The sequence below is a fragment of the Henriciella mobilis genome (genome assembly GCF_003576315.1).
In the GTDB taxonomy this organism is placed as follows: Bacteria; Pseudomonadota; Alphaproteobacteria; order Caulobacterales; family Hyphomonadaceae; genus Henriciella; species Henriciella mobilis.
This window is the reverse complement of the sequence record NZ_QWFZ01000036.1, coordinates 1-57,671: the sequence shown is the minus strand read 5'-3', so window position 1 is coordinate 57,671 and position 57,671 is coordinate 1. Positions and strand designations below refer to the sequence as shown.

The following is a 57,671-nucleotide window of genomic DNA, read 5'->3' as shown; positions in this document are numbered from 1 at the left end:
CCATCGGCGCCAAAAGCGCTGCGCGCAGGCATCTTCCCCGGTTCGAAATAGGTCTTGTAGACCTCGTTGAAGGCCGGCCACTTGGACATGTCGTCAATCATCACCGTGCATTTGAAGATACTGGACATATCCGTGCCGGTGCGTTCTGCGAGTGCCTTGATTGTCTCCATGACCTGCCGCGCATCATCCTCAAAGGTTTCCCCGCCACGCCCGATCTGTCCCGAGAAATAGATGATATCACCGACACGGACCGCTGCTGAAAATGGCAATGTGGCCGGATCAACCGGAAGGCCGTCGGCCTGCATGGGAAAGTGTTTGATGTAATCGCGCTCGCCGTCATACCTGACGGACTGGACTTCCTCTGCGCTCAGGCGATCAGATGTGATGAACTGAGGTCGTTCTGAAAACGGCTTGATGCTCAGCGCCTCATAGATTTCGGACGGGAAGTAGGCGTCGCCATTCTTGACGACCATTCGCGGATTGCGGATGGCCGAAAGGTTCTCCAGAGGGTTACCGGGTACGAGGGCGAAGTCGGCCAGCTTGCCGGGTTCGATTGTCCCCAGTTCTTCACCATAACCGAGATACTCCGCAGGCCCCCAGAGACCAATCCGCAGCACGTCCCCTGTCGGGATGCCGGCTTTCTCATAGAGCTCCAACTCCCGATGAACCGTGAAACCCGTTTTATCATCGGTGCCCGGCAGAATGCGGATGCCGGACTCGTGCAGCAGCTTCAATGTGTCCAGAACCCTCTGGAAGCCCTCGACATAAGCCGCATCGGCTGCATCATCCTCAAGCGTCACGAATGTCCGCTTACGGTAGCGTTGATAGCCCACAGGCATATGGTCGAGATAAGCGGCGTCGCCCTCCTGAACCTGCCCTGCGCGGCTCATCATCAGGCGTTCTAGGATGACCGCTGTCGGGTCAACGCCGACGGAGTTTTCCTGCATGAGCGCGATCGTCGCCTCAACTTTCTCTGCACGGAGATCGAGACCAGCCCCGCGTGCCATACCTGTCAGCCTCAGCGGTGTGCGCGTATCTTCTCCAGGCTGCAGCAGCCAACCGAGCATCAACTGGTTGATATGGGTGATTTCCGAGTAGCCAGCCTTGATCATGGAATCGGCGTTGGTGAAGGCTGGGACGTGCCCAATAACGCGCATACCCCGCGCCTTCGCAGCCGTTGCCATAGCAGGCACCCAGGCGGGCGTCATCGAGTTGTAGATCTTGATGAAGGGATAGTGCCGGTCGGCATACCAGTTCACCGCATCGACCGCTTCTTCCTCGCTCGCGACGATGATGCCATGGCGCGCCGAGTATGGGCTGCGGCCCTCGATGAACCCGGCTGGGGTAATGCGCGGGCCGATCAAAGCGCCTGTTTCCTGCTTGGCCAGCAGATCGGCCAGGAACTCATTATCATTGCCCATATCGCGCGTGGAGGTCACCCCGGCAGCGAGATAGTAGAGGCCTGAAGTGGACGAGGCATGGGAGTGCATGTCCCAGAGTCCGGGCATCAGCGTGCCGCCCTCTCCATCGAACACGCTCATGCCAGTTTGAACCACCGCATCGGCCGACCATGGCTCGATGGATGCGATCCGGTTGCCGTCGACGGTGACCATGACCGGCTCGCCAAGATCGCCATCGATCGGATCGAGAACCCTGACATTGGCAATGGCAAACGGCTGATCGAATGTATGGCGCAGATCTCTGGCAAGTCGGCTCAGCCGTTCGTCACGCTTTTTCCGCGATATCGACTGCAACCGCGGCAGGAGGTCGACATAGCCATCGCGGATCATCGAGAAGTTGGTGAAAAAAATGCCGTCCTCATCCAGCGCGATCAGCGAAGCGCCGAGATCGATCCCCGACAGGCGGTAAAGCGTCAGGCCGATGGTCTCACCTTCATGATCGATCGAGACATCATCGATCTTTTCAAGGGATATCGATCCAGAAGGCAGGACAGGCAATGTGCCATCCTCGTCCTGCAGCAACGCCCGGGCATAGACGTAATCCGCCCAAGGGCTGCCATCATTGATGGCATAGAGGGTCGGTTCAGACACGCTTTCGCGGCCGCTATCGGCCTGGCTGCTCCACACGGCAACGCCGTCCTTGAGCGCGAAGTTCTCGTTGACACCGGCGCCCATCAGCGATGTGCCTTCGACTGTCCAGCTCACTGGCAGCTGCGCATCATTCAGCGTGATCGATTCTGTGTGCTTGGGACCGCGGCCATTGCTATCGACATGGTAGGTCACGGTTTCGGAGGCTCCGTCCTTCTCGACGCGGAGATAGCCGACATTCTCGTCGTTCTGAATGAGCGTGTAGGCATAGTCCTGCGCGCTGGCCGCACCTGCCAACGAACTGCTGGCAAACAGCGTGAATGCGAGCGCGGAAATCAGTCGATGCATCATTGATCTTCTTCCTGGTCCTGCGCGGTGACGATGAAATCATGGATCGCCTCCGCAAACGGCGCTCGCAGCGCCTCCTCATCAAAGGGCGAGTGGCCCGACACCATCTTCTCGAACTTGACTCGGTCCTGGGGCAAGCCGGCATGCGATAGTGCGTATTGGGTCTCCAGGATGGTGACTGCGAGATCGCGATACCCACCGAACACCAGCAGTCTGGCGTCCTCATTCTGCTCAAGAAACTGAGCCAGCGAGGGTGTCGCATCGAAGCTAAAGACCGGCCGCTTGCCGGACCGGCGCCAGTCCCATGCAAAATTCGCATCAAGGTTCAGGGACCGGTATCCATCGTCCCGGGTGAGACCGGTCAGCCGCTCCAGATAGGCACCAATGTCGTCCGAAATGATCTTGTTTGACCGCCCAAGGCCAAGCGATGGATCATTTGCGCCGTCCGGACGGTCAGGATTGGCGGGTGGACGCTTTTCCTGGGTTACGGCCGTATTCAGCCGGCTGACCAGCTGGTTCTCGTCGGCCAGCACGTTTTCCAGGAAGTCTTGAGTGCCAACTCGTAGATCCGCCTCCAACACCAGCGCCGTCGGCAGCCCTGTCATGCCGGCCACCTTCTCTGCGATTGTCAGCTTGTCGGCCTCTTCCAAAAAGTCGCCGCGCTGCAGGGCGACGAGATAGTCGCTCTCAGCGAAGACGCGGGCATTTTCCCATGCTTCTGGCTCGGTCTCGGCATCAATGGATGACTTGCCGAACCGCCACGCCGTCGCCGCCATGGTCGGCAATGCGAAGACATGACCGGCATCTCCGTTACTTCCCCCCATATCCAGAGCGGGCGACACCATGACCAGACCTCGAACATCCAGCTCACCCAGCCGCGGCACCATATTGGCGAGCCTGTAGCCGCCATAGCTCTGCCCTGTGATGAAGACTGGCGCACCCGACCTGTCATGAGCCTCAAGCCAGTGATCGATGAAGGCAGCGACGGCCTCGACGTCACCTTCGACGCCCAGGAAGCGGCTCTCGCCATCGGGCGAAGCTGAACGACTGAAGCCGGTCTCCACTGGATCAACGAACACAAGGTCAGCGACCCGCAATAGCGTGTCCTGATTGTCGGCAAATGTCGTCTCTTCTCCCTGGCGGTTCCGCCGGCTCGGGCCAAGCGCAAAGTGAAGCGGCGAGGAGGACGCCCCTGGCCCACCATTAAACAAGAACATGACCGGTCGCATGTTTGGTTCGCAGTCGCACGACCGGATATAGGCCGTTCCGGAAATCGTCGTCTCGTTTCCAGCCTCATCTGCCTCTAGGGCTAGGCTATCCCAATGAACGCCATAGGACACCGGATCCTCGCCGAACCGGTCCTGCACCGCATAGTTGCCGGCATTCTCCACATGGGTAATGGCCGGTGGCTCGCTGGTTTCAGCCTGGCCCGGGCGCGCCGTCGCACAGGCTGAAACGACAACCAGTGAGAGGGCGGCGAGCGATCGAACGGGCGCGGTCATCCAGCGTATCTTCATGCCCCAGAGTGTCTGCTGATTGTGAGCAGATTCCTATGCCGATTAATCATGGAGCTTCATATAGCCGGGCAAAATCATGCAATGGCCTGCGCTTCTGCGAAAAAACAATTCGTCAGTCCCGAAGAAAGCCGAAACTTCGCCGATGATTGGCCGCCGGCAGAGACTAGGCTTGAATGAAGACCTACTGGAGGAGACCCGCATGAAGCTGACCCGCCGCGATGCCCTGACCCTCACCGCTGCCGCTGTCGCCGGTTCGGGCGCTTGCACGGCAACCAGCCAGACGGACGCGGCCTCCACCACGGCCCCTGCGCCCGTTGCGCCTGCCTCCTTGCCTGATACGTCCAGCTTCTCACTGGGCGATACGGTCTATCTCAATGCGGGTTCGCAACATCCTTTCAGCAAGCATGCCCGCGCTTCGATCGACGCATATCTACGCCACCGCCAGACGCATCAGCCCGATGACGGTTACGAGCTTGGCGAGGATGCCGCGATCGAGAAGTTCGCGAAGCTGGTCAATGCAGATCCGGAGGAAATCACCTGGGTGCAGAGCACGACCGCTGGTGAACAGATGATCGTGCGCTCGCTCGGTCTGCCGGAAAAAGGCGCGAAAGTTGTCACTGACACGCTGCACTTCTTTGGCTCCTTCCCGCTTTATGGCGAGCTGGAACGCCAGGGCTGCGAGGTCGCGTGGGTCGAGGCGAAGGATGGCCACATTTCCATGGAGGACATGGACCGCGCCATCACGCCAGGCACGAAGCTCGTCTCGCTGTCGCTCGTCTCGACCATCAATGGCTTCGAGCATGACCTGAAAGCGGTCTGTGACCTTGCCCATGCGCGCGGCGCGCTGGTTTATGCGGACATCATCCACGCTGCCGGCTGCGTCCCCGTCGACCTGCATGGCAGCGGCGTCGATTTCGCAGCATGCGCCAGCTACAAATGGCTGATGGGCGATTTCGGGCTGGGCTTCCTCTATGTCCGGAAAGGCGTCATGGGCCGGCTGGTTCGCACGAATTACGGCTATTATGGCATCAGCCAGTTCGCGACACACATGTATCCGTTCGATGCGCCCGGTGAGACACTTGTCGAATACGGCTTTGCAGACGACGCGTCGGGCTGGTTCGCGCTAGGCACGCATTCGCACACCGTCATCGCTCAGCTCAACGCCTCGCTCGACTACATACTCGACCTCGGCGTGGACAAGATCCAGGCGCACGCCCAATCGCTGACATCACGCCTGAAAGAGGGCCTGAAATCGCAAGGGTTCGCGCTTCTGACCCCGGATAGCACACGGACACCGATTGTGACGGCCGTCTGTGAAAACGCCTATTCAAAGCTTCGGCCCAAGATGCAGGAGCGGGGAATCGTGACAACTGTTTCGCGCCACCGCTTTCGTCCAACGGTGTCGGTGTTCAACACGCTGGACGACATCGAAGCTTTCCTCGCCGCCGTCGGAACCGCCTAGGGGCTGGTCAGGAATTCCCGGAGGTCGTCAGCGAAGGCATCCGCCGTGCCGCCGAGATACAGCATGTGTCCTGAAGCGTAATCCTCATAACGTACGCGCTCCGCCGGGAGGTTAGCGGCCTCAAGCTGCGCACGGGCATCGGCGGGCGTTGTGACCAGGTCATAATAGCCTGAGGCTACAAAGACACGCAGGTCCGGATTCCGCCGCATGGCGATTGCGATGTCTTCAGCGTAGCTCTGGTCTGGCGGGATAGCCCGGCGTTGCCAGTTCCAGCTCTGCAGGAGGTCCTTCCAGTAAATCGCCAGATAGGGCCGGGCGAGGCGCACGTCCAAATCGTCACGCAGCATCTGGTTGAACGCCGCCACAAAGCCCGGGACATAGCGGGTCATTGCCGGATCATCGGCTACAGGGTCATTCCCCGACTGAGCCGATGGCAGCGTGTATCGGCTGTCATACATACCAATTTCGAGGCCTGCGCCGGCGAGTAACAGCTTTGCAAATTCACGCTCGTCGACATGGAGGTCATCGCCGATCTGGTCCGCCGATAGTCCTGTCATCCTGGTCAGCTCTGCCAAAACGGATTGGCGCTCTGCCGCATCGAGCGTGCCAACCTGCAGCTTTTGCAAGGCGGCCCTGTAAGGACCATCGGCATAGGCCGCGGCCTGGCTGAATACATCCGCGGCATCGCCCTCGAGCGCTGAGCGGCCGTGGAAAGCAGCCGTCGCGACAATGCCCGGCAAGACCCGCGCCTGCTGTTCTGCCACACTGCCTGTGCCATCCTGCCCACCGCTCCCAGGCCGCACGCCGAGCGTGGTGCCGAGCAGGACGACGCCGTCCAATGTAATCCCGCGCATGACGCCATTATAAATCGGGCTGCCCATCAGGAAGCGCGGCAGCACCGCTGCACGGATCGAGCCGTAGCTTTCACCAAGCACATATTTCGGCGAATTCCAGCGACCGTGTTCACTGAGCCAGAGCTCGATGAATTGTGCGATGGATTCGGCGTCCTCATCGACGCCCCAGAATCGCCTTGGGTTTACGCCCTCGGCCGGCCGGCTGAAGCCGGTACCAACCGGATCGATAAAGACAAGATCTGCAACATCGAGGACGCTGGCCGTGTTGTCCTTCAGCCCGAAAGGCGGGACGTTGGAAGGGTTTACCTCGTTGTCGAGGACAACCTGCTTTGGGCCGATTGCCCCCATATGGATCCACAGCGAGGCGGAACCGGGCCCACCATTGAAAACAAAAAGGACCGGGCGGTCGGTCTCGTCCACATCGGTGCGTTTGTAGGTAAAGGAAAAAATGCGTGCGGTCGCCGCGCCCGTCATATCCCGGAGAAGCGTCTCCCCGGCGATGGCCTCATACGTGATGGACTGTCCGTTCACATCGAGCGAATGCCGGGTCACTTTCCTGTATGGAGCGTCTGGGCTGCCCTTGCCTGCGCCCACTTCACTCTTCGCTGGCGCGTCAGCCTGCTCTAGCGGGGAAGATGTTGCGAGGTCGTATGGCTGGGCATTCGCACAGCCCGCGACGGCGACCCATCCAACAGCAAGCAACAGGGCCCCGATACGATTGAATACAGATGTCATGCCCCTGCCCTCGCCTTCTGGAATATGAGTGCTGCTGCCGCGATGTCCTGAATGACATGGCCCAGCGAATTGTAGATCGTAATGTCATCAGCGCCGACCCGTCCGTCGATCTTTCCCGACAGCACTTCGCCAATTTCGCCGAGCAGGTGAGCATCGCTGATCGCACCACTCTTCAAGGCATGCCGGAACTCGGCGCCTTGGGCACGAACCGACGCGCTTGAATCGGCGAATAAACGGCTCCTCGCAATCAGCGCATTGTCGATTTCGCGAGGGCCATCAAAACTAGAGCCAACAAGATTGATATGCGCACCCGGCTGTACCCAGTCCGCAAGAAGAACGGGTTCGCGCGCAGCCGTCACGGTGGAGATCATATCGGCCCCATCGACGGCCTGCTGGACGGTCTCGCTCACAACGATCGGGCAATCTGTTTCCTGTGACAGGCGATCCGCCAGGGCGCGAGCATTCTGCGTGCTTCGTCCCCAGACACGCATTTCCGAAATCTCCCGGACCTCACGCATCGCCAGTGCGTGATGCCAGGCCTGCTCACCGGTCCCGATAATCGCGGCAACGCCGGCGTCCGCCCGGGCAAGCCGATCTGTCGCCATGGCACTGGCGCTGGCTGTCCGAATAGCCGTCACTGCACCGGCTTCGACCTGGCAAGCGGGGGCGCCGCTGGCCGGGTCAAACAGGATGACGACGCCCTGATGGGACGGGATCGAAGGGTCTGCGCGTTCCGGGGTGACGCTGACGAGCTTTGCCCCCCACGCCCCGCCGGGCCCCATGGTTCCAGCCATGATGCCGAACATGCGTCCATGATCGAGTGGCAGGATATTACGCAGCATCTGCTCGGTCGTTCCCGAGGACAGCATCTGCATGGCGTCTGCCATGACCGGAATGCAATCACGGTAGGTCAGCAGGTCATGCACGTAGGCGGCATCAATCAGCAACATCGGCTGGCTCCGTCAGTTGCCGCCATTTGCCCAGCTGCCACTGCCTTCGACCCAGTGACGGATATCATTACCGAAGGCCTCAGCCGTTTCGTCGATAGAATAGGCCATGTGCCCACCCTGGTAGAAGGAAAGCCTAACCTGTTCCATCGGCCAGTCTGCCTGCGCAGCAAGATACTCGGCCGCACCGACCGTCGTCATGGTGTCATGATACCCATTGCCGATCAGTAGACGGAAGCCGGGGTTAGCTTCAAAGGCATCGTTGAGCCGGACGCTGTAGTCGAAATGGGAAAACGGCGAAGAGCCGCCCCACTCCCAGCCAGCGAGACCACCAACATTGGCCAGCGTCTTGTACTCTTCCCCAATCTCGAGGTCGAAGACGGAAGATAGGTAAGCCTTGAAGCCTTTCAGGTATGCCTCGGTCAGTATGCCCGAAGCGTCACCGCGCGGATCGTCGCCGACATAGCGTCCATCGCTGCGGCCCAGCACTTTTCCGTCGCTCTTGAGCAGTTCGGTGCGGTATTGCTCCTTGCTAATCCGAAGCCGGTTCTCAACGTAATAATCCGCGGGAATGCCAGTGTACTCTTCCAACTTATCGGCTATGCGGCGTAACTCGTCATCCTCCAGTCGATTGCCCTGGAAAAGCGCGGTGAGGTAATCCGTCTCACCGAATTTCGTGGCCTCCGCGATGAAAGTCTCGAAGTTCCGACCCTTCCGGTCTACCCGGTCCTGCTCCCATCCCATCGCCGCAAGCGTCGGCAAAGAGACGACATAGCTGATGATGTTCTGGCGGCGCTGGGAATATTCGATGATATTGACCGCCTGCCCCATCAGGAAGACGCCCGCTGCTGGCGGCGGACCGCCCTCCTCCGCAAGTTGGCCAGCCGCTTCCGCCGCGCGCATCGTTCCGTAGCTCTCGCCGAGGATATAGACCGGCGTTCCATCTCGCCCGTGCCTCGCCAGCCAGGCTTCGATAAAATCGACGAATTGGGCTGCATCCGCTTCAATGGAGAAGAACGCAGAGGGGTCGCCGCCGTCTACGACACGGCTGAAACCGGTCGATGCAGGATCGAAGAAGACAAGATCTGCAACGTCCAGCGGAGAATGCGGATTATCGACCAGTTCGAAAGCATCGACTGGTGCCGAAAGGTCGTCGGGCGCCGACACGCGCTTCGGACCAACTGCGCCGATATGCAGCCAGAGGGAGGCGGAGATTGGCCCGCCGTTGAAGACAAGCAATACTGGGCGCTGAGTATTCTCATCGACCTTGTCAGCGATGTAAGAAAAGGCCGAAAGCCGGGCCGCGGGCCGATCGTCAGTTCCTGCTATGTCGAACGTTTCAAGCGCGGCCGTATAGGTAATCGTCTCCCCGTCGAAAACACCCTCACCGCGAACCGTGCGTTCGAGAGATGATTCCGGCGCCTGCTCGGCGGGCTCGCCTGAGAGATTGTTATCGGCGTGGCTGACACAGGAAGCCGCAAACACCATCGCCACGAGACAGCCGACCGTTCTGGTCGTCCATCTCGCGGCGATGAGTGGCCCCCGAAAGGGCGTAGGCTTTTTTCTGTCCGATCGTGTCTCTGGCATCAGAAGCGTATATTGAGGCCGGCGAAATAGCGTCGTCCGAGAATATCGCCATATCCCAGCGTCGGATAGGAGGGCTTTTCGTCCGTGAAGTTGGTCACACCTGCCCGAAGCGTTACGCCGCTGTCGAACGAATAGAGCGCGGAGATCGAATGCGTGATGTTGCTGTCGATCACCGGAACCGGCGTATTCTCGATCGTAGCGCCCTCCTCGGCCAGCACTTCGCTGAGATAGTCGAGCTGGTAGGTCATGCGCAGCGGGCCATTGGTGTAGACTGCATCGAACTGACCGGCCCAATCGGGCTGGTCGACCGTATTGTCGGTGCGGTTGAAGGTTGTGCCGGTCACCGATGTGCTGAGCTCGGAAGTGTGCGTGGCCTGCAGCCCCAGCGAGAAGTCGCCAACGGACGTGTCGAAGGCATAGTTCAGGTAATAGACTTCACCGCGATAGATGATTTCACCGGCATTGAACGTGGTCGAGCGGCCGCTGATCACGGTTCCGGGCGGATTGGAACCGTCGGCCACCTGGAGGCGAGTGAAGACCGAACAGATGTCGGCGGGCTGCGGCGAGCTGTCATAGCAGGTCGCCATGAAGTCGCCATTGGTGAAGGCCGAAAGACCATCCTCCAGGTCGATCTCGATCCGGTCCGCCGAAAAGGTCAGCCCCGGAACCAGCAGGTGATCAACCACGATACCGTAGGTGGTCGTATCGGATATCTCATTCTTGAGATCGGGATTGCCACCGCTGGTGATCTCCGCAATCGAGAAATTTTCTGCCGGATCCTGGAAGGTTGCCAGGTCACCATATTGCGGATTGGCAGCCCATTCGGCCTCACAGTTGGCCCGGCGGATGTCAGGGTTCGGGCCGGCATTGATGCGGTCTGCATCGCAGGGGTCGATACCGGCATTGGTTACCGTAACCGTCGTCGGCGCGAACAGTTGTGTCAGCGTCGGTGCCCGGAAGTTGCGGCTGCGTGTTGCGCGCAGGGTTACCCCGTCAACCGGCTCCCAGCGCGTGCCGAGGCTCCAGACCGATTCCTCACCCGCAATCGAATTGTCGACAAAACGATAGGTACCGCTCAGCTCAAGGGCCTGGACCAGCGGCAGGGTGAAGTCCCCACCCACGATCGGAACGAGGAACTCGGCCGACAATTCGTTCGTGTTGTAGTCGCCCGATGTCGCAACCTCCATCGTACCCGTGCCCGTCAGGCCGAGCCGATTGGCCAGCAGCGGTGTGAAGCTCGCTTCTTCGCGCCGGTGCTCATAGGTGAAAACCGCATCGACGGGCCCCGCTGGCAGCTCGAAAAGTTCCGTTCCGATGGTCGCCAGAAGGTCGATCTGCTCGTTCTTGAACGTATTGCCGGTGCGAACGGAAACGAAATCCGTCGCCGCTTGGCTGATATTGCCGGCTCCAAACGGATTGAGCGGCGCACAATCGGGATTGTCATTGGATGGATCGGCGTCGGCATTGATCGCGCAGACGATCTCGCCGCTTCCATTGCGAACCGCGCTGAGGGCCTGGTTGAACTTCACCCGGTCGGCACCCCAGGAGCGCTGGTTGCCCTCGACCTCGGCATAGCTGCCCGACACGGTCCAGTAGAAGTTGCGCCCGCCGGCATCGAAATCGCCTTCCAGGCCAGCCAGCGCACGCCAGGTCTCGGTGTCGTTCTCCTGGATATTGCTCGGGAAGAGGTCATCGTAGAAATGACGCGACAGCCAGAACGGCGCACCGAAGGCAAAGCCCGGATTGACCGAGGTCAGCGTGTCGATGGCATCCTGCGTCAGGAACGGGTTGCTGATATTGAAGAAGATAGCGCCAAGGGCCGGATCGGTCTGGTTCAGCACTGTGCGGGGGGCGCCTTGGGGCACGCTTTCGCCCTCGGTCTTGGCATAGAGAAACTCGGCATTGAATCGCAGATTGTCGTTGATGTCGTAGTGGCCGATGATGTTGCCCGTATAGCGGTCTACCCCGGTGCGAAGCCCTACGAGGTCACTGTAGCGTGTCCCCTGTCCACCCTCGGCAAACGGAATGCCGATAATGTTGCCCGGATCGTAGGGCACGATTGACCCGTCAGGTGCAAACTGCAGCGGCACACCGTTCAGGCGCGCCAGGAAGTTGGGTGGCGGCGCCGGGATGCTGAAGATCACGCCATTGCCGTTGAAGTTCCAGAAATAGGCCGGCATCACTTCGCGAACGGACGGAATTCCGTCGTTCGGTCCCGTATCGGCCGGGTTTCCTTGCGTGATCCGGGAACGGTTTGAAACGTCGAAATCAGAGAACCGCACAAGCGGCGTACTGGAGATTTCCAGATTGGCCGCGACATTGCCCTTGCCATCGGCGAAATTCTTGCCGGCCGTGATGCGGAATGCCTCCGTTGGATAGGCACCGTTCTCGGTATTGCCGACCTGGGCATCGAACTCGAGGCCCTCGAAATCATCCTTGAGAATATAGTTCACAACGCCCGCGATCGCGTCGGAGCCGTACACAGCGGCACTGCCGGCCTGTGCAACTTCAATTCGGTCGATCAGGCCGGTCGGAATGATGTTGGCATCGACCTGCGCATCGCCGAGACCGCTCGACGTCGTCACAAAGCGGCGGCCATTCACCAGCGTCAGCGTACGCCCGGTACCAAGGCCGAACAGCTCCGGAAACTGCTGACCGCTGCCACTGGCAGTGCCGTCGCCGGGGGCCTGGTTGAAGTCGGGCCGGATCGAGGTGATGTCGTTAAGGGCATCCGCGGCGCTGATCAGGCCGCGATCCTCGAAGTTCTGCGCACCATAGGTCGCGACGGGGGCTGGCGTCGATGCAACGTCCCGCATGATCCGAGACCCCGTCACTACGACCCTGTTCATGGTGGCAACATCTTCTTCTTCGTCGTCGCTGACCGTTACCGGCGCGTCGTCTGCTTCCTGCGCCTGCGCAGCCAAACCGACGAGATTGGGCAGAAGAGCTGCAATCGCGCACCCGCCGAGCAATCCTTTCAATACCGCGTCACTCTTCATGGTATTCCCCTTCCAAGACTTCAGCTGGCGAACCCGGTCGCGGGCTCGGAACCTTCTCTGACCAGATCCACGCTAGGAACCGGATGACGGTTTTTTTATACTTTTTGGCTGACCTCCCCGTCAGCGACGGCAACAACTATTCTCCAGCCGACGTGTGCGGAATATTTATTTCACCGGTGTGGAACGCGTTCTCAACCGCGTGCGATGGCCCGTCCAGCAGACTTCTTGCGAGCTTTGACGGCGTAGTAGATTGAGCCTGCAAGCCCCCAACCTCCGAGCAAGGCGTAGGGTCGCCAATCGGCTGACCAACCAATCACGATGATCAGGACTCCCAGCAGGATACCAAGCATGGCTGCCACCTGAAGGACTGGCTTTGCGGGGCGGAAACTTGCTTGCGCATGTAGCACAGGTTCGCGGCGCAAGAGCATCAGTGAAGCCAGGCAGGTCGCGCCGTATTTGAGGAGCGTCGGGATGTTCACGGCAAGGAAAAGGAAAATGAGATTGCTCGGCATGAGAAGGCCGAGACAACACAGCACGAATGCCAGAAGAACGGCGCGCCGGGGCACGCCTGAATCCTGGTGAATCCTGGACAGCGACGATGGAAGCATATCGGCCTTTGCCATCGCGTACAGAAAGCGCGACATGATGATGAATGTCGCGTTGATCGAGCTTCCGATGGCCACTGTCGCACTGACCAGGATCAGCACCTGGCCTGCCGTCCCCATAGACGAGATAGCGGCATCCAGAAGCGGCGCATCAGACTGGGCAAGCCCATCGCTTCCAAGCACCCCAATCGCCGCGAAAGCCACGCCGAAATAGACCGCCGCCGTCAACAGGACGGAAATGGTTATGCCAAGCGGTATGTTGCTCCCCGGATTCCGCACTTCCCCGCCAACCTCGGTCGCGCTTTCAATACCAAGGAAAAGGGAAATCATCAGAGGGACAGCGGTGAGTATTCCCATGACCCCCATGCTGGCGAAGGGCTGAAACCCCGCAAGGTCGATCGACGGGACACTGCCAAATGTGAAAATCAGGCAGGTTAGGAGAAGGATGACCAGCATGATGGTCTGGCTCACGGCCGCGGCCGAAACGCCAACGAGATTGATGCCGAAAACCACGACCAGAAGCACGAACATGGTCGGCTTCAGCGGGACCTCGATGGCTGTGCTGAGATAGGAGACGAGCACCATGGTCAGCACAATGACGGCAGACGTGCTGCCAGCTATCCTCAACCAGCTTATAATGAATCCCAGGAACGGATGGACGAACCGGCGTGGCCATTCAAAGGACGCGCCCGTCACCGGCACCGCGGCGCCCATGAAAGCATATACGAACCCGAAGACGACCATCGGCACCATGGCGATCAGCATGGAGATCAACATGGCTGGACCGGCGAGTGCGGTCGCGGGGGCGAGAACGGAGAAGACTGAAACGCCGATCGCCGTCCCAAGACCGAGCGAGACGACCCCTGCGAGTCCAACGCCCCGCTTCAGGTCAACCGACACGTTTTCAGATTTGGCCATCAGGCAATCCGCTGGCTTTTCGCATTCTGCTTGCGGTACTCCTTCAGACCGCTGGAGAGCCGGTCGAGTCCGGCGCTCAGGCGCGATTCGTCCAGAGCATAACCAATGCGAATATGACCGGCCATACCGAAGCATTCGCCCGGCACGACAACGACCCCATGACTGGCAATCAGCCAGCGCGAAAGCGCCACCGTATCCTCGACGCCGACGACGCGCGCAAAGCAAACGCACCCCTGCAAAGGCATGGACAGCTCGACGAGCTCGGCAGCGCTCAATTCGCTGAATGCCGATTCCGCGACCGGCATGGCTGCATCCATGTGCCCCGTCCGCCACCGATCGAAATCATGCGCCCGGGCAAACACTTCGGCGGCTATGGAATGTGAAAGCTTCGACACGGCAAAGTCGACCCGGTCGCGATACGCCTTCAGCTGCTCCAGCGTCCGGCCCGCCGCAATCATCCAGCCGCATCGAACACTGCTCAGACCGAAGATCTTAGTCATGCTGTTGACGCGGATGGCATTCGAATGGCGTGAGACATCGAACCGGCAAGGCTCAGCGTCGTAATAGTCGCGGTAAACCTCGTCGATGAGGAGGTAGACGCCACGTTCCTGAAGCGCATCGGCAAGCTCCGACAGCGTCTCATCAGTAACAAGCGCCCCGCTGGGATTATGAAGGTTGGTGACCACGACCATTCTGGTCTTGGCGGTCAGCGCCGAAAGCACCGCATCGACGGACAGCGAAAAATCCGGAGCCGGACGGTCGAAGAAACCGATCTCGATCTCGGCATCCAGCGCATAATTGGCAAACATGTCGAAGCCCGGGCGCTCGATCAGGATATGATCGTCGCGGTTGAGAAGCCCCGCATAGATGAGCTGGACCGCCGAGGTCGCCCCAGTGGTACAGATGATCTGTTCAGCAGCCACGCCATAGCGCTCGCCAAGCCGGAGCGCGAGGTCCGGATTGTTTCGCATGAAGACGCTCTGGTAAGTTGCTGGAGGTCCATTGCGGAAAGCCGCCGATACCGTGTCAGCCAGCATTGCGGACGGTTCAGGCACCGAGCTTTCGAACAGGCCGATCTTGCCGGGCGCGCCATTACGCATCAGGGCCAGAGCATCCTGCACCCAATGCGGATAACTGATCCAGCCCGCCGCTTCCATTTCCAGACTTGAAGCATCCACGATCGCTGACCCCATTCTTTAACGTGCCTGCCGGGCCAGGACCCGAAACAACCGCAGACCTGATCACGAACTGACCTTACGGCCCGCGCCAAGAATTTTTATGCAAAGCGCGACGGACAGAACGGTCCGAGCGCATAATTGTTCTGAAAGGCGGCCCCGCTTGAAAAGCCCATTCCTGTTGTGTGATGCGTTGGACTAGTCCTCGTTCGTCACAAACCGGCAGGTCTTGGGGTCTGCATCGCTGGCTGGCAGCCACTGCATCGCGTCAAAGCTTTCACCGTCCCGTTCAAGCGTGACCCGCTCGCCAACGACGCACGGCCCGAAGCTGCCAGCAGCTGGAAAGAACACCATACCATCGACATGCAGGGCCTTGTGGAACGCTGTCTCGTCCTCGCCAGTCTGCTCTCTGACGAGTTCACGCCACTTGTCTGGCGTCAGGGCAATGTCGCCTGTTTCACGCGCGACAAATACGTCGCTGAGGAAGCTGTGAAGATCTCGCTCGCCACCGCTTGCGGCCCGGATGCGGGCATCGAGATCGGCGAAATAGAGTGCACCACGCTGATAGGGAACGTGACGAATGTCATTGTCATCGAAGCCGACTTTCTTGATTTCGGCAATCGACCAGTCGCGTCCGGGATTGGTGTACAAGTTCCGGCTCAGGCGGTTGATCCCCTCCACGTACTCTTCGAAGGCAATCTCGCCCGCCTTGAAGGGCAAGGTGTACTGGTAATAGGTCGTCAGGCCTTCCGACCACCAGTTCTCATCGATCGATCCGCCTTCCACGGAACCAACCCATTGGTGCAGCAGCTCATGGACGAAAACCATGCGGATGTCGCCATAGTCCTCGTTCTTCTCTTCCTCTGGCTGGACCGGCCCCCGCGACAACATGAAAGAGTTCGCCAAGGCTGTTCCACCACCATAAGGCGGGGTCTGCAGAAGCCGCATGAAGACCCGGTACTCCGGTGCCGGGTCGAGATGTTCGAAATAGCCCTCGAAATAGTCATACATCTTCGCGGTAAAGCTCATGCCCTCGCGCTCGTCGAAGGGGAAATCGCCAAGCCAGTAGGCGTGGAAATCCCCTTCGGTGACATCATCCGGATAGTGCTCGACCGGTCCGGCCATGTACCAGCCTTGCATGATGGCTGGCGGCGGACCTTCAACCACGGCCCGCCCATCACCAAACGTCGTCACGCCAAGCGATGGCTGGTCGAAGCCTGAAAGATCCCATTCGAGGATGGATTCCTGCGAGGCGGCATTGGACGGCACCAGCATGAAGCCTGCACCCGCACCGCTGATGCCGCCTGCTGAGGGGCGGATGCCGAAGGCGGGGCCACCTGGACCACCTTCCGGCTGCACGAGTGCGCGATAGTTGATACTGACCGGAAAGGTCACGTCCCTCTTTGCCGTCCAGTGCCTGAAATAGGGATAGCCGCCGGGCACCGGATCATCTTCTTCAATCGTGAAATCGATCGACCCAGACGCATCCCGGACGTCAAGCTCAGTGACCCGGTCCGCAATGCCCATGACGTTGACGTAGACGACAGGGGCAAACAGCTTCAGCCGCTCTTCACCTTCAGCCAATCCGCCTGTCAGCTGGGAGCTGACTTCAATCGCTTCGACAACCCCATTTTCGTCCACCTCCGGTTTGAGCGTCAGGGCATAAAGCGGCGTATCAGCTCCAGCGACCAGCTCGACCGCGGGTGTTGAGGCGATGGCCGGAGGCGGTGTCTCAACCTTGGGCTCGGCCATCTGGCAGGACACCAGGATGATACCGGGGATTGTCAGCACGCCGACCTCAACAAGACGGCTCCATTTCTGCTCGCTGAACGCCTCATTTACCGCTTGCATCGTCACTCCAGTCCCGAATGGTCCTGCCTGCTCATCGAAAGCTTTTTCACACGACGGACAAACAAATGCTATTCGAACCAGCCCACCTTTCCAGCGAGCGCGGCATGATTTCATCGAAACCTTGCGGCTGGGCGCATACCTCTTGCGGCCTACGCCAACTTCCGTCGTTCCAATGCGCTATCAAGTCTTTGCTCGCATAATCCATTCAGCCAAAAACAAAAGACGATGGCATTCGACTAAACATTGCGGGCTCACCGCCTAGACTGGACATTCGTCAATGAGGGCCTGCTGATGTCTGTTCCAATGCGCTGTATCCCTGCCGTTCTCGCCTGCATCGCGATGGCATGTCTGGCTGCAGCCGGGTGCACCGGTTCCTCTGCGCCGGTGAACGAGCCAGCGGGCCAGGACGCCATGACGATTTCGATCGCACCGCGCCTCGATGGGGGTGACAAGGTCTCATCCATCGATGTTGCCATGACTCTCCCGGCGCCAGGCCTGAAGGAGGGCGACACCTTCCTTTCCATGGCCATCGTAAGGGTGATGGCCCCCAGCGCGCTGTCGGACCCAAACAGCCTCACCGCCAGCGACAGTCTGGGGACGATTGCAATGCGGATTGAGGAAGATCCGGAAGACCCTTCGGACTTTCGTCAGGACCGTCGATGGATTCTCGAGCGCGATACCGCCGGCAATGTCGAGGTCCGCTATAAGCTGGCACCGCGAGTGATCACACCAAGCACCCGGCCCGGCCCATTGATCGACACGCGGACCGAACTCTGGGGCGTCTATGGTTCGGGCAATACGATGCTCGCTCTGCCGGTCGCTGGCTGGCCGCGGACGGTTCGCGTAGACTGGAACCTCGATGACATGCCGGCCGGAGCCCGCGCTGCCTCCAGCATAGGGCTCGGCAATGTCGAGGCAGAGGTCACCCAACAGAACCTCAACAATACCTTCTTCATGGCCGGCCCCCTGAAAAGCCAGCCAGAAAGCGGCGAAGGCGAATTCGTCGTCTACTGGATGACCCCGGCCGCGTTTGACCTGGAAGGCGCGGCGGCCTGGACGCAGCAGGCCTATGCGTATTTCGTCGACTTCTTCGGCCAGGATGTCGATGCCTTCAGGGTCTTCATGCGTACGACAGAGCGGTTCCAGGGCGGCGGTGGCGGCGGGTACAACTCCTTCATCTTCGGCACCGTCGAAGGCGAAGACCGCGATCCGGCGGAAGTCCGCTCGCTACTCGCTCACGAAGCCATTCACCACTTTGTTGGCGGCTATGGCGATGGCGGCGGAGCGGGCGGCCAGCAATGGTACTCAGAGGGCGCAACGTCTTACTACACCATCGTTCTGCCTCATCGCGCAGGGTTGACCAGCCTCGAGGACTACATCGAAGCCTTCAACGCGCATGCCCTGAACTATTACACCAATCCGCAGAGCGGCCTGTCGAATGAAGAGGTGACGCGCCTCTTCTTTTCGGACTCCAACGCACAGCTCGTTCCCTATAATCGCGGGCCGCTCTACTTCGCCCTGCTGGACTATCGCAGGCGCCAGGCGACGGAAGGAAGGCAGCGGGTCGATGACCTGATCTTCCGCTTCATTGACGAGCGCGACAGCGCCGACGATCCGGTCGCCTTCTGGCGCGAAGTTCTGACTGATACGCTGGGCGAAGCTGAAGGCGCGGCTTTCGACGCGATGATGGCCGGCGCACCGCTTGGACTGCCGGCAGACCTGTTTGGCCCCTGCTTCGAAGGCGAGATGCAGACGCTAAGCAACTTCGCACGCGGATTTCGCCCTTATGAGGATGAGAACGGCCGCACCCGGATCGGGCCAGTGACGCCCGGATCTCCGGCAGACGCTGCCGGTTTGCAGCGTTTTGACATCATCGCAAACCCGGACGCCCTGGAGGCGGCTGAAGACGCCCCGCCCGGGAGCCCCGTGATGCTTGAAATCGAACGGGAGGACGAAAAGCGTTCTGTCGAATACGTTCCGTGGACCAAGCCTGCGCAAGGCCTGCAATGGACGCGGACGGAGGTTCCGGCCGAGGACTGCTCTCTCTAAGCGGACTTCAGGCCGTCAGGACGATTCCCATCAGCGTGCCATTGAGAAGATTGGCCATGATGCCGGCCCACATGCTCTTTATGCCGAGGTCGAGAAAGTCCTGCCGCCGCTCGGGGCACATGGCTGACAGCCCGCCGATCATGATGGCGAGCGCGCCGAAATTGGCAAAGCCGCAGAGCATGTAAATCATCATCATCCGGCTACGGGGCTCCATGTCCTCGAGCGGGATACCGGAGAGATCGATGAAGGCGAGCAACTCGTTCAGGACGATCTTGATTCCGACAAGCCGGCCCGCGTCGACGCTGTCCTGCCAGGGGATGCCGAGGAGATACATGAAGGGCGAGAGCAGCCAACCAAGAAGACGCCCGGCCGTTACCGGTGCCCCATTCACATCCGGCAGCCAAGCGGCCAGGGCGATATCGGCCAGAGCGATCACCGCAACCGACACGATGATCATGGCAATCACATAGATGAAAACGTTCACACCGTCCTGAACGCCGCGCGCAAAGGCGTCCATGGTGGACTGATAAAGGCGGGGCGGCGGCTTTTCATCCTGGATGACACCGGAGTCCCCGGGTGGCTGGATGACGCGGGCAATCGCAATCGCCGCCGGAGCTGCCATAAACGAGGCAACGATGACATGCGACGGCGCCTCAGGGATCGTTGTCTGCAGAAGGGCGATGTAAAGCGCCATGACCGTCCCCGCGACTGTTGCCATGGCGGCAGTCATGATGAGGAAAATGTCGGCCCTCGACATGCGCATCAGGTAAGGTCGAACAATCATTGGTGCCTCGACCATGCCGAGGAAGATGCTAGCCGCGGTTCCCAGCCCAATCGGGCCCGACAGGCCGAGCGTGCGATTCAGGACATAGCCGATGCCCCGGCACAGCCTCTCCAGGATGCCCCATTTCCAGAGCACCGCTGAAAGCGCGGAGACGACGATCATCAGCGGCAGGATCTGCAGAGCCAGGACGAAATTGTTCGCCGGCTCAACGGTGTCGAAGGGCGCCGGACCGCCGGCGAGATAGCCGAAGACGAACTGAGTCCCCTCACCCGTGGCCTGCAGCAACACGCCAAGTCCGGCAGCGATCGATTGCAACGCTGCCCGCAAGGGCGGGACATTGAACATCAGCGCCGCGAAGACAACCTGAAGCGCGATCGCAATGCCGACCGTACGAAAAGGCACCTGCTTGCGCCCACTCGAGAAGAGCCAGGCAAGACCGAGGATCAGGCAGAAACCGAAGAGGCTCCGGAGATTATCAAACGAATACGCCACCGGCCCCTCATCAGTCGAAAAATTCGGACGCTTAACTGCTCCCAGTGAACGCCTGGCCGGTCGAGTGTGACTCGACATATGCGACGGTCTATCGCTGTGCCTTGACCAAAGCTTGGGCAATGCACTGCTATCGTGGAAACGAATCCGGCATGCCTGAGGACGGACGCTCAGGGCGGTCTGAATACCAATGCATCCGCTTGGGGATACGTTTAAACGGACGAATAAATAGAGCGGCTATTTCGGGATTCCGACCATGAAGACAGGCAGCATCAATACCAATATCGGCGTCTTTCATGCCGATGAGCTGGACGCCCTGGACGCGTTTTTCCGAGAGCATGGATTCGCCATTCTGCGCGGCCTCTACCAACCGGCCGATCTCGAACGCCTTACCAATGAATGCGTCGACGCACAGACCGGTGTCATCGAGGGCAAGCTTGATCCCCGCCATGGCAATTCCGTCCTTCTGGACGATGCCGTCAATGGCGAGAAACGCTTCGCCAATTATGTACAGTACATCACTGAAGTCTCGCCCGCGACGCGCGCGGCAATCCTCCACCCGGCAATCACGGCACTGATGGAGAAATGGGTGCCAGGCGGTCACTTGCGCGAGCATTCAAGGTTCGGGGCTGTTTACCAGGACGCACGCGGGGGCAGCAATTCCGGCTATCGCCGGATCGGCTGGCACTCCGACTGGCAGAGCGGCCCGCATATGGATTGCTGGCCATCTGTGGCTTTCACTATCCATATCGACGCGACCAGCCCTGAAAACGGATTTCTCAGAGTGGTGCCAGGGTCGCATAAATGGGCAACGCCTGCCCCGTTCAGGAATGCCAACAATGCGCCGGTTCCGGCGCAGTCGAAACCAGTGGGCGGCCATACGAGCGAGCCACCGCCCTATGATATGCCCCTCGCCTTCGAAAAGGCGCCGGGTGAGATTGCCGTCTATTGCGAAGCAGGCGATGTCCTGTTCCATGACGCCTATCTCTGGCACTCGGCCGCTGTCGCCACAAATGACCGAGCCGTCCGCCGGCATGTACGTGGTGGCTGGTTCACCGGGGTGCCGGACGGCCGGAATGACGACTTCGTCGAAGATTTTGTGAAAAATGCGGCGCGGTAGATCCCGGCGCGGGCCAACGCTCTTTCGACCATCCCTTGCTGCGCTGGCGTGCACGATGAGCTGCCTGATGTTGACGGCTGCACCGACCGCATCAGCGGAGGATACCGAGCGCGAGGCCGCAGCGCTTTTTGACCGGATTTCCGACGATCCGGTCCTGCTTCGTGTCTTCCTTCGCGACATGCCGAAAGGTGGAGACCTGCACAACCACGCCTCGGGCACACCCTTCGCGGAAGAGTATCTCTCCTGGGCCGAAGACCGGGCCTTCTGTGTCACCGAAGTCCCTGCCGCTATCAGTCCTCCACCCTGCGAGGATGAGGGAGAGATCACTGCCGTCGGCCTGATGCGCACAGACCCGGCCCTCTACGCCGAAATTGTAGATGCCCTGTCAGTCCGCGAAGTGCTTGCGGATGTCGATATTGACCGATCTGGGCACGAACAGTTTTTCGGCAGTTTCGATAGGTTCTTCCCCATCGTGAGCGAGGAGCCCGATCGGACATTGGCATCCATCAAGCAGCTCGCCGCTGATGACCGGCTGTCCTATGTCGAACTTATGTTCAATCCAGCCACGATTAATCAGTATACTGTCCAGTCTGAAGATGGCGACTGGGATGAGAGCGACCTCGACGCGGCCTTTGCACGCTTTGCGCCCGAGATCGACGACCTTGTGGAAGCGGGCATCCAGCAGCGCGACAAGACTGAACGCGAGGCGGCCGAAATCCTGAACTGCGGCACGGCGGACGCCGAACCCGGCTGCGATGTCACCGTCTATTACAATTTCTACGGCCTTCGCCTGCTGCCCAACGAGCAACTGTTCCGCCAGCTTGCGCTGGGATTCGCCCTGATCGAGGCCGATCCGCGCTTCCTCGGCGTTTCGCTGGTCCAGCCTGAGGACGACCCGCGGGCGATCGAGAATTACCAGTTGCACATGCGCATGATCGCCTTCCTCAACGAAAGATATCCAAGCGCCAAGGTCTCGCTACATGCAGGCGAACTGACCCTTGGACTCGCACCCGCCTACGCTCTGCGCAGCCACATTCGCGACGCGATCGAGATTGCCGGTTCCGGCCGGATCGGACACGGCATCGACATCGCCTGGGAGCTCGACAGCCGCAAGACACTTGAACGAATGGCCGAGGAGCGCATTGCCGTCGAGATCAACCTGTCGAGCAATGACATTATTCTCGGCGTGAGGGGCAAGGAGCATCCGCTGAATCTCTACCGAGCGTCTGGCGTTCCCATTGTCCTTTCGACCGACGACCAGGGTGTCCTGCGGACGGACATGACCGAGCAGTATGTTCGCGCCGCGCTTGAACACGGTCTCGCCTATCGTGATCTCAAACAGGCGGCTCGAAACAGCCTGGAATTCTCATTCCTGCCCGGCACAGGCATCTGGAAACCCGGACAGCCCGGAACGCCTTCACCGACCTGCCAGTCAGTTGCATCCCGCAGCTGCAGGGCGCTCGCCCTGTTCAGCCCGAAAGCTTTGCTTCAATTGAAGCTGGAAGATGATTTCGAGGCCTTTGAAAAGGACATCGCAGGCTGGACCATCGCCCAGCCTGAATGAGCCCAGCGTCCTACTCGCCAGGCACATTGTCCTTGTAGGTTTCCCAGTTTCCGGTGATTTCGTCGATAACGGTGCCACCGACCAGATAAAGCGACTCCAGCGAACCAAGCATGCCGGCATAGCCTTCATTCTCACCAAGCAGGTTTTCTGCGGCGGTCTTGCCAGGAGGCTGCATTGTGTAATTGCTGCCAGCGCGGAGCACCATGAAGCGGTCCTTGTCCACTTTTCCGATCCGGTCGAGATACTCGATGGAGGTGTAGGTGCCCGTCTCTTCCATGGCCGATGTGACGAACTCCGAATTGCCATCGGTCCAGTAGTCGACCCAGTCATTCGCCCACTCATTCATGAGCTCGCCATGCCAGAAGGTCATGGCGGCCAGGTGACCGCCCTTCAGGACGAAGGGCGGTTTCTGCGCCATTTCGTAGTTGGTATAGAGCGAGCGCTCCTCGGCAAGGCCCTCCAGGTCTGGTAGTTCGAGGTCCTTGGTCAGCTCATAGGCCCAGTCACGTAGCCCTTCATTGATATGGAACATCTCGCCCGTCGGCTCTGGCCGGTCGGGATCGTAAGGGCCGTTCGTGTACCGTGGGAAATAGCCAGTCGGCCAATCTTCCGGCTTTTCGCGGGCGTCGATCTCGTGAGAGAGATCGCCGTCCACGAGATAGGCCGACCAGACAGCAGAGCCGATGGAGGCGTCCTCCGGATCGATGCCTGCGATACCAGCAACCAGCCAATAGGCTTCGGAAAGGTCGAAGCGCGGATCCAGGCCGAGCGCCATGGTGGCCGCAGCTGACCGCGCCGTCCCGATACCCGTGACCATTGCGAGCACCTGATTTTCTTCATCATAAAAAAGGTCATGATAGGAATGCGGAAACGGGATCTGCATGTCGAACGGACGGCGCTCTTTCCAGAGTTGGAATTCGGCCGGCTTGTCGCCTTCATCCTCTCCGATCTCGAACATGGTGACAAGCACGACGCGTACCGGAAGCGACGTGCTGCAGGGCGCTCCAGGCGCGCAATCCAGCACTGAGGTTTGGTCCGCAGACTCCACGCTCTCCTCCGGCTCTGCGGCAGGTGCTTCCGTGCAGGCGCTAATTGCCAGAGAGGCCGCAAGGCCCAAAGCGCTTGCCGGCATAAAATCGAAAAACCTCATATCAAGAATTCCCTGTCAGCTGATAACCCATCATGTTCACGCACTAGGCTGTAGAGCCGCCCCTATCGTCAACGCTCCCGAACGAGCGGATTTTTAGAACGCTTGAGCTGCCTTCATCTATGTCATGCAAACCGGCCCGCTGCTCGAATGTTGTACGGACAAGTATGACATGCGGCCGAACCCCATGAAGCGCACCTGCCCTGCATACCCAGACATTGACAACAAGTACGCTCAACTGCGTAAACACAGACAGGAAGGCCTCGCCGAACTGGCTGGTGAACACCATCAGCGCACGGCTTGGCCGGGTTGCAATGCCGGAGAGGATTGCCCTCCATGAGTAACAAGGTCCTGCGCGCCAGAGTGCTCACCTTTTTCGAGCGCCCGGACTCTCTGGATGATGAGTCCAGCTATGCGTTCTGGGAGGACGGCGCCGTCGTGACCGACGGTGGAAGGATTGCCTGGCGCGGCAATTTCAGCGACCTCCCGGAGGCGTATCGGACCCTCCCTGTGACCGATCACCGGCCCGGTATTCTCATGCCCGGTTTTATCGACACCCATGCCCACTTTGCCCAGATGGGCGTCATTGCCAGCTACGGCGCCCAGCTCCTGGACTGGCTGCATGGCTACACTTTTGTTCAGGAGGCCCTGTTCGAAGACGAGGCTCACGCCCAGTCGATCGCGGCTTGCTATCTCGACGAAATCCTAAGGCATGGGGTGACCACATCCGTCGTATACGGAACATCTCACAAAACCGCGATGGACGCCTTTTTTGCCGAGGCCGAGGCGCGCGGCCTTTGCATGATTGCCGGCAAGGTCCTGATGGATCGCAATGCGCCGGGCAACCTTCTGGATACCTCCCAGTCCGGCTATGATGACAGCAGGCGCCTGATCGACACCTGGCACGGTCGCGGTCGGCTTCATTATGCCGTGACACCACGTTTTGCGATCACGTGCAGCGAAGCCCAGCTCGACCTGGCAGGAACACTGATGCGCGAAACCCCCGATGTCTTCCTCCAGACCCATCTTTGCGAGAACCGCAGCGAGATTGAGGAAACTGCCCGCCTTTTCCCGGGCGCACGTGACTATCTGGATGTTTACGAATCGAATGGCCTGCTGGGTCCACGCTCGCTATTCGGGCACTGCATCCACCTGGAACCCCGTGAGCGAACGGCCCTCAAGGAAAGCAGATCGGTCGCCGTGTTCTGCCCGACCTCCAACCTGTTCCTTGGCAGCGGCCTGTTTGATTACGAGTCCCTGAAAGAAAGCGGCGTTCGCGTGGCACTGGCAACCGATGTCGGTGCCGGGACCAGCTACTCCATGCTGGCAACCGCCTCTGAAGCCTACAAGGTCAGCCAGCTTTGCGGCTATAGCCTCAATCCACTTGAGAGCTTCTACCTGCTCACGCTCGGCAATGCGCGCGCGCTATCGATGGAAGACCGGATTGGCTCGCTCGAAGCTGGTTCGGATGCCGATCTCATCGTCGTCGACTCGCAAGCCACATCGGCGATGCGCACACGGATGCAGGCCTCGCCCACCCTGACGGATGAACTATTCGTCCTCCAGACTCTCGGCGATGATCGCTGCATCGCGGCGACCTATGTCGCAGGTGAGCGTCTGAAATGAGCGTGCGTCTGCCTAGCGCTCTTCAGGTTTCAGCCACTTCTTGACGAGCGGCGGCTCATAGCTTGTGAGCTCTTCGAGGAGCTTGGCCGGATCCTTTCCGACCAGCGTCATGCTGCGATGCACATCCTTCACAAAGCCCTCCTCCACCATCACGTCCAGAAAAGACTCCAGGGCGTCGTAAAAGCCGTTGACATTATAGAGCGCGAGCGGCTTGCGGTGCACACCCAGCTGCGTCCAGGTCCAGACTTCGAACATCTCTTCCATCGTGCCGATACCGCCCGGAAGGCTGACAAAGGAGGAGGAAAGATCATGCATGATCTGCTTGCGCTCGTGCATTGAATTCACCACGCGCAAATCGGTCAGGTTCTCATGCGCCTGTTCGAGCTCGAAGAGCTGGCGTGGCAGCACGCCGATCACCTTGCCGCCCGCTTCAAGCGCGCCATTGGCGACGGCGCCCATGAGTCCATTGCGAGCGCCGCCATAGACGACCTCCAGCCCCCGTTCGGCGATCATCGCACCGAACTCGTATCCAGATTCCATGTAGACTTCGCCGCGGCCGGTATTCGACCCGCAGAATACGCAAATTCTCAACTCATTACTCCTGATGAAAAACGTCTAGTCCAACTGGGCTTCAACGAATGATTCCAGCTCGCCAGCAAATGACACCCGGATTTTGTCCAGTTCCGGCTTCAGCGCCGCGACGACCGGGCTTTTTAGGTATCCGGCCCCATCGGCATCACAGCTCCAGTCATTACCAGAAAAGCTGACCCATACATCCTGTTCGCTCAACGAAAGGGCTGTGCTGAGACCGCTTACCGTCTCAAGGTCGTCGTGCAATTTGGTCATCGCGCCGCGCTCAAAGCTTCCGCCATCGGTCAGCCCGACCGTAGAGAAGCGGTCCTCGTCGGGGTAGTAAGTGAAACCCAAGTCGAAATTGCCCTCGGCCTGGCCCAGCAGCATACCGAATATAGACCGGACCGTCGCCTCGGACAGGACATCGCTCGAACCGGTTTCAACAAGGTTGAGCGCAGGATGGGTCGTCGCCCCGGCATCGTCACCCGAGCACTGCACCAGGACACTCTCCTGCATGAATGTATAGCCAAGCGCCGCGCCAACCGCCTGGGCCAGTGCACGGTCGTCTGTCGTATCTCCCGGCAGGCGCATGGCCAGGGAGGGACTGGTCTTTCCCTTATAGCCCCCCCAGACCTCAAGCAGTGTTGGCGAAATCTCGCTTCCCTGCTGGCTGGCGGCGAGACTGGCGATCCTTTGCGCGCGATGAAGCTGTGAATGAAGGAAGGCTGCATGCGCCTCATCGTCCCGAAATGCCGCGCGAACCCTTTCGACGAATTCGTCACCGAGCGCCTTGCCGGCATAGGTCGATGCCGCTGAGAAATTGATCTCGCAATAGGCGGCCCGCGGCTGGGCCGCGCCGGCATCGCCATAAGCATCCAGAAAGGAAAGGACGACCGCCGCCGAATTCAGCGCCGCCAGGTGCTGGAAGGCCGTGATCTCGTTCTCATTGGCCTCCCCCCCACCGGCAAGATCGGAAAGACTGCGGAATGCGATGAATGGGACATCATGCGCATGCGCCACCATCGCGACAGCCGCCGTTTCCATTTCCACGACTTGCGCCTCGAAAACCGTATAAAGGTAGTCACGAAAACGGGCATTATCCATGAAGATCGAGCCAGTGACGCCCGATCCACCGACGACCACTTCTGGCTGCTCAGGCAGGCATAGCCCTTCGTCGTCACATCGCCGGAGATTTGCCGCTTCTGCAGCCTTTTCAGCAATGGACAGAAGACGTGGCGTTGCCTCGAACCAGATTTGTGGTTGCGGAGACGGGTCATCCGAGCTGGCAATGCGGACACCGCGCGTGCCAATGAAATCAAATACGGGCAGCTCAGGCTCCACACCGGCATGAGGCTTGAACCCGCCGTCATCCGTCTCGCGCATGTAAACGGACTCATTGTATTGCGCCCAACGGGCCGGCACCGTGACATCACCAATTGTAAGGTCCGGGTCGAGCCCCCCGGCAACGCCGCTAACGACAATGTCGGTAATGTTGAAGTTTTCGAGCAGGCGCTCCGTATTCATCGTCGCGTTGACCAGGCTGACGCCGGTTTCGAACAGGACAACGTCCCGCTCCTGCATACGGCCAGCCCAGTAGGATACGCCGTTGATCATGTACTCGGACGGCGCCTCCAGCTCTGGAATGAGCGCGGCGAATTCGGGCGCGTAGGCGGTCGCAAGCGCGATTCGCGGCACCCGGTCTGGCGGGATCGCATCAACCATCGCAGCATCCGATGGCGCCGGCGACGCCGGCTGGGCCGGAACGGCCTCGCACCCCGCTGCCAGGAAAAGCGCACCAGCGCCAAAGAAACATGTGATTTTCGTGATTATACGCTGCCCGAGCATGCTCATAATACCAAATGGTCCGGTGCCAAAATTAGATCGCTTATTCGTATGAATACCTGAGTCGTTATTCGACCTTGCCACAAACCGGCACGCAATCCCAACAAGGCCTGCCGAAATGCGAACAGGCTGACTGGTATGAATGCATGCCCCCAAGCATGTGATCGAAAAATGCGCACATTAACGCTTTCTCCAGCACTTGTGCAGCGCAACATCTTCGCGAGCTATGCAAGCCTTCATAGCCTGATCTCAATGAGTGGGTCGGACACCGCTTGTGCACGGTTCAGATGAACCGCCACGACGGTAAGCATGCGCGGCGACCGCCCCAAATATCTTCGGAAGTAGAATTGCCATCCAGCAGCGAGGGGAAAGCGACATGACGTACAAGCAGAGGGGCGCATCGCCCGGTATCGATGCAGCGGCAAATGCCGGAAAAAGTGAATCGGAAGGCCTGTCGGCCGCAGGTTCGGGCGCATCCATGAAAATGAAGATCATGCTCTCTGCAGCAGGCCTGGCGATCCTCGCCGGCATGCCGTCAGCGGCGTTCGCTCAGGAGGAAGAAGAAGAAGCCCGCCAGGAAACGGTTGTCGTCACCGGCAGCCTGCGGGCTCTGCCAGTTGAAGATGTCGGCTCTGTTTTCGGCTTCGACAAGACGCTGACGGAGATCCCGCGTTCGGCCTCGACGATTTCGTCTGAACAGATCGAACGCTTCGGCATCGATGACATCTACGGCCTGGTCGCCCAGTCGCCGGGTACTTTCACCAACTCCTTCTTCGGTGTCGGCGGCGCACTCGATATTCGCGGCCAGGCGGGCGAAACCTATTTCCGCGGCGTCAAACGACTCGACAACCCCGGCAACTATGCCACCCCGATCGGCGCGTCAGACCGGATCGATATCGTGCGCGGCCCCGCCTCGCCGATCTACGGCCCATCCAAATCCGGCGGTTACATGAACTTCGTGCCGAAATCGGCCCGGATCGCCGGAGGCAAGTATATGGCGGCGCCAGAAGGCGAAGTGCGTTACACAGGTGGTAGCTGGGACAAGAGCGTCCTCAGCGGATCGATCACCGGTCCCGGCAAGCTGTTTGGCAAGGAGTTCGGCTACAACCTTTATGCCGAACTCGAAGACTCCGGCAGCTACTACAACAACATTTCGACCGAGCAGACCATCCTGCAAGCCGCCTTCGATACGCAACTGACCGACAAGCTGCGCGCAGAATTCGGTGCGATGTACCACGACTATGGTGGCGCCCAGAACGGTGGCTGGAACAGGCTTACGCAGGACCTCGTCGACAACGGCACCTACATCACCGGTACTGCCCAGCCGCTGGATACAGACTTTGACGGACAGCTTTCGCAGGAAGAATTCGATGCCGTCGGCGTCTTCAATCCGTTCGGCTCATTCGCCTGTGGCGGCGGGGTGACAGCCGCCGGCTGGACCGATGCCTGCCTTATGGACGCCTATCCTTACCTTGCCCTGGAAAATGTGGGCACAGCAAAACTATCACGCCAGAACGTCCTGACTGGTAAGGAAGACAAGCTCGAGAACGAAGACCTTGTTCTCTACTTCGACATGATCTGGGACAATGACGCCGGGTTCGAGATCAAGAACCAGATGTTCTACGAGACCTATGAGAACCTGAACCTCAATTCCTACGGTTTCTCGCAATTCCACGACTCCTGGGTATTCGAGGACAAGATCGTCGTCTCGAAGGAGTTCGAGTTCGAAGGGTTGACCCTGAACACTCAGTTCTCACCGTCCATCCGCCATACCGACTTCGAGCATGGTGACGACTTCGACTACGAGTTCTTCCACCGTGTCGACCTGACCCAGGGCTATGATGCACGATCGGACCGCCTCCTTGCGCTCGAATGCGACTGCGGCTGGTCTGACTATAATGTCGGCAACTACACCAATTACGGCATTGCTGGCCTTGTCGACGCCGAATTCGACTTCGGTCTCGGCCTGCTCCTTGGCGTTCGTCACGATACGGTTGATGCTGAGTCCACATCGGGCCGGTTTGGCGAAACCGGCAAGGCGAGCAACAGCGACAGCGGCGTCTCGTGGAATGCCAGCGCCAACTACAAACTGCCCGGCGGTATCATTCCATATGTGACTGTCGCTGAGCAGACCGTCGTAATCGCTGGTCAGGGCGCTGATATCAGCTTCGACCAGGTTGACACAAAGACCTTCCTGACAGCCACCGAGCTACGCGAAGTTGGCGTCAAGGGTGACTTCCTCGATGGCCGTCTCTACGCAGCTGTTTCCTACTATGAGCAGGAGCGTACCGACCGAAACGTACAGTCCACCACCGTCAATCAGGACATCAAGACCGAAGGCCTTGAAGCCGAGGTGCGCTGGTCGGTGACTGACAAGTTCCTCGTGACGGCAGCCTATACCAACACGAAGGTCGTCAACGAGACCTTCCTTGAAGCCGGGACCGCGTTCAGCTTCTTCGGCATCGAGGACATGGTGAATGTCACCGATCCTTCGCTCCACCTCGGCGGCCAGCCAATCGGTCTCGTTATCATCTCCGACGAGGACGACGCCAAGCGCGCAGGTATTCCGGAGAACATCTACTCGCTCACCGGCACCTACGAGTTCGACAATGGCCTATCCTTCTCGGGCAGCCTTGTGAACGTCGAGGAAGTCTACTCAGGCCAGTCCCAGGTGGTGGAACTGCCTGGCTACACACTGGTCGACCTATCGGCATCCTACGCGCTGGATGACTGGCTCTTCCGGGTGACCGTCAAGAACGCAACGGACGAAGAATACTTCCGTGCGAACTTCACAGAACTGTTCGGCAGCACGATTGTCCTTCCGGAGAAACCGCGGAGCGTTCAGGCGTCGATCATCTACAAGTTCTAGGAAGCAAGTACACCAAACCTTACTCATCACACGAGACGCCCGGAGCTTGCTCCGGGCGTTTTTTGTTCGCTATGAAAAGAAAAGCGAAGAACACACCTTGAGCGCTCAGGCCATGAGGCGCCGCAAGGACCGGTCGGCGCGTCTCCGAATATCGCCTGCGCCTGACAGCGCAAGCTGGCGGCCGCGAACGATTGCCCGGCCATCGACGAATACATCTCTGGCCGATACCGGCGCGCACAGGATGAGGGCCGCGACCGGGTCCCAGACCCCCGCAGCGGAGAGACCCTCGATATCCCAGATCACGAAATCGGCCCGCCGGCCGGCTTCGAGCACGCCGCAGTCTTGGCGTCCGAGTATGTCGGCGCCGCCGCGCGTGGCCAGCCGGAGCACTTGGCGCGGATCAAGCGCATCGGCGCCCTTGGCAACACGCTGCAACAGCATGGCCTGGCGTGCCTCAAGCAAGAGATGCCCTGAATCGTTTGAGGCAGAGCCATCCACACCAAGCCCGACGGGCACCCCTGCCGCCAGCATGTCCTGAATGAGCGCGATACCCGATCCGAGCCGGCAATTGGAACAGGGGCAGTGCGCGACGCCCGTGCGAGTCCCTGCGAACAGGGCGATCTCGCCGGCGTCCAGCTTTACACAGTGAGCATGCCAGACATCGTCGCCGACCCAGCCCAGTTCCTCGGCATACTGGCCGGGCCGGCAGCCGAACCGCTCAAGCGAATAGGCAGTATCCTCATCGTTCTCGGCAAGATGGGTGTGCATCATCACGCCCTTGTCGCGGGCCAGGAGAGCAGCGTCCCGCATCAGCTCGCGGCTGACGGAGAAAGGCGAACAGGGCGCGACGCCGACGCGCACCATCGCGCCATCGGAAGGGTCATGAAACGCATCAATCACGCGGATACAGTCTTCGAGGATCGCTTTTTCATCCTCGACAAGGTGATCCGGCGGCAATCCACCCTGCGCCTCACCGATACTCATTGAGCCGCGCGTGGCGTGAAAGCGGATACCGATGCTGCGGGCTGCTTCAATCGTATCTTCCAGCCGCACACCGTCCGGATACAGGTAGAGGTGATCGCTGCTGAGCGTGCAGCCTGACAAGGCGAGTTCGGCGAGCCCCAACTGGGCAGACACGAACATGTCCTCGGGCCGGTAGCGCGCCCAAACCGGATAATGCGCCTTCAGCCAGTCGAAAAGCAGCGCGTTCTGGCCGGCTGGCACAGCGCGCGTCAGCGTCTGAAACAGGTGGTGATGGGTATTTACCAGGCCAGGCGTGACGACACATCCACGCGCGTCGATAATATTCTCGGCCGCCCCAGCCCAATGCGCCAGTTCCGCACTTGTCCCGGTCGCGGCGATCTTTCCATCCTCAATGACAAGCGCGCCGCCCGGGATTTCCGTACCGGCATCGTCCATCGTGACCAGCATATCAGCATGCCGGATGAGGGTCGCGCTCATGCCACGTCTTCTTCCAGTTCGGGCAGGACAAGGTTCAGCAATACGGCGAGGAATGTCGCTGGCAGAAGACCCGATGTCAAAAACATGCGGACGTCCTCCGGCACGTGCTGAAGCGCCTGCGGCTCGAGTTGCAACCCGAAACCGAGCGACAGCGAGAGGGCAAAGATCAGCATGTTTCGCTGCGACCACTGAACATTCGACAGGATGGAAATGGCCGCGGATGCCACCATGCCGAACATGATGATCACGCCGCCACCCAGAACCTCGATCGGAATGGTAATGATAAAGGCGCCGACCTTCGGCAGCAGACCGCAGATGATCAGGAAGACGGCGCCGAGACTAACAATATGACGGCTCATGATACCGGTCATGGCAATCAGGCCGACATTCTGGCTGAAGGAGGTATTCGGTAGCCCGCCGAAGATGGCCGCCAACGATGTGCCAACCCCGTCAGCGAGCGTAGCGCCGGAAAGCTCGTCATCCTTGGCCTCACGCCCGGCCCCACCTTCGGCAATCGCGCTGACATCGCCGACTGTCTCGATGGCCGAGACGATACCCATCAGGCAGAAGCCGATGACGGCCGACACCGAAAACGAAAAACCAAAATGGAACGGGACCGGGACCGATACCCAGCCAGCTGTGGACACGTCCTGAAGGTCGACCCGTCCCATCGCGAAGGCCACGCCATAGCCGACCAGCAGGCCAAGCAGCACCGACGCCGAAGACCACATGCCCTTCGTGAAGAATTTGAACCCGAAGGTCGCCACAATGACGATGCTCGCGAGCAACCAGCTCTGCCAGCTGCCATAGTCGTCACTGCCACGCAGCGGTACGCCACCCGCCGCATACTGAATCCCGACCTGAAGCAGCGACAGGGCGATCATCGCGACGACAAGCCCGGTCACGAGCGGCGGGAAGGCGAAACGCAGCCGCTTGACGAAGACGCTGAGACCAGCATGGAAAAGGCCGCCAAACAGGGCGCCCGTGGTCAGCACGGCCATGGCCTCCACGCCCTGCCCGGCGACCAACGGAATCATGATTGGCAGGAAGGCAAAGCTCGTTCCCTGGACAATGGGCAATCTTGAACCGACCGGACCCATTCCGATAGTCTGCAGCAGCGTCGCCAGTCCGGCGAACAGCATCGACATCTGGATCATGTAAAGCAGCGCCGAGACGTCGGGCGATCCAAAACCGAATCCGGCCGCCCCGGCAACAATGATGGCCGGCGTTACATTGGAGATGAACATGGCCAGTATGTGCTGAATACTCAGCGGGATGGCGGCCGCGAAGCCGGGAAAATAGTCTGGGTCCTGACGCTGCTCCCGGGTCATCAGGATCGAGCCCGATGACTTTTCGGTTCTTTCCGTCGAACCGGCGCTCATCAGGCGCCGTCCAGGAATACGAATTTGAGCAGGAACAGCACCGCCAGAACCAACACACCGGGGCTGAGCTTTTTCCAGTGCCCCGAGCCGAGCTTGATGGCGACATAAGCGATGAACCCGAGGCCTAGCCCGGTCGCGATTGAATAGGTGAGCGGCATCGAAACTGCGGTAATGACGGCCGGGACGAAACAGGTCGCATCATCCCAATCGACCTCAGCAAGTCCCCCCACCATCACACATCCGACAAAGATCAGGGCCGGGCCAGTTGCATAGGACTGTATGGCGCCGGCCAGAGGCGCGAAGAAAAGCGCAATCAGGAACAGCAGGCCGACCACCACCGCCGTCAGGCCAGTGCGGCCACCCGCCTTCACGCCAGCGATACTTTCGACATAGCTCGTCGCCGACGAGGTCCCGAGCGCCGCGCCGATCATGGTCGACGTACTGTCGGCGAGAAGGGCCTTTCGGAGATTCTTCACATGGCCGTTCTCGTCAAGCAGCCCGGCCTTGTGGGCGACCGAAACCAGCGTGCCGGCCGTGTCGAACATGTCGACGAAGAGGAAGGAAATCACCACCGTGATCAGGGCAACTTCCAATGCCTTAGACCAGTCAAGTTGCAGAAAGGTCGGCTCAAGGGATGGCGGCAGCGATGCAATGCCGCTCGGCTCCGCGACGCCAAGCACCATGCCGGCGATGGTGATACCAAGCATGCCAATCAGGATTCCCCCGGGGACCTGACGCGTCTCGAGGATCGCGATGGCAACGAAGCAGATAATGGCCAGCAATGTCGGCGTGGCGGACAGATCCCCTAGTCCCACCAGCGTTGCAGGGTTGTCGACCACGATTCCGACACTGGTCAGGCCGATTATGATCAGAAAGAAACCGATACCCGCGGCGATGGAGAGCTTCAGCTCCATCGGTATCGAATTGATGATCCATTCGCGAACCGGCAGGAGGCTGAGGATCACGAACAGTGTGCCGGACATGAACACCGCCATCAGCGCGGTTTGCCAGGCCACGCCCATTCCGATGACCACGCCGTATGTGAAGAACGCATTCAATCCCATGCCGGGTGCAATCGCGATCGGGTAGTTCGCATAAGCCCCCATGATGAAGGAACCGAGTGCCGCCGCGAGGCATGTCGCCACGAATACGGCGCCCGGATCCATCCCGGCCTGAGCCAGAATATCCGGATTGACGAAGATGATGTACGACATCGACAGAAACGTCGTGATGCCAGCGATAATTTCCGTTCGCACATTCGAACCGCGAGCCTGCAGCTCGAAGACCCTGTTTAGCATATTGCCCGACCTCTGCTCTGCTGCTTCAGGCGTCGAAACAGGTTCCGGCACCCCTTCCCATCATTGGAGCGGAGACTGCCGCTCAAAGAGCAGGAGGCACAACATCCCGGCACAAAATTGAGAGGACTTGGCTGTAACTGTTTGCTTTTCCGGCAAACGACCCCTGCGGATTGGTGAAATCCGGGCAAATCTGGTGCAGAAGCGCTCTTCCCGTCCCCCAATTAGCCAGCAATCGTCCGCAAAAAGGCATCACACCCACAAGGACGATTCGTTCCAACCTTGCAGAAATCATTGCCCCAAAAGTCGGTCTGCCCGAGAAACACGATGAAGTTCCATCGCCTCCACTGCTGCCAAAATGAGCGCTCTCGAACAACACAGCAGCATTTGACGATAGATGGCGGGCGAGGCGCATCCCGCCCCTGACAAGGCACCGTGAGGCGGTCATAATGACCTTTATCGAATGAAGGCGCAGCGCATGATCAGCTTTGTAATGAACGGACGCATCAGGACGCTTGAACGCGTCGATCCTGCGCAAACGGTTCTTGAATGGCTCCGCGAGGAGGAACGCCTGACCGGCAGCAAGGAGGGCTGCGCAGAGGGCGATTGCGGCGCTTGCACGGTCGCGCTGGGTGAACTGGTCGGCGATACGGTCCGCTATCGGGCGATCAATGCCTGCATCTTCTTCCTGCCCATGCTGCATGGTTGTGAGCTGGTGACCGTTGAATCCATTGGCACGTCAAAGGCAATGCACCCCGTCCAGAAGACGCTGGCAGACTGCAACGGATCGCAATGCGGCTTCTGCACGCCGGGGTTCGTGATGTCGCTCTTCGCCCGGTACCAGGAGACCGACCCCGCCCTTCCCCACTCGGTAAATTCGGTGCTTGCCGGCAATCTGTGCCGCTGCACCGGCTATGGACCGATTATCGAGGCGGCGCAGGCGCTAACGCCCGAAACGGAGACCAAGTCTCGTTTCGGAAACTCCGAGACCGTGGCGCTCCTTAAATCCATCCAAGACGCGCCGGTGGGCGAGATCAGCTTTCCAGATCCCGTCCATAAAACTGACCGCGCCGGCTTTGTGCCAACTAGCGAAACCGAGCTTAAAGAGCTTCTCGAAACACACCCTGATGCCGTCATGGTCGGCGGCGCCACGGATGTCGGCCTCTGGGTGACCAAGGGCATGCAGAACTTGCCGGCCATGATATTCCTCGGAAACATACCGAGCCTTCGCACGATCGAGCAGACAGAGGCGGGCCTCTGCATCGGCGCGGGCGTGAAATACAGCGATGCACTCACGCATCTGACAGCGCTTCATCATGACCTCGGAAGCCTGCTTACCCGACTCGGATCGGTGCAGGTGCGCAATAGCGGGACGATCGGCGGCAATATCGCAAACGGCTCCCCGATTGGCGACACGCCGCCCTTCCTGATTGCCCTTGATGCGCAGCTCACCCTGGCATCCACTCATGGGGAGCGAACCATCCCGATTGAGAGTTTTTTCATCGAGTATGGACAGCAGGACCTTCATCCGGGCGAATATGTGAAGTCGGTGACCATCCCGCCCATCAGGGACGATCTGGTCTTCCGGACCTACAAGATCTCCAAACGCTTCGACCAGGACATTTCGGCAGTATGCGGCGCGTTTGCCATTGGTCTGGACGGCGGCAAGGTGAAGACTGCGCGTATTGCGTTTGGTGGCATGGCAGGCACGCCCAAACGCGCTACCGCGTGCGAAGCGGCACTTGCCGGTCAGGCATGGACCGAAGAAACCATAAACGCTGCGTGCCTCGCCCTGACGGAGGATTATTCTCCGCTGACCGACATGCGCGCCTCTGCGGACTATCGCCTAAAAGTCGCGCAGAACCTTCTGCGTAAGGCTTTCATCGAAACAACGGCCAGCAACCGGACAAGAATCCTGGAGGCACAAGATACAAATGCCTGAAGACGCAGGAACCGGTTTCGAGACGAACCGCCTCAAGGGTGGCGTTCGTAGCGCGCTGAAACATGACAGCGCCGACCTGCACGTCACCGGCGAGGCCCGCTATGTCGATGACCTTCCCGAGCCGGCTGACTGCCTGCACCTCTACATCGCCACCAGCGAGCAGGCGCACGCGCAAATCAAGGACATGGACCTGTCAGACGTCAGGCACGCGCCCGGCGTTGTCGCGGTGCTGACGGCCAAGGATATTCCGGGCACGAACGATATTGGCCCAGTCATTCCCGATGATCCGCTCTTTGTCGAAGACAAGGTGATGTATCATGGCCAGAGCCTGTTCGCCGTGGCAGCCGAAAGCCGGAAAGCCGCCCGGTATGCGGCGCAGAAAGCCCGGATCAACTATGAAGCTCTTTCACCACTTGTCACGATCGAGGACGCCAGAACGGCGGGCTCGCTAATCGAGGCTGAACAGGTGATGGTGCTCGGCGATGCCGAAGCGGCCATCAGCCAAGCGCCTCATTCGCTGAGCGGGCGGCTGACTGAAGGCGGACAGGACCACTTTTACCTCGAAGGCCAGGTAGCGATGGCCATTCCCGGTGAGAATGGCGAAATCCTCGTCCACTCGTCGACGCAGAATCCTACCGAGGCCCAGCACTTGATCGCCAAGGTTCTCGGCGTTCCGGACAATCTGATAACGGTCGTTGTGCGGCGCATGGGCGGAGGCTTCGGCGGCAAGGAAACCCAATCAGCTCTGCTCGCCGCGGCAGCAGCCCTCTGCGCCTCGAAGACCGGCCGGGCGGTCAAGTTTCGTCTCGACAGGGACGACGACATGATCGTCACGGGCAAGAGGCATGACTTCGAGGTCGGCTGGCAAGCCGGTTTTGACGACAATGGCCGCCTGCATGGCGCGCAATTCGACCTTGCGTCCAGATGCGGTTTCTCCACCGATCTGTCGCTGGCGATCAATGACCGTGCCATGTTCCATGCTGACAATTGCTATTTCCTCGGCGCGGCCCGGATCGTATCGAACCGCATGCGGACGAACACCGTGTCCAATACGGCGTTTCGGGGATTTGGCGGACCGCAAGGGATGATTGCTGTCGAGCACATGATGGACGCGATCGCCTTTAAGGTCGGCCGCGACCCGCTGGATGTACGCCTCGACAATCTCTACGCAGCACCGGAGCGCAATCTCACCCCTTACCACCAGACCGTCGAAGACTTCGTTGCGCGCGAGCTGATGGAAGATCTCGGTACGTCTTCTGACTATCGCATGCGGCGCAAGCAGATCGAGGACGCCAACAAGGATGCCGGAACGATCAAGCGGGGCATTGCGCTGACGCCGGTGAAGTTCGGCATCTCTTTCACAACCACCCACCTCAACCAGGCCGGCGCCCTGATCCACATTTACACGGATGGCAGCATCCAGCTGAACCATGGCGGCACCGAGATGGGCCAGGGCCTGATGGTCAAGGTCGCGCAGGTCGTCGCGCAAGAATTCCAGGTCGATATCGACCGCGTACGGATCATGGCAACGTCGACGGAGAAGGTCCCCAACACGTCCGCCACCGCGGCCTCGTCCGGCTCTGACCTCAATGGCATGGCCGCGAAAGACGCAGCGGAGAAAATCAAGAAGCGGCTGGTGGATTTCCTGTCAGAACGGGAAGGCGTACCGGCCGATGATATCGTCTTCTCCAACAACAGGATCGTTGCGGGGCGGCATGTATTCACCTTTAACGAGGTGATCAAGCAGGCCTATCTCGCGCGAATTTCCCTTTCCGCCACAGGGTATTACAGTACACCCAAGATCCACTATGACAGGGCGACCCATCGCGGCCGGCCATTCTATTATTTCGCCTATGGCGCCGCCGTGTCCGAGGTCGAGATCGATACGCTCACAGGCGAAAACCGGGTCGTGCGGACAGACATCCTCCACGAAGTTGGCCAGTCGCTGAACCCCGCCGTCGACATGGGGCAGATTGAAGGCGGCTTCGTCCAGGGCATGGGCTGGCTGACAACCGAAGAGCTTGTCTATGACAGCAATGGGCGCCTGCGCACGCACGCGCCGTCCACTTACAAGATCCCGACAGCGTCCGACCGGCCGGCAAGCATGAATATCAAAATCTGGGACAAGGGCCGCAATCAGGAGCGCACGATCCACCGTTCCAAGGCGGTCGGCGAGCCACCTTTCATGCTGGCCATTTCGGTCTTTTCCGCGCTGACCCACGCCGTTTCCGGAGCGACGGGGCACCGGGTCTTTCCCCAACTGGACGCGCCCGCCACCCCCGAACGGATTCTCATGGCCGTCGACGCAGCGCGAGCAGAAGCGGAGAAGCTGGCATGACCGACCGTCTCGACTGGGCAAGCGACGCGATACGATTGATCGAACAGGATGGCGCTGCGGTGCTGGTGACGCAGTGCATCGTCGACGGCTCGGCCCCGCGGGAGGCGGGCACGAAAATACTGGTCAGCAAGAGCAAAATCCTCGGCACGATCGGCGGTGGAAACCTGGAACACCAGGCGACAATGCAGGCGCGTCGCATGCTTGAACGCGAGGACGTTACCCATCTGCTTCAGGACTATCCGCTTGGCCCCCTGCTGCGTCAGTGCTGCGGCGGTCATGTGCGCCTGTTGCTGGAAAGGCTGGACGCGCGCGATACGGGCTGGCTGGAACACATCGCCTCAATGGCTGAGCAACCCGGCGAGCACGTGCTGGAAACACGCCTCGATGGAACCGGCCAGCGCAAGACACTGTATCGCCGCAAAGATTGGCCGCACGTACTGAAGACCGGCTTTCTCGGCCATGACGCTTCCCTGCTTCCGGACAACCGGCCGGCTCGCGATGTGTGCGCCGTGTTTTTCGAGCAGGTCAGCGCACTGCCGCCAGCCGTCATGCTGTTTGGCGCTGGGCATGTCGGCCAGGCGATTGCGCACGTCCTGTCGATCTCGCCCCTGCCGATTCGCTGGTTCGACAGCCGCCCAGACTACCTCGAAACCCGCAGCGGGATCGAGATCAGCCACCTGACCGATCCGGAAGAAGCAGTCTCCAGTGCGCCGCCCGCGGCCATCCATCTTGTGCTCACGCATGATCATGAGCTCGATTATCGGCTGACCCGCGCCATTCTCCAGCGAGGTGATTTCGCCTTTTGCGGACTGATCGGATCGGCCACCAAGCGCGCCCGCTTCATCCGGCGGCTGCGCGAAGACAGTGTCCCGCAGGCGGCTATTTCGCGGCTCACCAGCCCCATCGGGCTGCCCGAGATTTCGGGCAAGGCACCCGCGACCATTGCCGTTGCGGTTGCCGGACAGATCCTGCAAATCACCGGCGATGCGGTATCGGCCGACACGCCGCGTCAGGCTTCCAACGCTTCGGTTTTGCGCGCATAGCGTTGCGCCATCACCGCGCAGGCCATCAACTGAAGCTGGTGGTAGAGCATCAGCGGCAGCATGATCAGGCCCATATTCGGATTTCCCGCAAACAGGATCTGCGCGATCGGAGCGCCGTTGGCGAGACTTTTGGTCGAGCCGCAGAAAACCGTCGACGACTCATCATCGAGCGGCAGCGACAGGCGCCTCGAAGCGAAGATCGTGTAAGTGAAGGCAAGCCCAAGGAAGACCAGGACCAGTGAGAGGGTCACCGCGAACTGCAAAACCGAAAACTGCGCCCAGACGCCGCCAGCGGTCGACTCGGCAAATGAACTGAAAACGATCAGCAGGATGACCGTGCGGTCGATCTTCGAGACGAAGGATTTGTACTTCGCCAGCAGGGATTTAAGCAGCGGGCGGGCAAGCTGCCCGAGGATGAAGGGCAGGAGCAGCGTGATCGCAATGTCGATCATCGCGTCCACTACTGAAAACTGGGATTCCCCAGTGGCTGTCACAATCGACATCAGGGCTGGCGTGATCACCATGCCGAGCAACCCGGACAGCGTCGCATTGAAGACAGCGACTGGCACATTGCCGCGCGCCAGCGCCGTCATCGCCACCGAGGAGGACACGGTCGAAGGCAATGCTGCCAGGAAGAAAAATCCCAGCAGCAGGAAGTCAGGCAGGTAAGCCTTCAGTCCGAAATAGAGGACCAGCCCGACGATCGGAAACACAATGAACGTCGTCGTCTGGATGAGAAGGTGAACGCGCCAGTTTTTCAGCCCTGTCACCAGCTTCTGGCGCTCAAGGTTCGCGCCATGCAGGAAGAAGACGAGCGCAATACCGAACTCCGTCACGAGGCCGAGCTTCAGCGGTCCATCCGCGGTGCCGAGCTGCGGGAAGATCAGGGCCAGGATGACGGCGAGCACCATCAGCATGACGAAGCGGTCGGGAAGTATACGCATGGCGTTCAATCGTTCGATGAGAGAAAAGAGACCGGATGGCCCCTGCGAAACTGAGCTATACATCCGGGCAGGCCGGCGAATGAAATTGTCACGTAGCGCCCCCTCTTTGCCAGCAAGCCCCTAAGGCTGGACAAGAACAAAATCTAGTGCAAAGCACTCTAATAAAAGCATCATGCGGCAGGCGTTATCCTTGGGACACGGCGCGAATGACGATTATCAAGACCGGACTTCTCTACTTCGACAAGGCCATAAAGGATGGCTCAATCCGTAAGGCGGCCGAGAATCTCAACATTGCTTCCTCGGCCGTAAACCGCCAACTCCTGCAACTCGAGGAAGAGCTCGGTGTCGAATTATTCGAGCGCTTGCCACGGGGCATCCGACCGACGGCGGCGGGCGAGGCGTTGCTCAATTATGTCCGCCAGTGGAACCGCGATGCCTCGCAGCTGCGCCACGAAATCGGCCGGCTCAAGGGCGGGGTACGCGGTACGATCCGCATTGCCGCCGCCGAAAGCATAACGGTCGACATCCTGCCCCGCGCCATGACACGCCTGCAGAGCCGCTTTCCGCTGATCGACTTCACGCTGATCTCTGGCGACAACTACTCGATTAAATCCGCATTGCTGGCCAAGGATGCCGATGTCGTATGCGCTTTCGACGTTTCGGGGGGATCGCGAACAGAGACCATTTTTTCGGGCCAGTCCAAGGTCGGCGTCATCACGCAGCCGGGCCATCCGCTTGCCAAGCTCGACGAAGTCACGCTCAGCGATTGCGTGCCCTATCCGATCATCGCACCGACTGAGGAGTGGCTGAACCACAGCATCATCCGTGAGCTGATCCAGGAAACCGATGCGCCCCTGCAGATCGCCGCGCGGGTCGAAAGGATTGGGATGCTGAAAAACCTGGTCCAGGCGGGCCTTGGCGTTGCCTTCATTTCGCGCACCGGTTTCGAAGACGAGCTGACCCAGGGCAAGCTCGCCTGGACACCTTTTGCCGATGGCGTGATCCGGCCCACCACTATCTCGCTTCTGGCGCCGAAAGGACGGGTCCTGATGCCTTATATCCGCAGCTTCATCGACCTGATGAAGGAGGAGCTTGAGGCTCACGCGGCGGCCGGGCTTTGACAACGACACGCTTTGTGGCTCAGACGGACACACCTGAACTCAAAATTCGCTCACTGAAGCGGCGAACTCGACATGGCCGCGCCTTGATGACATGCGAAAATCGCTACAGGTGCGCAGTTTGCGGTCGCTAGCGGACCAACCGCCCTGTTTCGCCGCGCCCGGATTGATCCGGCTTGCGAGCGATGCCAAATATAGATCAATCGACATAGACATCCTCGACTCGGCCTCGCTGCGCTCCGGAACAGACGATCATGACACCTTCAAAGACGTCAGAACCATCCATCGCCACGAAGGAAACCCTGTTAGGTGGCTCATCCGCGGATGAGAGCGCAGAATCGCTTGGCATTGAACTGACAGATGAAATGCGCGCCGGCGTCGATCAGAATCTGGAGCTGCTCCTGACGCAATATCACACTGTCCTGAAGGTCCTGACACGGAGATGAACCCTTTCGCGTCAGCCCAAGAGATCAGCAGCGCCGTCCGCAGTGGGGCCGTCACTGCGAGCGAAATCATCAAGGCGACGCTGGACCGGATCGAGTCGCTGAACCCGAAGCTTGTCTGCTTCACGCGGGTTCTGGACGAGGCCGCCATGCAGGCAGCCACCGAAATCGACCGCCTCATCGCTGAGGGCAAGAATCCTGGACCGCTTGCCGGCGTCCCGTTCGGAGTGAAGGACTTGTTCGACGTCGAGGGGCTGACCACCACAGCTGGCTCGGCGATCCTGCAGGATGCACCGCCCGCAACCAGCGACGCCATTGTTGTCGACCGTCTCAGGAAGGCTGGCGCCATCCCGGTCGGCACGCTCAACATGGATGAGTTCGCTTACGGCTTCGCGACGGTCAACCAGCACACCGGGACCACACATAATCCGCACGACCTCGCCAGGCTGGCCGGTGGCTCGTCTGGCGGATCGGCGGCAGCCGTCGCAGCGGGTCTTGTTCCTGTAGCACTGGGCTCCGACACAAATGGGTCCGTCCGCGTCCCAGCCAGCCTATGCGGCATTTTTGGCCTGCGCCCAACTCATGGCGTGCTGCCTGTCGAAGGCACGTTCGCATTTGTCGACCGGCTCGATACGGTCGGCCCATTTTCCCGGTCCGTTGCAGACGCGCGTCTCGCCTTCGAAGTCATGAGCGGCGCTTCTACAGATGACCCGGCACCCGCTCAGATCAGGGCTGGACTGCTCAGCGGATGGTTCCAGAAGAAGGGGCAAGCGGCAGCATTCGACGCCGCCCGCAGAGTTTTCGATATGCTCGATGGAACCGAAGAGGTCGATCTGCCGCTGGCGGAAGCTGGCCGGTCTGCGGCCTTCCTGCTCACCGCGTCAGAAGGCGGGCACCGCCACCTGGAGAACCTGAAGAAACGGCTGATGGATTTCGACGCAGCGACGCGCGACCGGCTGATCGCTGGTGCTTTGCTGTCTGAGAAGGTGATCGCCGATGCGGAAACCATGGCGGATCGATCGATCAACGAACTGATCGGCCTGCTCGACACGTTCGACGTGCTCATTGCGCCGTCGACGCCGAGCGTGGCGCCAGAAATCGCGGCAGGCCTGATCGAACTGGATGGAGAGTTCGTTTCCGCACGCGCCAATCTCGGCCTCTACACCCAGCCACTCAGCCTTGCCGGCGTGCCCATTCTGTCAGTACCCGTGAAGCGGCCCGGCCAGTTACCGATAGGCGTCCAGCTCGTCGCGGCGCGCGGCCGGGAAGCGCTTCTCTTTGACGTGGCCGAACGCCTCAGCGAGGCTGGCGTAGTCAGCGCAGACCCGCCAGCACAATTTGCCGAGGTCGCCTGATGCTGCAGACACCGCGCGCATACAGGGGCATGGTCACTAGCCCGCATCATCTGGCCAGCCAGGCCGGACTCAGCGTGTTGCAAGATGGCGGAAATTCGGTCGAGGCCTGTGTCGCCGTCGCGGCGACACTCGCGGTTGTCTACCCCCACATGACCGGGATTGGCGGAGACGGTTTCTGGCTCGTCAGCGAGCCGGATGGCTCGGTCTACAGCATAAATGCTTGCGGGGCAGCGGGCGAAAACGTTTCGACAGCGCTCTATCGCGACCAGCAGCTGGAGGCCATTCCCTGGCGTGGACCACTGGCGGCGATTACACCTGCCGGGACGATTTCGGGCTGGCAAGCGGCGCTGGCAAGATCCGGTTCGACGCTACCGCTATCCAGGCTGCTGCGGGACGCGGTTCACTATGCTCGAGCAGGCGTCTCCGTCACGAAAGGCGGGGCGGAGGTCGCGGCCAGCAAGGATGCAGAGCTTCGTGAGGTTCCGGGTTATTCGGACGTGTTCCGTCCGGGCGGCGCGCCCCTGAAGGATGGTCAGCAGCTCATGCAGCCCGCTCTTGGGCGCACGCTCGAACGGCTTTGTGCCGACGGTCTCGAAAGCTTCTATGACGGCCCGCTTGCCGCCGACATCGCCGCAGACCTTTCTGAAGCTGGCAGCCCGATCACCGCGGCAGACTTGAAAAATCACAGCGCTGACCAGCCAGAACCGCTATCGCTACGGATCAAGGGAGCCGAACTCTTCAACACGGCGCCACCGACGCAGGGACTGACCTCGCTGATGATCCTGGCCCTGTTTGACCGGCTTGGAGCAGATGGCGTCGACGAATTCGACCATGTTCACGGCCTTGTCGAAGCGACCAAGCAGGCATTCATCCGCTACCGCGAAATTGGTCTCGGCGACCCGGCCTTCATGTCGCAAGATGCCCAGTCGCAGCTCGATGACAGCGAGCAGCTGGATAAGCTGGCCCAGAATATCGATCGCCAGAACGCTCTGCCCTGGCCTCACAGAACCGCGGCCGGAGACACCACATGGTTCGGCGCCGTCGATCATGAGGGGCGGGTGGTGAGCTCGATCCAGTCGATCTATTTCGAATTCGGCTCCGGTGTCGTTTTGCCAAGGACGGGTATTGTCTGGCAGAACCGGGGCGCGAGCTTCCGCCTGAAGCCCGACGGCTGGAATAGCCTGAAGCCTGGCCGCAAGCCATTCCACACGCTGAACCCGGCGCTCGCCAAATTCGATGATGGCCGCATCATGGCCTACGGCACGATGGGCGGCGAAGGACAGCCGCAGACGCAGGCGGCGATCTTCTCACGCTACGCCCGGTTCGGCGTCCCGCTGCAGCAAGCGATATCAGCGCCGCGCTGGCTGCTCGGCCGAACATGGGGCGAGCAGAGCGTGTCGCTAAAACTGGAGAACCGCTTCCCGGCGCGCCTGATCGAACAACTGAAAGAGGCCGGACATGACGTAGAAGTCCTGGGCAGCTTCGAAACGGTCATGGGCCATGCCGGCGCGGTCTGCCGTCACGCGGACGGATTGATCGAGGGCGCGACAGACCCGCGCAGCGATGGAGCGGTGGCAGCATGGTGAATGCATCCGGCACACGCGCTGTTGCACGATGCGACGAGCTGGGCGTCGCGCCATACAGCGTGACCGACGATTTCCTCTATCGCGGCTATCTGAGCGCGGCTCACGCGGCCGCCGTCAACCGCACCGCCGAATGGATGCGCGAGGCGGGAATGTCGGTGCGGATGGATACGGCTGGAAACCTGATCGGCCGGTATGAAGCGTCTCAGGCAGGCCGCAAGGCATTGCTGATCGGCTCACACATCGACACCGTGCGGAATGGCGGACGGTACGATGGCGTGCTCGGTGTCATGCTCGCCATCGAGTGCGTTGCGTATCTCAACGAAACAGGCCGGCGCCTGCCATTTGCCATCGAGGTCATCGCCTTTGGCGACGAGGAAGGGTCACGTTTCCCGGTCGCCATGCTGTGCTCGCGTGCGGTCATCGGGCAGGACGTCACGGGGACGCCGGATCTGGTGGACGGTGATGACATCTCGCTCGCTGAAGCGCTCGACACGTTCGAACATTCGATCACCATACCGATGCCGGAAGGGCGCTTGTCAGCATCAAGACGCCATCCCGGCGACATTCTCGGCTATCTTGAAGCACATATCGAGCAGGGTCCGGTCCTGGAGGCCGAAAACCTCTCGGTCGGTGCGGTGTCCGGGATCGCAGCGCAACTTCGCTTTGAATACACGCTGAAGGGCGAAGCCGGGCACGCGGGCACCAATGCGATGCATCTGAGGCGCGACGCGCTCGCTGGGGCGGCCGAAATCATGGTCGAGATTGAAAATCTCGCAAGAAGTGGAGCGCCCGACGAAGTCGCCACGGTCGGCAGTATCCAGGCCCTTCCCGGCGCGGCAAACGTCGTTCCGGGGGAGGTAAAATTCATGCTGGATGTGCGCGCGGGCGACGATGAGCGCCGTAACCTGCTGAGTGACCGGATCCGAACTGTCGCGAGGGATATTTGCGAGCAGAGGCGGCTATCGCTCTCGATCAGAAAGCTGCAGGATCTCGCCGCGTCGCCCAGCGACCCCGGTTTCGTCCAGATGATGGAAGATGCCCTTGAAGCGACGGGTCACCCCCGGAAGACCCTGGTCAGCGGGGCTGGCCATGACGCGATGATCCTGTCGGAGCTTTGCCCTTCAGTGATGCTTTTCATCCGGTGCGCAGGCGGCGTCAGCCACAACCCGGCGGAGAAGGTCGACCAAGCCGATGCCGATGAAGCGCTTGAGGTGATGTTAAAATTTCTAGATTTGATGGAGGCCCGAGCGGATGCCCAGTTCGTTCAGACAGATTGATCCACCGCAAAGGCTGCTGATGGGCCCTGGCCCGGTTAATGCCCATCCGAGGGTGCTCCGCGCCATGTCGGCTGACCTGCTCGGCCAGTTCGACCCGGAGTTCACCGCCTATATGAATGAGGTGATGGGCCTCTACCGCCCGATCTTCGGGACTGAGAACAAATGGACCTTCCTCATCGATGGCACCGCGCGTTCGGCGATCGAGGCATCGCTCATTTCGCTCGCCAGCCCGGGCGACCGGGTTCTCGTGGTGAATTTCGGTCGCTTCGGCCTGCTTCTTACGGAAATTCTCGCCAGGATTGGTGCTGAGGTGCGCACGGTCGATGCCGAATGGGGCAAGACGGTTCCCATGGACGAGATCGCCGCAGCGATTGCCGATTTCGAACCCAAGGTCGTAGCCACCGTCCATGGCGACACGTCGACGACCATGGCCCAGCCGCTTGAAGGGCTGGGAGAGCTTTGCCGAAAGGCAGGCGCCTATTCCTATGTTGATGCGACGGCCACGGTTGGCGGCATGGAGATCGCGGCCGACCGATGGGGCGTCGACATCGTCACAGGCGGCCTTCAGAAATGCCTTGGCGGTCCATCCGGTTCAGCGCCAATCACGATATCCGACCGCGCGGCCAAACACATCTTCGACCGCCGCCACACCGAGCTCGGCATCAAGCGCGATGATCTCGAACAGGGCAGCGGCCAGCGCATCGGATCCAACTATTTCGATCTTGCCATGGTCATGGACTACTGGTCGGAGAAACGCCTCAACCATCATACCGAAGCGACCAGCATGCTGTATGCGGCGCGAGAATGCGCCTGCGTCAGCCTTGAAGAAGGGCTCGCTGAGCGCTTTGAGCGCCACCGTCTCGCAGGCAAGGCCATGACGGCAGGCCTGAGAGCGATGGGACTGACAGTCTTTGGGGACGACGCCCACCGCATGACCAATGTTACCGGCGTCTACATCCCTGAAACTGTCGAAGGCGAGCGCGTCCGCCAGCGTATGCGCGATGATTTCGAGATCGAGATCGGAACGAGCTTCGGCCCGCTCCAGGGCAAGATCTGGCGGATCGGCGCGATGGGCTACAACGCAGCCAAGAACAAGGTGCTGATTACGCTTGGCGCGCTGGAAGCGGTGCTGCGGACGGAGGGGCACAGCGTACCGTCGGGCGCAGCCGTTGATGCCGCACTGGAGGCCTACACCTCATGACGCGGGACCTGGTCGGATATGGTGCAAGCCCGCCGCCCGCCAATTGGCCGGGCGGCGCGAGGACCGCGGTACAGTTCGTCGTGAACTATGAGGAAGGCGCGGAGAATTGCGTTCTCAATGGTGATGCAGGATCCGAGGCCTTCCTGTCGGAAATGGTCGGCGCGCAGTCCCATCAGGGCACACGGTCCATGGCCATGGAAAGCCTCTATGAATACGGCGCCAGGGCCGGCTTCTGGCGGCTCCACAGGCTGTTCACTTCACGCGGCGTGCCGGTCACGGTGTTCGGGGTCGCGGAGGCGATGGAGATGAACCCGGCGGCCGTCGAGGCGATGCTCAAGGCGGACTGGGAAGTCGCGAGCCACGGTCTTAAGTGGATCGATTACCAGTACGTCCCCGAAGACACCGAACGCGCCCATATCGCGGAGGCGATAGAGATCCATACGCGTCTCACTGGGGAGCGTCCCCTCGGATGGTATCAGGGGCGAACCAGCCCAAACACGGCCCGCCTCATCGTCGAGGAAGGCGGCTTTGTCTATGACGCCGACAGCTATGCCGATGACCTGCCCTATTACGATACCCGACATGGCAAGTCGCAACTGATCGTTCCGTACACACTGGATGTGAACGACATGAAGATCGTCGCCTATAACGGCTTTGCCGAAGGCGAACAGTTCTTCCGCTACCTGCGCGATACGTTCGACATGCTCCACGCGGAAGGCGGACGCATGATGTCCGTCGGCCTGCACGGACGCATTGCCGGGCGGCCGGGACGCACGCTCGCTGTCTCGAAGTTCCTCGACCATCTCCTGGCACAAGACGATGTCTGGGTTGCCCGCAGGATCGATATCGCCCGGCACTGGCTGGAGGCACATCCGGCATGAAGATCAACGTCCCCGAAACCGTCGCGGACGTACGAGCAGCTTTCGACCGCTATGAGGCGGCGCTGATGGCGGACGATGTCACCGCCATGGATGATCTCTTCCGGCAAGCTCCGGAAACGGTGCGTTATGGCGTCGGGGAAGTGCTTTACGGCTATGACGAGATTGCCGCCTTCAGGCGCGCGCGCGGCGGCTCGCCTCAGCGCACGCTCGGCCGGGTCGAGATTACGACCTATGGTGACAGCTTCGCCACGGCCAATGCCGAATTCTTCCGCGAAGACACTGACAAACGCGGCCGGCAAAGCCAGGCCTGGGTGAAGTTCGAGGATGGCTGGAAAATCGTTTCGGCCCACGTCTCCATCGAGGGAGCCGGCTCATGACAATTGAAGACGTAAACGCCATGGACCGGGCAGCGTTCATCGAGACGTTCGGTGAGCTCTATGAACACAGCCCATGGATCGTCGAGGAAACGGCAGGGCTTGGTCCTTTCCGGGATCGCGAACACCTGCAGACTGTCATGACGGATGTCGTCTCAAATGCCGGCGAGGCGCGGCAGCTTGCCCTGCTTCGTGCTCACCCTGAGCTGGCGGGAAAGGCAGCGATGGACAAGACGCTCACGGATGCGTCCACCGCAGAACAGGCCTCGGCCGGGCTCGACCGGATGACGCCCGAGGAGTACGAGACGTTTCATGCGCTCAACGCGGCCTATCGTGAGCGTTTCGACTTCCCTTTCATCATCTGCGTCCGGCTGACCGACAAGCCGGGCATCCTGAAAGCGATGCGCGAGCGGCTGGAAAATGATCGCGCAACTGAATTCCGAACGGCGCTGGGTGAGGTGTCGAAGATCGTGGGCATCCGACTTGAGGAGATAATGTCATGACCGCACTGGACGCACACAATGAGAGGGTCAGGTATGATCTTGAGGCGCTCGGCCTGAATGAGCCGACCTGGGTCGAACCAACGGAGGGGGTCTATGACGTCGTCATCATCGGCGGCGGCCAAAGCGGTATGGGCGCGGCTTTTGCGCTTCGCAAGGAGCGGGTGACCAACGTCCTGATCATCGACGAGAACCCGGAAGGGCTGGAGGGCCCATGGGTAACTTATGCCCGGATGATCACACTTCGCACGCCAAAGGAGCTCCTCTCCATCGATTGCGGCGTGCCGTCGCTCACCTTCCGGGAATGGTGGGTCGCCCAGCATGGCGAACAAAGCTGGGAGGCGATCGAGAAAATCTCGCGCGAGGACTGGATGGAATACCTGCGATGGTATCGCAGCATCCTTGCGCTGCCCGTGCGCAACAGAACGAAAGTTGAGCGGATCGTCCCTTCCGGCGACGGAATCCATACGCTTGACCTGTCCACGCCGGATGGCCAGCAGGCCATCAAGGCGCGAAAGGTCATCCTGGCAACAGGCATCCAGGGCGGCGGTGAATGGCACACGCCGGACTTTATCGAAAAAGCCCTGCCCAAGTCGCGCTATGCCCACACCTCCGAAGACATCGACTATGAAGCGCTAAAGGGTAAGCGAGTCGGGATCCTCGGCGGCGGCGCATCTGCCTTCGATAATGCCCAGTACGCGCTTCACCTGGGCGTCGCCAAGGTTGACGTGTTCATGCGCCGCAAGGAAATGCCCCGGACCAACCCCATCCGGTTCATGGAGAAGACGGGCGTTGTGCCGCGCTTCTCAGCCCTCGACGATGCGACGAAGTACCAGGTCATCTCCCATTTCGTGAAACTCAACCAGCCGCCCACGAACGACACATTCCAACGCGCGGCCGCCTGGCCCGGCTTCGAGCTGCATCTCGGGTCACCGTGGCTGTCGGTGAAGGATACGGAAGATGGCGTTGTCGTCGAGACGCCGAATGGCCGTTTCACCTATGACTTCGTTGTGCTGTCGACCGGCATGCTGAGCGATATCGCCCTGCGCCCGGAACTGGACGAAGTTGCCGATCACATCGCGCTCTGGTCGGACAGGTACACGCCACCTGAAGATCAGCAAATGCCGCTTCTGAATATTCACCCCTACCTCGGCGACAGCTTCGAATACCTGCCGCGCACCGACGAGGGCGCATCCCTGGTTCACGGGCTCTTCGCCTTCAACTACTCCGCCCTGATGACCCATGGCCTTTCGGCATCGGCGCTGACCGGCCTGCCCTATGCCCTGCCGAGGCTGGCCAAGGGCGTTGCCGACCAGCTGTTCCTGGACGATCAGGCTCGCTGGCTAAAAGCCTATCTGAATTATAATGAGCCGGAGTTCGTCAGCGAAGTGCCTGCTGAAAGCAAGGTGGACGCGTAATGGGACTATCGACACACATACTGGACCTGGTGACCGGAATGCCCGCGAAGGGGGTGAAGGTCTCGCTGTCCATCGATGGCGAGCCCGCCGGCGAAAGCGTTACCAATGATGACGGACGCTGTACCGATCTGCTGGGCGGAAGGCCGCTCAAGGCCGGTGTCTACCGCCTCGTCTTTCATGCCGGCGACTATCTGGGCAGATCGGATGAGCCCCCCTTCTTCGATGTGATCCCCATCGATTTTACTGTGACCGATACAGAGCGTCATTATCACGTGCCGCTTCTGCTCTCACCCTTTGGGTACTCCACCTATCGCGGTAGCTGACAAGGCAGAGGAAACGCCTCGGGTTCGCCGGGGCGGCTGCCCTTCTAGTCCGCGCAGATGATATTGCCATTTCCATCAACGTCGATGGTCTCGCAATCGCTGAAGTCTCCAGCGTCATCGTCAACTGGGTCGTCGTCGACAGGCAGTGGCGAAACTGATCCGGCGACCGGGACTAGCTGGTAACGCGCCGGGCCAAGCGTCCCTCTCACGGCAACATCCAACGCACCATTCTCCATCACGCTCATCGTTGCCGGGCCCATGAGCGGCAGGTCCTGACCGGTATACTGGCCGGACCCGGTCTTCTGGATATCGCGAATGACGACCATGCCGGGCCGGACTTTCAGCGTGAACCCGTGAAGCCACGGATCGACGGCATAGGCGCGACCACCTTCGAACCGGATGCGTTTGCCAATGGTCGAGATCGTATAGTCGCCATCGATTGCCATTGGCTCACCCGCCGCTACGGCCTCGCGGGCCGGCAGGAAAGCGTCCATTTGCGGAATACCCGCGGCGGTCGCGAAAGCGCTGCCCATGTCGCCCGCCGCTGCCGCGCACCCTCCAGCGCTCACCAACCCGAGCAGGGATGCACCGCCGAGGGCCCCCTTCAGCATCTGAATCGTCTGGTTCATTGTCTTCTCCCTTCCTTGACGGATCATTGATGATGACCGTCTGGGTACGGAACGGACCGGTGGTGCGGTATGGGTACGATTACCCATTCTGGCTGCGCTGGGAGCCTGCTAGACGATTTGGGCACCGAGACGATTGGAACAGTCACGATGGCGAAGCCCGCCCGACAACATGCGCGACGATCCTGGGCGGCCATCCTGTTGCTGTTGCCGTTCATTGGAGGGTGCGTGACGCAGGCCAGTCTCGACGCCCCAGCCTACTCGCCCTGGGGCATCGCCTTCTACAGCATGTTTGTTGCGACAATCATCGCCTTTGTGGTGATCAACCTGGCGCTCAACAATCTCATCGGCCTTTTCTATTCCGGCCTCTTCGCCGGTTTCCTGGCAACGCTCTGGGCGCTGGAAGGTGGGCTGACGGCCTTCGGCTTCAGCGGCGCCGTCGACACCTCGGCTTCCTATTCGCTTGCGATCGTGTCCATCGCTTTCGGATTCTACACCGCAGAACGTTCGATCGATCCCAGACAGGAAATGAAACGGGCGCGCACGGCGATGACGCTGCTGGCGGGCCTGTCGCTCCTCGTCCTGCTTCCCGTCTGGATGGTGCCGGGCCAATGGCTGAGTTACATCACGCTCGGTCTGGCCCTGCTGATGGCCGCAGCCCACTTCGTCGCGACCCGAACCTGGGCGATGCATGACGACAGCCCCCAACAGGTTCCGAGGGTCGCTGTTATCCTTTTCGGGGTCGCGATGGTCGTTATGGTGGTGCTGGCCGTCTCGCGCGGTGCAGGCGATGCCGCCATTGCGTCGTTGGTCCAGCGGCTTCTCTATGCGGTCGTCACTGCTTCTGCCATGACGGCCGTCCTTATGGCGCTGATCGATGTACGGAAGGCACGGGATGCCGCCATGCAGGAAAGTCTTAGAGCGGCGAGACGCGACGCCGAGACCAATGCCAACCTGCTTGAGATGGAACGCAACTATGCCCGTGCGCGCGATATCGCCGCCCGGCATTCGCGCGCCCTGTCCGAGGCCTCGCACGACATCCGCCAGCCAATCGCCTCCATGCGCGCCGAACTTGACGCGCTGCGCAAGCAAGCCCCAATCGATGTGCTTACCCGGCTGGGCCAGGTTCTCGATCATATGGACAGCCTTACAGGAGAACTGTCGCGCTCAGCCTCGCGCCCCGGCGAGACCGGTCTGCACGGTGAGATGGAGCAGGAAGTCCTGCCCATATCGCTCCTCTTCGATACACTCGACCGCATGTTTTCGGGAGAAGCCAGCACGGCCCGGATCAAGCTTCGATTTGTGCCCAGCGGCGTCTCGGTCGTTGCACCGCCGCTCGCCCTGATCCGGCTCACCGGCAATCTGATTTCGAACGCCATCACCCATGCTGAACCCTCTGCGATTCTTGTCGGGCTCAGGCGACGCGGGCGGCGCGTCCGGCTCGACATCATCGACAATGGAGGCGGTTTCGAGGATGGAGACGCCGAGCGGGCCTTCCAGTCCGGTGTGAAGCGTAAGGCGTCGCCCGGCGCGGGCCTGGGTCTGTCAATCGTCAAGGACTTGTCCGGCACCTATGATATTCCCGTCGATGTGTGGTCAGAGCCCGGCGCTGGCACCTGTTTTTCAATCTGGTTGAGACCCGCCTGAGAAAAACCCGCTCGCGAGGCAATTCGCATTTTCTGAAAACCCCTCTAGACCATTGGGTCGAGGGGAACGCGAATGGCACTGCCGAGCCGGGACAAGTATACAGTCATCATCGCGGACGATCATGAAATCGTCCGCAGTGGCCTGCGTGCGGCGCTTCAGACACCCGGACTGGTGGAAGAAAACGGCCTCGATATTGTCGCTGAAACGAAGAATGGCTTCGAGACGCTTGCCGCCGTCAAACAACACCGGCCCGATCTCCTCATGCTGGACCTGACCATGCCGCAGTCCGGCGGGGCGGAGGTGCTGACCGATGTGCGCCGGTGGAGCCCGGATACCAAAATTGTTGTCTATTCCTCAGTAGAGACGCCGGGCATTCTCAGCGTGCTGATCGACAGCGGCGTCGATGGCATGTTCGCCAAGGGTGGCGCAACACAGATCCTCTACGACAAGCTGCCGCTCATCCTGCGCGGGGGCCGTTACATCGCTCCTGAATGCCTTGCCCTCATCGAAGGCCAGCCGGGCGTTGTCTCGCTCACCGCAAGGGAGCAGCAGGCCCTGCATATGATACTCTCCGGGCGCACGACGAAGGAAATCGCCGAGCTGCAGGGCATCAGCCCCCGCACAGCCGAGAAACACCGCGCGAGCCTGATGAGCAAGCTGCAAGTCAAATCCGTGGCCGAGCTGATGGCCAAGGCACTGAAGGAAGGCCTGATCGACCGCTAGAGTTCGACAGACAATGCGATTGGGTAGAGCTACCCATACAGCTGATCCTCCCGGTCTGAAATCATGGGCACCGTGGTGGTCTCCTACAGGAGCCGCCCTTTGACCAACCATCGACCCGGGAGGGGACAATGAGCATCCTGCAGACGAAGATCATCTTCCTGCTGAAATTCGCGGCGCTGGCCATCATTGCCAGTGTCATCTTCAGCGGAACCGCCGCAGCGGCCTGCGGCGGCAAGAACCAGGATGCCTGCGCCGGCTGGAAGCCGGGGCCGACCTGCAATGACGGGCTGACGCGCTACCAGGGCAAATGCCGCGACTGGGGACAGCCCAACAGGAAACCCTGGCCCGACAAGCGGATCGGCTTCCAGTGCTCGAAGAATTACGCCCCGCAGGGCAATCGCTGCAAGCCATGCGGCAAGGGCGACGGCCAGCCGGCCTGCGAATTCGGACGCATCCCGTCCGGCTGCGGCAATGGCTACATCAACGATAACGGCACCTGTCGGGCCTGCGGGCGCGATGGACAGAAGGCCTGCCCGAAAATCGAGTTCGGCTATCCCTGCTTCAGCAATACCTCGGCGCCAGACGAGAACGGCATCTGCCGGCCTTGCGGCAAGGAAGGCCAGAAGGCCTGCCGCGCCATGAAGGAAGGCCGTCAATGCGAACTCTGGACCACGAATACAAACGGCTATTGCCGCCCCTGCGGCGGTGAGGGCCAGCAGGCCTGCCGCATCACCGACAGGGGCGATACCTGCAAGGAGGGCCTGAAGCGGACCCCGTCTGGCCAGTGCGTCCTGTCTGTCGAGGAAGCAACGCGCCGCGCCGCGCTCGCCAAGTTCGACGAGCTGGGCACTGACCTCATCATGAGCGTGGTCAACCTGAACAGCGACATCGGCGAGAATGAAAGCCTGCAGGCCGACATCGCCGATGAGGACGGCTCGGCCTCCGGTGTCCCGGACAACCAGGCCTGCGCGGGCGACGAGCACCGCTCCTGGACGATCGGCCTGGCCGCAGGTGCGCAGGTCGGCGTTGGCGTCGATGGCGAGGCTGGCATGGCGTTCCGCTGCTCCGAGCATGGTCCGGGCAAGGACTCCAAATGGTATTCCAGCGGCGCCCTGTCCTTCGGGCCGAGCATCGGCGTCGATGGCGGCGTGACGATCGGCATGTGGATGGCGGATTTCAACAACCTTCGCGGCCGTTCGCACGGCTATGTCTTCGACCTGTTCGACCTTGCCAGCAAGATACCGGCCCTGAAGGAGGCGCTCGGCAAGGTGAAGATCAAGGTGAAGGGCGTGCCGGTCCAGCCATCCATCGCGATCGGCTTCTGGTTCGAGAAGAAGGACGACAACCAGAACGGTCTCGATGAGTGGCTCGGCCCCTATCAGGGGTTCACGATCACGGTGGGCGGCTCTGTCTCCGAAGGGATCGGCGCAAAATATGTGAGCGCCAAGACCAACCAGATCTGCGACTATGACATGGACTGCGCCCTGTTCGAATGGCGCCAGGTCGACGATGAAGGCGCCAACAAGGACGAATATGTCTCGGGTGGCCTTCGCATCCTGGTGAAGGAACGCGACGAGGACGGCATCACCGTGGACATTCGCGAGAATGGCTCATGGCGCCGCAACTTGTATTTCGACCGCGATACATGGAGCGACTGGCGCGACTACAAGCTGCTGGGCGACGATGACGATGTACTCGAGCGGATCTGCTTCCGCCGGAATTTCGACGAGATCAGATATATGGACAGGGACCGCAATTGCGACCGCGGCATCCGGCTGAAGAATTACGGCCCCCTGCCCGCGCAAACCGCCTCAGGCGGCGGCTCGGCCACGCGCTCTGTAGCGGAGACGGCGAAGAGCCAGGCTGTGACCAGCGCCGGCGCTTCCATCGATGGCGAATGGATCATGGAGGCGGGCGGCGCCGAGGTCCGCATGGCGCTGCGCCTGCAGGACGGCTTCCTGGTGACGACAGCCCTGCCGGGCGGAACGCCGCTCGTCTACCGCCCGAAAGGCAATGGCCGGTTCGAGGCCGATGAAGGCAGCCGGATCGAGATCCTCGCCCCCGGTATCGCCGCCTGGCGCAGCCGCGACCTGTCGACGACCTACCGGATGCGCAAGGCCGGCTAGGCCCAGCGCCGCAGCCCGCAAACCCGGGCGGGCTGCGGCGGCTTGTCTGTCTTGATCCCGTATCGGCGCTGGCGCGCCTCACATGGATCGGGCTCAGGGCTGTCTTTTCTTTTGATCCCCGCTTCGCGATGGATAGGGCTCAGGGCTGTCTTTTCTTTTGATCCCCGCCTCGCGATGGATAGGGCTCAGGGCTGTCTTTGGTTTTGATCCCCGCTTCGCGATGGATCGCGCTCAGGGCTGTTTGAAACATCAGTCCGCATGGTGAGCGAAGTCGAACCACGCGGACGGAAGGTCAGCTCGAATCCAGAAAGGCCGGTCCAGCGGCGGTACAATTCGCGTCCGATTCCGGTACGAGAACAGTCCAATTCCGGTATGATTCCAGTCTGGCGCCCAAAGCCGCCAGAAACTCGCCCGGCGCGAGCCGCAGCCACGGCGCACGCGGTGCGAAATTCGTCCAGTCATCCGGGTCCGGCCGGTCGCCGGCAAGCTGAAGCGTGACCACCAGCCGCCCGTTTGGCAGCACGGCAACACCCAGCATCCCGACCGGGTTCGCGGCCCG

39 protein-coding genes and 2 pseudogenes (1 of these 41 running past the window's edge) are annotated in these 57,671 nt (G+C 60.5%); 22 read left to right on the top strand and 19 right to left on the bottom strand.

Going from position 1 to position 57,671, the window contains the following annotated elements; all coding sequences use genetic code 11:
- Together D1227_RS16895 and D1227_RS16890 are read right to left on the bottom strand one after the other, a co-directional pair.
- Positions 1 to 2,399: the 5' portion of a Rid family hydrolase gene (locus D1227_RS16895; RefSeq protein WP_233349682.1), read on the bottom strand. It extends 175 nt beyond the left edge of the window; only the first 2,399 of its 2,574 coding nucleotides appear in the window; the start codon lies at positions 2,397 to 2,399; its stop codon lies off the left edge, out of view.
- Positions 2,396 to 3,898 (bottom strand): S10 family serine carboxypeptidase-like protein, encoded by a 1,503-nt coding sequence (locus tag D1227_RS16890; protein WP_158586706.1) that lies wholly within the window; start codon positions 3,896 to 3,898, stop codon positions 2,396 to 2,398. Before D1227_RS16890 ends, D1227_RS16895 begins: the two co-directional genes overlap by 4 nt.
- Before the next feature lie 214 nt (positions 3,899 to 4,112).
- Between D1227_RS16890 and D1227_RS16885 the strand changes: the two genes are divergently transcribed.
- Complete coding sequence (locus tag D1227_RS16885; protein ID WP_119375273.1) at positions 4,113 to 5,375, top strand: aminotransferase class V-fold PLP-dependent enzyme; 1,263 nt, start codon at positions 4,113 to 4,115, stop codon at positions 5,373 to 5,375.
- On the opposite strand, the gene D1227_RS16880 is transcribed toward D1227_RS16885, so the two are convergent.
- The 7 genes from D1227_RS16880 to D1227_RS16850 form a co-directional block, all read right to left on the bottom strand.
- Complete coding sequence (locus tag D1227_RS16880) at positions 5,372 to 6,964, bottom strand: S10 family peptidase (RefSeq protein WP_119405523.1); 1,593 nt, start codon at positions 6,962 to 6,964, stop codon at positions 5,372 to 5,374. The genes D1227_RS16885 and D1227_RS16880 overlap by 4 nt on opposite strands.
- Complete coding sequence (locus D1227_RS16875; RefSeq protein ID WP_119375101.1) at positions 6,961 to 7,914, bottom strand: ornithine cyclodeaminase family protein; 954 nt, start codon at positions 7,912 to 7,914, stop codon at positions 6,961 to 6,963. The genes D1227_RS16880 and D1227_RS16875 overlap by 4 nt, the downstream gene beginning before the upstream one ends.
- A 12-nt stretch (positions 7,915 to 7,926) precedes the next feature.
- Complete coding sequence (locus tag D1227_RS16870) at positions 7,927 to 9,399, bottom strand: S10 family peptidase (protein ID WP_119405522.1); 1,473 nt, start codon at positions 9,397 to 9,399, stop codon at positions 7,927 to 7,929.
- 98 nt (positions 9,400 to 9,497) lie between these two features.
- Positions 9,498 to 12,497 (bottom strand): TonB-dependent receptor domain-containing protein, encoded by a 3,000-nt coding sequence (locus D1227_RS16865; RefSeq protein ID WP_119405521.1) that lies wholly within the window; start codon positions 12,495 to 12,497, stop codon positions 9,498 to 9,500.
- 191 nt (positions 12,498 to 12,688) lie between these two features.
- Complete coding sequence (locus D1227_RS16860; protein ID WP_119405520.1) at positions 12,689 to 14,020, bottom strand: APC family permease; 1,332 nt, start codon at positions 14,018 to 14,020, stop codon at positions 12,689 to 12,691.
- Positions 14,020 to 15,213, bottom strand: coding sequence for a pyridoxal phosphate-dependent aminotransferase (locus D1227_RS16855; protein ID WP_119405519.1), 1,194 nt, complete (start codon positions 15,211 to 15,213; stop codon positions 14,020 to 14,022). Before D1227_RS16855 ends, D1227_RS16860 begins: the two co-directional genes overlap by 1 nt.
- Before the next feature lie 180 nt (positions 15,214 to 15,393).
- Positions 15,394 to 17,046, bottom strand: a complete 1,653-nt coding sequence (locus D1227_RS16850) for a M61 family metallopeptidase (protein ID WP_158586705.1) — start codon at positions 17,044 to 17,046, stop codon at positions 15,394 to 15,396.
- A 291-nt stretch (positions 17,047 to 17,337) separates the two neighbouring features.
- On the opposite strand from D1227_RS16850, the gene D1227_RS16845 reads away from it, so the two are divergent.
- Complete coding sequence (locus D1227_RS16845; protein ID WP_119405517.1) at positions 17,338 to 19,095, top strand: M61 family metallopeptidase; 1,758 nt, start codon at positions 17,338 to 17,340, stop codon at positions 19,093 to 19,095.
- Between the two features lie 7 nt (positions 19,096 to 19,102).
- On the opposite strand, the gene D1227_RS16840 is transcribed toward D1227_RS16845, so the two are convergent.
- Positions 19,103 to 20,371 carry a NupC/NupG family nucleoside CNT transporter gene (locus D1227_RS16840; RefSeq protein WP_158586704.1) on the bottom strand — a complete coding sequence of 423 codons (1,269 nt, stop codon included), beginning with the start codon at positions 20,369 to 20,371 and terminating at the stop codon, positions 19,103 to 19,105.
- A 253-nt stretch (positions 20,372 to 20,624) separates the two neighbouring features.
- On the opposite strand from D1227_RS16840, the gene D1227_RS16835 reads away from it, so the two are divergent.
- Together D1227_RS16835 and D1227_RS16830 are read left to right on the top strand one after the other, a co-directional pair.
- Positions 20,625 to 21,488, top strand: a complete 864-nt coding sequence (locus tag D1227_RS16835) for a phytanoyl-CoA dioxygenase family protein (protein WP_119405515.1) — start codon at positions 20,625 to 20,627, stop codon at positions 21,486 to 21,488.
- A gap of 67 nt (positions 21,489 to 21,555) precedes the next feature.
- Entirely contained in the window at positions 21,556 to 23,052 is a 1,497-nt protein-coding gene (locus D1227_RS16830; RefSeq protein WP_158586703.1) for an amidohydrolase family protein, read from the top strand.
- Positions 23,053 to 23,062: 10 nt separating this feature from the next.
- On the opposite strand, the gene D1227_RS16825 is transcribed toward D1227_RS16830, so the two are convergent.
- Positions 23,063 to 24,184, bottom strand: a complete 1,122-nt coding sequence (locus D1227_RS16825; protein ID WP_119375272.1) for a purine nucleoside permease — start codon at positions 24,182 to 24,184, stop codon at positions 23,063 to 23,065.
- A gap of 351 nt (positions 24,185 to 24,535) precedes the next feature.
- On the opposite strand from D1227_RS16825, the gene guaD reads away from it, so the two are divergent.
- Positions 24,536 to 25,825: a guanine deaminase gene (gene guaD / locus D1227_RS16815; RefSeq protein ID WP_119405512.1), complete on the top strand. Its 1,290-nt coding sequence runs from the start codon at positions 24,536 to 24,538 to the stop codon at positions 25,823 to 25,825.
- A 12-nt stretch (positions 25,826 to 25,837) separates the two neighbouring features.
- Here the strand turns inward: guaD and D1227_RS16810 are convergent, their stop codons facing one another.
- On the bottom strand, positions 25,838 to 26,416 hold the full coding sequence (locus D1227_RS16810) for an LOG family protein (protein ID WP_119375090.1): 579 nt from the start codon (positions 26,414 to 26,416) through the stop codon (positions 25,838 to 25,840).
- A gap of 24 nt (positions 26,417 to 26,440) precedes the next feature.
- Complete coding sequence (locus D1227_RS16805) at positions 26,441 to 28,120, bottom strand: 5'-methylthioadenosine/S-adenosylhomocysteine nucleosidase family protein (RefSeq protein ID WP_158586702.1); 1,680 nt, start codon at positions 28,118 to 28,120, stop codon at positions 26,441 to 26,443.
- A 604-nt stretch (positions 28,121 to 28,724) separates the two neighbouring features.
- Here D1227_RS16805 and D1227_RS16800 point away from each other — a divergent pair.
- Positions 28,725 to 31,109 (top strand): TonB-dependent siderophore receptor, encoded by a 2,385-nt coding sequence (locus D1227_RS16800; RefSeq protein WP_411710415.1) that lies wholly within the window; start codon positions 28,725 to 28,727, stop codon positions 31,107 to 31,109.
- A gap of 105 nt (positions 31,110 to 31,214) precedes the next feature.
- Here D1227_RS16800 and D1227_RS16795 read toward each other — a convergent pair whose 3' ends face one another.
- The 3 genes from D1227_RS16795 to D1227_RS16785 are packed head-to-tail and all read right to left on the bottom strand — an operon-like array spanning position 31,215 to position 35,250.
- Positions 31,215 to 32,570, bottom strand: coding sequence for an 8-oxoguanine deaminase (locus tag D1227_RS16795; protein WP_119405510.1), 1,356 nt, complete (start codon positions 32,568 to 32,570; stop codon positions 31,215 to 31,217).
- Entirely contained in the window at positions 32,567 to 33,952 is a 1,386-nt protein-coding gene (locus tag D1227_RS16790; protein ID WP_119405509.1) for a uracil-xanthine permease family protein, read from the bottom strand. Before D1227_RS16790 ends, D1227_RS16795 begins: the two co-directional genes overlap by 4 nt.
- A complete protein-coding gene (locus D1227_RS16785) occupies positions 33,952 to 35,250 on the bottom strand; it encodes an NCS2 family permease (RefSeq protein ID WP_119405508.1) in 1,299 nt (432 codons plus the stop codon). Before D1227_RS16785 ends, D1227_RS16790 begins: the two co-directional genes overlap by 1 nt.
- Positions 35,251 to 35,725: 475 nt before the next feature.
- On the opposite strand from D1227_RS16785, the gene xdhA reads away from it, so the two are divergent.
- From xdhA to xdhC, 3 genes are read left to right on the top strand one after another with little or no spacing between them, the layout of a single operon-like run.
- The gene (xdhA, locus tag D1227_RS16780) at positions 35,726 to 37,189 is read left to right on the top strand and encodes a xanthine dehydrogenase small subunit (protein ID WP_119405564.1); all 1,464 of its coding nucleotides are present in this window, start codon (positions 35,726 to 35,728) and stop codon (positions 37,187 to 37,189) included.
- On the top strand, positions 37,182 to 39,527 hold the full coding sequence (gene xdhB, locus D1227_RS16775; RefSeq protein ID WP_119405507.1) for a xanthine dehydrogenase molybdopterin binding subunit: 2,346 nt from the start codon (positions 37,182 to 37,184) through the stop codon (positions 39,525 to 39,527). Before xdhA ends, xdhB begins: the two co-directional genes overlap by 8 nt.
- Positions 39,524 to 40,570 carry a xanthine dehydrogenase accessory protein XdhC gene (gene xdhC, locus D1227_RS16770; RefSeq protein ID WP_119405506.1) on the top strand — a complete coding sequence of 349 codons (1,047 nt, stop codon included), beginning with the start codon at positions 39,524 to 39,526 and terminating at the stop codon, positions 40,568 to 40,570. The genes xdhB and xdhC overlap by 4 nt, the downstream gene beginning before the upstream one ends.
- Here the strand turns inward: xdhC and D1227_RS16765 are convergent.
- Entirely contained in the window at positions 40,537 to 41,514 is a 978-nt protein-coding gene (locus tag D1227_RS16765) for a bile acid:sodium symporter family protein (RefSeq protein WP_119405505.1), read from the bottom strand. The genes xdhC and D1227_RS16765 overlap by 34 nt on opposite strands.
- A gap of 206 nt (positions 41,515 to 41,720) precedes the next feature.
- Between D1227_RS16765 and D1227_RS16760 the strand changes: the two genes are divergently transcribed.
- The 10 genes and pseudogenes from D1227_RS16760 (at position 41,721) to uraH (ending at position 51,990) form a co-directional block, all read left to right on the top strand.
- On the top strand, positions 41,721 to 42,635 hold the full coding sequence (locus D1227_RS16760) for a LysR family transcriptional regulator (protein ID WP_119405504.1): 915 nt from the start codon (positions 41,721 to 41,723) through the stop codon (positions 42,633 to 42,635).
- A 344-nt stretch (positions 42,636 to 42,979) separates the two neighbouring features.
- Positions 42,980 to 44,430 (top strand): annotated as a pseudogene (locus D1227_RS16750) (AtzE family amidohydrolase).
- Positions 44,430 to 46,016 carry a gamma-glutamyltransferase family protein gene (locus D1227_RS16745; RefSeq protein WP_119405501.1) on the top strand — a complete coding sequence of 529 codons (1,587 nt, stop codon included), beginning with the start codon at positions 44,430 to 44,432 and terminating at the stop codon, positions 46,014 to 46,016. Before D1227_RS16750 ends, D1227_RS16745 begins: the two are co-directional and overlap by 1 nt.
- Positions 46,010 to 47,293 (top strand): allantoate amidohydrolase, encoded by a 1,284-nt coding sequence (locus tag D1227_RS16740; RefSeq protein ID WP_119405500.1) that lies wholly within the window; start codon positions 46,010 to 46,012, stop codon positions 47,291 to 47,293. Before D1227_RS16745 ends, D1227_RS16740 begins: the two co-directional genes overlap by 7 nt.
- Positions 47,268 to 48,494: a pyridoxal-phosphate-dependent aminotransferase family protein gene (locus D1227_RS16735; protein WP_119405499.1), complete on the top strand. Its 1,227-nt coding sequence runs from the start codon at positions 47,268 to 47,270 to the stop codon at positions 48,492 to 48,494. Before D1227_RS16740 ends, D1227_RS16735 begins: the two co-directional genes overlap by 26 nt.
- Positions 48,491 to 49,375 (top strand): allantoinase PuuE, encoded by an 885-nt coding sequence (puuE, locus tag D1227_RS16730; RefSeq protein ID WP_119405498.1) that lies wholly within the window; start codon positions 48,491 to 48,493, stop codon positions 49,373 to 49,375. Before D1227_RS16735 ends, puuE begins: the two co-directional genes overlap by 4 nt.
- Positions 49,372 to 49,752 (top strand): oxalurate catabolism protein HpxZ, encoded by a 381-nt coding sequence (gene hpxZ / locus D1227_RS16725; protein ID WP_119405497.1) that lies wholly within the window; start codon positions 49,372 to 49,374, stop codon positions 49,750 to 49,752. Before puuE ends, hpxZ begins: the two co-directional genes overlap by 4 nt.
- Positions 49,749 to 50,252 carry a 2-oxo-4-hydroxy-4-carboxy-5-ureidoimidazoline decarboxylase gene (gene uraD, locus D1227_RS16720; RefSeq protein ID WP_119375076.1) on the top strand — a complete coding sequence of 168 codons (504 nt, stop codon included), beginning with the start codon at positions 49,749 to 49,751 and terminating at the stop codon, positions 50,250 to 50,252. Before hpxZ ends, uraD begins: the two co-directional genes overlap by 4 nt.
- On the top strand, positions 50,249 to 51,667 hold the full coding sequence (locus D1227_RS16715; RefSeq protein ID WP_119405496.1) for an NAD(P)-binding domain-containing protein: 1,419 nt from the start codon (positions 50,249 to 50,251) through the stop codon (positions 51,665 to 51,667). The genes uraD and D1227_RS16715 overlap by 4 nt, the downstream gene beginning before the upstream one ends.
- On the top strand, positions 51,667 to 51,990 hold the full coding sequence (uraH, locus tag D1227_RS16710) for a hydroxyisourate hydrolase (protein ID WP_119405495.1): 324 nt from the start codon (positions 51,667 to 51,669) through the stop codon (positions 51,988 to 51,990). The genes D1227_RS16715 and uraH overlap by 1 nt, the downstream gene beginning before the upstream one ends.
- Before the next feature lie 44 nt (positions 51,991 to 52,034).
- Here uraH and D1227_RS16705 read toward each other — a convergent pair whose 3' ends face one another.
- Entirely contained in the window at positions 52,035 to 52,619 is a 585-nt protein-coding gene (locus tag D1227_RS16705; protein ID WP_119405494.1) for a hypothetical protein, read from the bottom strand.
- Between the two features lie 225 nt (positions 52,620 to 52,844).
- Here D1227_RS16705 and D1227_RS16700 point away from each other — a divergent pair, with 225 nt between their 5' ends.
- The 3 genes from D1227_RS16700 to D1227_RS16690 all read left to right on the top strand — a co-directional run bounded on the left by D1227_RS16700 (position 52,845) and on the right by D1227_RS16690 (position 57,112).
- Complete coding sequence (locus D1227_RS16700; protein WP_233352897.1) at positions 52,845 to 54,263, top strand: sensor histidine kinase; 1,419 nt, start codon at positions 52,845 to 52,847, stop codon at positions 54,261 to 54,263.
- Positions 54,264 to 54,335: 72 nt separating this feature from the next.
- Positions 54,336 to 54,986, top strand: coding sequence for a response regulator (locus D1227_RS16695; RefSeq protein WP_119405492.1), 651 nt, complete (start codon positions 54,336 to 54,338; stop codon positions 54,984 to 54,986).
- 128 nt (positions 54,987 to 55,114) lie between these two features.
- The gene (locus tag D1227_RS16690; protein ID WP_119405491.1) at positions 55,115 to 57,112 is read left to right on the top strand and encodes a hypothetical protein; all 1,998 of its coding nucleotides are present in this window, start codon (positions 55,115 to 55,117) and stop codon (positions 57,110 to 57,112) included.
- Between the two features lie 292 nt (positions 57,113 to 57,404).
- Here the strand turns inward: D1227_RS16690 and D1227_RS19990 are convergent.
- Positions 57,405 to 57,671, bottom strand: a pseudogene (locus tag D1227_RS19990) (hypothetical protein); the annotation flags it as partial.

Coding starts and splice junctions, on each gene's coding strand:
- D1227_RS16890 (WP_158586706.1), bottom strand. CDS start 3,898: ATGACCGCGCCCGTTCGATCGCTCGCCGCCCTCTCACTGGTTGTCGTT.
- D1227_RS16885 (WP_119375273.1), top strand. CDS start 4,113: ATGAAGCTGACCCGCCGCGATGCCCTGACCCTCACCGCTGCCGCTGTC.
- D1227_RS16880 (WP_119405523.1), bottom strand. CDS start 6,964: ATGACATCTGTATTCAATCGTATCGGGGCCCTGTTGCTTGCTGTTGGA.
- D1227_RS16875 (WP_119375101.1), bottom strand. CDS start 7,914: ATGTTGCTGATTGATGCCGCCTACGTGCATGACCTGCTGACCTACCGT.
- D1227_RS16870 (WP_119405522.1), bottom strand. CDS start 9,399: ATGGTGTTTGCGGCTTCCTGTGTCAGCCACGCCGATAACAATCTCTCA.
- D1227_RS16865 (WP_119405521.1), bottom strand. CDS start 12,497: ATGAAGAGTGACGCGGTATTGAAAGGATTGCTCGGCGGGTGCGCGATT.
- D1227_RS16860 (WP_119405520.1), bottom strand. CDS start 14,020: ATGGCCAAATCTGAAAACGTGTCGGTTGACCTGAAGCGGGGCGTTGGA.
- D1227_RS16855 (WP_119405519.1), bottom strand. CDS start 15,213: ATGGGGTCAGCGATCGTGGATGCTTCAAGTCTGGAAATGGAAGCGGCG.
- D1227_RS16850 (WP_158586705.1), bottom strand. CDS start 17,046: ATGCAAGCGGTAAATGAGGCGTTCAGCGAGCAGAAATGGAGCCGTCTT.
- D1227_RS16845 (WP_119405517.1), top strand. CDS start 17,338: ATGTCTGTTCCAATGCGCTGTATCCCTGCCGTTCTCGCCTGCATCGCG.
- D1227_RS16835 (WP_119405515.1), top strand. CDS start 20,625: ATGAAGACAGGCAGCATCAATACCAATATCGGCGTCTTTCATGCCGAT.
- D1227_RS16830 (WP_158586703.1), top strand. CDS start 21,556: ATGTTGACGGCTGCACCGACCGCATCAGCGGAGGATACCGAGCGCGAG.
- D1227_RS16825 (WP_119375272.1), bottom strand. CDS start 24,184: ATGCCGGCAAGCGCTTTGGGCCTTGCGGCCTCTCTGGCAATTAGCGCC.
- guaD (WP_119405512.1), top strand. CDS start 24,536: ATGAGTAACAAGGTCCTGCGCGCCAGAGTGCTCACCTTTTTCGAGCGC.
- D1227_RS16805 (WP_158586702.1), bottom strand. CDS start 28,120: ATGGTTGATGCGATCCCGCCAGACCGGGTGCCGCGAATCGCGCTTGCG.
- D1227_RS16800 (WP_411710415.1), top strand. CDS start 28,725: ATGAAGATCATGCTCTCTGCAGCAGGCCTGGCGATCCTCGCCGGCATG.
- D1227_RS16795 (WP_119405510.1), bottom strand. CDS start 32,570: ATGAGCGCGACCCTCATCCGGCATGCTGATATGCTGGTCACGATGGAC.
- D1227_RS16790 (WP_119405509.1), bottom strand. CDS start 33,952: ATGAGCGCCGGTTCGACGGAAAGAACCGAAAAGTCATCGGGCTCGATC.
- D1227_RS16785 (WP_119405508.1), bottom strand. CDS start 35,250: ATGCTAAACAGGGTCTTCGAGCTGCAGGCTCGCGGTTCGAATGTGCGA.
- xdhA (WP_119405564.1), top strand. CDS start 35,726: ATGATCAGCTTTGTAATGAACGGACGCATCAGGACGCTTGAACGCGTC.
- xdhB (WP_119405507.1), top strand. CDS start 37,182: ATGCCTGAAGACGCAGGAACCGGTTTCGAGACGAACCGCCTCAAGGGT.
- xdhC (WP_119405506.1), top strand. CDS start 39,524: ATGACCGACCGTCTCGACTGGGCAAGCGACGCGATACGATTGATCGAA.
- D1227_RS16765 (WP_119405505.1), bottom strand. CDS start 41,514: ATGCGTATACTTCCCGACCGCTTCGTCATGCTGATGGTGCTCGCCGTC.
- D1227_RS16760 (WP_119405504.1), top strand. CDS start 41,721: ATGACGATTATCAAGACCGGACTTCTCTACTTCGACAAGGCCATAAAG.
- D1227_RS16745 (WP_119405501.1), top strand. CDS start 44,430: ATGCTGCAGACACCGCGCGCATACAGGGGCATGGTCACTAGCCCGCAT.
- D1227_RS16740 (WP_119405500.1), top strand. CDS start 46,010: ATGGTGAATGCATCCGGCACACGCGCTGTTGCACGATGCGACGAGCTG.
- D1227_RS16735 (WP_119405499.1), top strand. CDS start 47,268: ATGCCCAGTTCGTTCAGACAGATTGATCCACCGCAAAGGCTGCTGATG.
- puuE (WP_119405498.1), top strand. CDS start 48,491: ATGACGCGGGACCTGGTCGGATATGGTGCAAGCCCGCCGCCCGCCAAT.
- hpxZ (WP_119405497.1), top strand. CDS start 49,372: ATGAAGATCAACGTCCCCGAAACCGTCGCGGACGTACGAGCAGCTTTC.
- uraD (WP_119375076.1), top strand. CDS start 49,749: ATGACAATTGAAGACGTAAACGCCATGGACCGGGCAGCGTTCATCGAG.
- D1227_RS16715 (WP_119405496.1), top strand. CDS start 50,249: ATGACCGCACTGGACGCACACAATGAGAGGGTCAGGTATGATCTTGAG.
- uraH (WP_119405495.1), top strand. CDS start 51,667: ATGGGACTATCGACACACATACTGGACCTGGTGACCGGAATGCCCGCG.
- D1227_RS16705 (WP_119405494.1), bottom strand. CDS start 52,619: ATGAACCAGACGATTCAGATGCTGAAGGGGGCCCTCGGCGGTGCATCC.
- D1227_RS16695 (WP_119405492.1), top strand. CDS start 54,336: ATGGCACTGCCGAGCCGGGACAAGTATACAGTCATCATCGCGGACGAT.
- D1227_RS16690 (WP_119405491.1), top strand. CDS start 55,115: ATGAGCATCCTGCAGACGAAGATCATCTTCCTGCTGAAATTCGCGGCG.